Origin of the sequence: Corynebacterium sp. MSK035 (genome assembly GCF_030232615.1) — a bacterium.
Taxonomy (GTDB): Bacteria; Actinomycetota; Actinomycetes; order Mycobacteriales; family Mycobacteriaceae; genus Corynebacterium; species Corynebacterium jeikeium_D.
Window position 1 is genome coordinate 1 of record NZ_JASPJP010000008.1, and the last position, 57671, is coordinate 57671.

The following is a 57671-nucleotide window of genomic DNA, read 5'->3' on the forward strand; positions in this document are numbered from 1 at the left end:
TCAATCGGCATCCAGAAAGGCCAAATCTAACCCCCGCGCGACACGCCGAGCCAGACACACATTTTGTCGTTTAACCCGGTTTTTAGGTATGAAAAAAAGGCGCATCCAATGATGGATGCGCCTGAGGAGTGCGGTGTATTAGAGCTGACTAACGCCAACCCATAGTCATCAGCAGACCAACAATGAAAAGACCAAAGCCGATGACGTAGTTCCATGCGTTCAAAGTCACCATGAACGGAATATGCGGACCCGCGATGTAGTTGACCAGCAGCCAGCCCAAACCAATCAGCATGAACCCGAACATCAGCACCTTGTACCACACCGGCGTCTGAGTGCTATTGATCTTGACCGGGGTACGGCTGACAGAGGAGCCACCGGATTGTGGTGAATTAGTGCTTTCAATCTTTGCCTTAGGCATAGCGCTTTAAACTCCTTAGGTTGTGGTCAGCAGGTTGCGATCAGCGCGGTATCTACACTCCCGCGGTATATGCATAATTGTAAACTTTGCATCCGAACTTACCAGTGAAGTTCGCAGGCAGTAGAATTCCCAGTTATGCAGATTCTCGTCGTCGATAACTATGACAGCTTCGTATTCAATCTGGTCCAGTACATAGGCCAGCTCGGCGAAACGGTTACTGTCTGGCGCAATGATGATGCGCGTCTCCGCGATGTTGACGACGTCGTAAAGCAATTTGATGCAATCCTACTGTCGCCCGGTCCCGGTGAGCCGTCTAATGCGGGGTGGACAGAGGACATTATTCGCGCGGTGAGCAGGCAGGACGAGCCGACACCGGTGTTGGGTGTGTGCTTGGGTCACCAGGCGATTGGTGAGGTTTTTGGTGCGCAGGTTGTGCGTGCCGACGAGTTGTTGCACGGCAAGACCTCCCCGGTCACTCATGACGGCACGGGTGTTCTGGCCGATGTGCCCAGTCCTTTTATTGCCACGCGCTACCACTCGTTGACGGTGGATCCGAAGACGTTGCCGGAGGAACTCATTGCCACGGCATTCACCGATTCGGGCATGCTGATGGCGATGCGCCACCGCGACCTGCCGATTCACGGCGTGCAGTACCACCCGGAGTCGGTACTCACCCAGTACGGGCACCGCATGCTGGTCAACTGGCTGCGACTGGCCGGCGGCGAGTACACCGAGGAACTCCTGGCGGAGTTGGAAGAGCAGCAGGCCGTGTACCAGCGCGCCTTCTCAGACGTGCTGGCACACTAGCCGCTAGTTAGGCAGCAGATCCGGCAGCCTTATGGGAGGTTCAGGAGCAGGCCGTTCCTCTGAAGAGCTCTCCGGGGCGACCCCCAGCCGGTAGACGCGTAGGGTGACCTCGCCGTCCTTGTTGAGCTTGGATCCGGCCGACGGGTTGGCTTTCTCCACGTGGTCGACCTTGGACAGGTCCAGCGTGGTGACTTCCTCGGTGCGGATAGTTCCCTCGAAGCCGGCATCGGTGAGTGCCTTCTCCGCATCGCTGAGAGTCTGGCCCTCAACTCGTGGCATCTTAATTTGGTTGCCGCGCGAAACGTGCAGCTCGACAGTCGTTCCGACGGTGAGCTCCGTGCCCTTCTGGGGAACCTCAACAACGGTTCCCTGTTCCTCAGTGGAGTCAACCTCCACCACCTCGACAACGAAACCAGCGGACTCGAGGGTCGTGCGGGCGGAATCCAACCTCTGACCAGTGACATCCGGAACAGTCTTGGTCTCGATACCGGAGGAGACAGTCAAAGTTACGCGGGTTCCCTTCGACACCTGAGAACCGGCAGCTGGAGACTGCTCGATGACATTGCCGCGCGGAACGTCCTCACTCGGTTCCTCTTGCAGCTTTGGATTGACGACAAGCCCCGCCTCCTCGAGCAGGCGGCGAGCTTCCTCGGCCTGTTTGTCGCGTACATCCGGCACATTGGTCAACTCCGGGCCCGAAGATACGCGCAGCTTGATGCGAGATCCCTGCGGCAACCCCGATCCGACACCCGGTTCGGTGGCAATCACCGTGTCTCGGGGCACATCTGGGTTCGGCTCGTCGACGCGGTTGACCACGAAACCAGCCTGCTCGAGAACCTGCGTTGCCTCATTGACATTAAGACCCTCGACCTGCGGAATGGCAACGGTCTCGACCTCGGTGGACGAGTTGAAAAGCTGGTAGGCACCGTAGCCGACACCGCCGAGAGCGACCAGCGCAGCAGCCGCCAGTGCGACAGTCTTTCCTGCGCCACCCTTCTTTTTCTCAGGCTCGTCAGTGTTAGCGATCTGAGCAGGGGCTTCCGGCTGGGCAGCTGCTTCTTTCGGTTCCGGAGCCGGAGCCGGAGCAGGGACAGCGGCCGGAGTTGCCTGCTGTGCAGGGGTCACCCGGGTCTCAGCATCCGATGGAGCTGCCGGAAGGAATTCGGTGGTCTTCGCGTCGTCGTCATGCGCGCCGTGGTGCGCCAGCGCCAACGGATCCTCGCCGCGTGCAAGACGACGCAAATCCTGGGCGAAGTCCTCTGCGGAGTCGTAGCGCTCCATCGGGTCCTTGGCCATCGCGGTCAACAACACCGCGTCGAGGGCCTGAGCCGTGTTCGGGTCGGTGTTGAGCTTCCCCGAAGGTCGCGGCGGCTGGTCCTGAACGTGCTGGTAAGCGACAGAAAGAGGGGTTTCACCGGTGAATGGCGGGGCGCCCGTGACGGCCTCGAAAAGTACGCAGCCGACAGCGTAAATATCGGAACGGGCATCGGCGGTCTTACCGCGCGCCTGCTCCGGCGAGAGGTATTGCGCGGTACCCAGCACCGCCGCAGTCTGCGTCATCGTGGTGGAATCACCGAGCGCGCGAGCGATGCCGAAGTCCATCACCTTCACCTTGCCGGTGTTGGTCAGCATGATGTTCGCTGGCTTGATGTCACGGTGAATAATGCCCGCATGGTGGGATGCCGTCAGCGCATCACACACCGATGCCATGATCGATGCGGCCTTCTTCGGGTCGAGCCGCCCCTCACGACGAACAAGATCACGCAGGGTCTCGCCCTGAATCAGCTCCATGACAATGAAAGGCACGCGCCCCATCGGGCTATCCGTCTCGCCGGTGTCGTACACCGACACGATCGACGGGTGATTCAGCAGCGCTGAATTTTTCGCTTCACGACGGAACCTTGCGAGGAAGTTCTCATCCCTGGCAAGGTCGGCCCTCATCATCTTGACCGCGACAGAGCGACCGAGAACAGTATCTTCAGCGCGGTAGACATCGGACATGCCGCCAACGCCAATGAGCTCGCCGAGCCGATAACGGCCGGAGAGGAGATCGTCATTGCCAGACATTGTTCGTCAGTCCCTTCGGAAGGATTTCCACCAAAACATCTTGTACCTGAATATTACTGTGCATCTGGAGTCCCCAAGGTATTACCGGAGTCATTTCCCAGGGGCAACTGAATACCGGGCAGACCACCGCCACTGGAGTCGTCGCCACTGTCGTTGCCATTGTCGTTGCCCGAATCCTGAGTCGGTTCGGACGTATCCGGGGCGGTCTCGCTGGTGTCCTGCTCAGTGGAGCTGTCAGAAGCACCGTCATTGTTGCCGCCGTAGTTTTCCCCAGAGTTGCCGCCGTCGTTATTTCCCCAGTTACCGGAATTGTCACCCGACCAACCGTAACCAGAACCGTCGTTGGGGTCGGTGTTTTCCTCTGTGGTTTGCTGCTGTGACTGGTTCGGAATGTACTGCTCCAAGTTCGGAATGGTTGGCAGTGAACCGGTAGTCGACAGCGAATAGACGACCGCGATAGCACCGGCCAGCAACACTAGCAGCACCAACAGCACAATGCTGCCGCAGCCACAACCGCAGCCACTGCGCTTCTTTGCCGGCTTACGCTGTCGGGCGGGTTGCTGCGGTGGCCGCTGCGGTTGCTGCTGTGGCTGCTGCGGTGGCTGCGACACCGGCATGGGCGGTCGCGTCATGGCACCGAGTTCGGTGGTCGCCGGGTTGGCAGCGTTGGATTGACGGTGCACCGTTGGGGTCACACCACGCGGCTGCGGTGGGCGGTGCCCCGCGCGCACTCGCAAAACAGCCTGTGCCAGCTCACGGCCATCGGCATAGCGACGCTGCGGATCCTTGCGCAGCATAATGCCGATAAGTTCGCGGATATGCGGATTGACCGTCGGCGCCAACGCAGGTGGTGCCTCGTTGATGTGTGCCACGGCAACCGCGACGGTGGAGTCGCCCTGGAAGGGCCGGGCGCCGGCCACCATTTCGTAGGCGACACAGCCAAGCGAGTAGATGTCTGTCGCCGGACTCACCTGTTTGCCCTGCGCCTGCTCCGGTGAGACATACTGCGCGGTGCCGACGACCATGCCGGTACGTGTCAGAGGCACCGCTTCAGCGGCTTTGGCAATGCCAAAGTCGGTAATTTTCACGGTGCCCTCCGGCGTCACCAGGAGGTTGCCTGGCTTAATGTCGCGGTGGACAAGGTTCGCAGCGTGAATTGCCGACAGGCCGTGTGCAGTCTGCTCCAGAACGTCGAGCATCAGGTGCTCTGGCAGGGTGCGACGTCGCTGCAGCACCTGCGACAGAGATTCGCCACGGATGTACTCCATGACGATGTAACACGCGCCGTGGCTGCCGATGTCGCCTTCCTCGTAGGTGACAATCTTCACCACGTTTGGGCTGTTGACGCTGCGCGCAGCGGCGGCTTCGTTCTGGAAGCGCTGCCGGAACTCGTAGTTGTCCGAGTATTCCTGGTTCAGAAGTTTGATTGCAACCAGTTCGCCGCTGGTGGCGTCGTCGGCAAGCCAGACGGTGGACATGCCGCCACGGCCGAGCAGACGGCGGACGTGATATCGGTCGCCAACGATGTCTTGAACTTGGTGGGCATCCATGCTTATCGACCCGCCTGTTCGACCGCGTTAATGAGTGCACGGCCAATCGGGGCAGCAACGGAGGCGCCGGTAGCGCCCTGGCCCTGGCCGCCACCGTTTTCCACGACGACAGCCACGGCGACATCGGAGTCCGGCGCGAAGGCGATGTACCAGACGTGCGGTGCGTACTCGCCGCGGACAGCACCGTGTTCCGCGGTACCGGTCTTGGAGGCAATACGCGAACCGTTACCGCCCGAGTGCGACTCGGAGCCGCGCATCAGCTCAGTTACGGTCTCCGCGACCTCCGGCGAAATCGCCTCGCCGGCTTCAATCGGCTTAAAGGACTTGATTTCGGAGAGGTCGGCACCGCGCACCGATTTGATGATCTGGGGTTCCATGCGCACGCCGCCGTTGGCAATCGTGGCGGCGATGATGGCGTTGTCCAGCGGCGTGAAGGACACGTCGCGCTGACCAATGGAGGTCTGACCCAGCGAGGACTGATCCGGAATATCACCGACAGCGGAGGGCTGAATCGGCAGGCCCGCGTCATCGTGGGTCTCACCGATGCCGAATCGCTTAGCGACGTCCTTGAGCGCATCGGCCCCGTACTGCATACCGAGCTCAGCGAATGCCGTATTACAGGACTGCGCGAAAGCCTGGCGGAGAGTTGTAGTAGCCCCACCACAGGTCGAGCCACCGTAGTTCTCCAACGTAGTGGTGGTATCCGGCAGCGTAATCTGCGGTGCGCCAGTGACTGAGGTGTCCGGGGAAGCGCCTTGCTCCAGTGCCGTGACCGTGGTCAACACCTTGAAAGTGGAACCCGGCGGCAGCGGACGCTGAGTGGCGTGGTTGAGCAGCGGTGCGCCCTCATTGTTATTGAGGGACTGCCAGGTACTCTCGTCGCCGGCAGCGATGTCATTCGGGTTGAACGACGGTGTGGAGGCCATCGCGAGAATTTCACCCGTCGATGGGCGAATGGCGACGGCGGAGCCGACGTAGCCGCGTTCAGCGAGTTGTTGGTACGCAGTCCGCTGAGCGTTCGGCAACAGCGTCAGCTCCGTGGAGGCCCCAGAAGGTTCCTTGCCCGTGACCATGTCGAGGGCGCGGGAGGTAAACAGCGAAGGGTCGCTGCCGTTCAAGATCTCGTTCTGAGAGCGTTCGATACCGGCGGAGCCGTAGATGTCCGACAGGTATCCGACCACCGCGGCATATGCCTCCGGGTCGGTGTCGTAGCTGCGGTCATAGAAGCCGCTCTCGCCCTTGACCGAGTGGGCCAGAATGTCGCCGTCAGTGGTGATTTGGCCGCGAGGTTTGGACTTTTCCTCCAGGAACTGGCGGCTATTCAGCGGATTGTGGGCGTACTTATCCTGCTGGAAGCCCTGGATGTAGGTCAGGTTCGCCAGTAGAAGAACGAAGAGTCCGAGAACGACAACAAAGATTTGGCGAATGGTTTTATTCATCTACTGGTTCACCTCCTGAGATGCGGTGGCATTGTCGTTGAGGCCCGAAGGGTTGCTTGGAATACCCCAGGGGCGGTTGGCCTCGTCAGAGACGCGCAACACGATGGCCAACATGATGTAGCTGGCCAGCAGTGAGGAACCACCGGCTGACATGAACGGAGTAGTCAGACCGGTCAGCGGCATCAGCTTGGAAACACCGGCTGCAACCACGAACAGCTGAATGGCCATCGAGAATGCGACACCGGCCGCCAGCAGCTTGCCAAAGGAATCACGTACCGCCAAGCTCGCCGAAATACCGCGGGAAATCAGAATCGCGAACAGCAGGATGATGGCACTCAGGCCGGTAAAACCGAGCTCCTCACCAAAGGCCGAGAGGATGAAGTCAGAGTGTGCCACCGGAATGTTCTGTGGGTAGCCCTGGCCCAGACCGGTACCACCGATGCCACCCCAGCTCATGCCGAACAGACCCTGGGAGAGCTGATAGCCGCCCTCGTCGTAGGAGCCCAACGGATCCAGGAAATGCGTGACTCGCGCCTGAATCTTGTCCGAAACCATGTAGACACCGATAACGCCGACGGTCACCAGCACCATGCCGATGATCAGCCAGGAACCACGACCGGTGGCAGCGTAGAGCATTGCCAGCACAGTGCCGAAGAGCACCAGCGCCGGTCCAAAGTCATTCTGCAGAGCCATGATGACGGTAGCGATGCCCCAGATCAGCAGAATCGGACCCAGGTCGCGAACACGCGGGAAATCAATGCCCAGGAAACGCTTGCCCGCCACATTGAACAGCGAGCGCTTATTCACCAGCAGCTGAGCAAAGAAGATCAGCAGCATGACCTTGGCAAACTCACCCGGCTGCATGGAGAACGGGCCGATGGAAATCCAGATGCGGGCATCAGCATTAATCGACGACGGCCACACCAGCGGTAGCGCCAACAGAATCAAGCCGCCGAGACCCAGCAGATACGAGTACTGCGACAGCGAGTGGTGGTTGCGCAGCAGGACAATCACGCCGATAAACAGTGCGACACTGAGTACGGTCCACATGATCTGATTGCGCACTAACGAGGTGTCGTTGGCCAGGTCGAGGCGGTGAATCATCACCAGCCCCAAGGCATTGAGCGTTGCTGCAACCGGCAGCATCACCTGATCGGCGTTGGGCGCCACAAAGGTCAGCGCGATATGCGCCACTGCAAAGATCACAAAGAATCCGCCAATGATGTAAAAGACATCTGCGGTCAGAGAGTTGCCCTGAGCCAGTTCCAGCGAAATTAGTGCCAAAAGCAACAATCCTGCCGACAGCAGCAGCAGGAGCATTTCCTTCATCCGAAGCTGTCGCTTCGTGGTAGTTTCACTCATTTTCGCACCTGCCTACAGTTGACTCCTGGCTTCGAGCCCAGCTTTTCATCCTTCTTGTCATCGTCGGAAACGGACAGACATACCGGCAGTGCCGACTCCGCCAAACGTCCAATCTGGTCGCTGACACCGTCGTAGGAATCAGCCGGCAGACCTTCCAGCGAATTGCGTGCCGCCGGCGAGAGATCTTCCGGCGTCATGATGTGGCAGTCGACCTTCTCCTTCGCCGTCCCAGCCGGAGGAAGCTGAACTTTGTTGTCATCGGTCAAACAGATGAACTGATGTGGTTCTTGCAGATCGAAGCCCAGCAAACTACCGGGCACGCCGTGCATCAGCTGCACCTGCCCGTCGACCACCGCGAGATGGTACATCGACTCCTTCTTCTGCCAGCCCCAAATACCAAGGCCGACCAACCCGGCCACCAGCACCAGCACCACAGAAATAACGAGCCACTTGCCCTTGGAAGCTTTCTTCTCCGGCGCCGAAGTCACTGCAATTTCCTGCGACTTCCGCGGGCGGAGTGCCGCCGCGCGTCCCGCTGACGTATTGGGGCGGGGGAGTTCCTCCTCCGCACTCTGCAGGGCACCGGCCAGGGCGGGCTCGTAAGGCGTGCGTGCCGACGAATCGACAACATCGGCAACCACCACGGTGATGTTATCCGGACCACCGGACTTCAACGCGTAGTCAATGAGCTTGGTAGCGGCCTCGTCCGGAGTGCCCTCCGAGAGCACATCCTTGATGGTGTCCGCGGACACTGGATCGGATAGACCATCCGAGCACAGCAGGTAGCGATCGCCCTCGTGAACATCGCGATAAGACAAAGTAGGCTCCACCGGGCGACCGGTGAGAGCCTTCAAAATCAGTGAGCGCTGAGGGTGAATTGCCGCTTCTTCTTCGGTGAGATTGCCCTCATCCACCAGGGACTGCACATAGGTGTCATCCCGGGTAATGCGGATGAGCTCCCCGTCGCGCAGCAGATAGCCACGCGAGTCACCGACATGGCACATGCCCAGGCGGGTGCCGTCGAAAAGCAGAGCAGTCAGCGTAGTGCCCATGCCTTGCGTAGAGGGGTTCTGCTCAATTTCATCCGCGATGGAGTTATTGCCCTCCATGCAGGCGCTGCGCAGGGACTCGAGCAAATCGGGGCCGGGCTGATCATTGTCCAGCCGAGAGACGGCCGCAATCATCAGCTGAGATGCGATTTCTCCGGCGGCGTGGCCACCCATGCCGTCGGCAAGCGCGAGCAGACGCGAACCCGCATAGGCGGAGTCCTCGTTGTTCTGTCGGATGAGGCCGCGGTCAGAGCGGGCCGTGTAATTCAGAGCAAGACTCATGGTTGCAACCTCAAAGTTGTACGGCCAATACGAAATTCCATACCCGAAGCCAGGCGTTCCGGCTGTTCCACGCGCTGGCCATTGAGGAATGTGCCATTGCGGGAGTCCAGGTCTTCCAGGTACCAGATGCCGTCGCGGTTGATGACGCGAGCGTGCTGGCCCGAGGCGAAGTCATCGTTGAGGACGAAGGCATTCGACTCTGAACGGCCAATAGTGATGTCGCGTTGGTTGTTTAGGTTCATGCGCGAACCCGCCAGCGGCCCGGAGGTGACAAGGAGCTGATGTGGAGTCTGCGAGCGCTGGAAACGCTTGGCCGGAGCACTGCTGGCCTGCCGAAGTGGGCGCAGCGGAGCCGAGCCTGTTGTTTCTGTACGCAGGGTGCGAAGCGTCATCCAAATGAAAAACCACAGGACGACCAGCACGCCGATGCGCGAAAGCAGAAAAACGATAGCTTCCACGTCCGAGGAACCTCCTTATGTAGAGCTGGTGGGTCCGCAAACCGAACACACGGACGTAATTATTCCAGGAATGTGTCGGCAAACCTAGGGCAGTGGCATGTGAACCTGGTGAACCTCACTACTTAGCGGATCTGAATCAGCGGATTTAACTAGCGGATCTGAACTTCGAGAACAGAATGCCCCAGCGAGATTTCGTCGCCGTCAGCCAGCAGCCAGTTCTCAATGGGTTCGCCATTGACAATGGTGCCGTTGGTCGAATGCAAATCGACGAGCACAGCGTCCTGGCCGTCCCACGTGATCTCGGCATGCTGGCGGGAAACACCAGTATCCGGGAGACGGAAGTCGGAAGCGGTGCCGCGGCCGATGATGTTCGAACCATGGCGCACCTCAAATACGCGCGAGGAGCCGTCCTGCAACAGCAGGGTGACGGTCTTTTCCTGGGACTGGTCTTCGCCCACGGTCGCGCTGCTCAGCTCAGTTGCAGCCTCTGGGTCGACCGCGGGGATGGGGCGGGAAGCGGTGGGGAACTGCTCAGCTTCAGGCTGCGGGTGGTAGGCGGCAGAGGTCTCTGCAGCTTGGGGTTCATCATCGCTTTGCGACGGGGCTGCGTCAGTGTTGGCATCATCGGCACTGTCCTCGAATGGGGCGAACTCCGAGGTGCCCACGGTGTCCTCGGTGAAAGTGCTGGCCGTCTTCAACTGGCCGGTGTGGAGAGACTCCACTGCCTGCAGGTGGACGCTAATGGAACCGGTGAAGCCCCAGCCGTTGTTACGGCAGTAGCGCGTCATGCGGTCAGCCAACTGATTCGGCAGGTTGGGCTCGGACGCAGAAAGGTTCTTGTAGTCGGCAGCGCTGATGCCAATGCGGAAATCATTGGGTGCCAAGTACTGACCGTTGGCGTCCTGCATCAGGAAGTCTTCAATTTCCTGCTTCAGGCATTCTTCTAACTCATTCGGGACAACCTTGCCGCCGAACACGCGCGCAAAGCTGTTATCGAGCCCGCGCTGAAGCGAGCTATCGAGCTTGCGGATGCGTCCTAGGAAATCCATCTGACTAAAGAAATTCGCCTTCTCCCGCCAACCCGCGGCGGGTTACGTGAAAAAAATGTGCACAAAAATTATCGATACTTAAGCAACAGTATAGAGCCCTACACCTTCAGTTAAGGGCTAGGAACTGCTGAGGTTTATCAAATAGTGACGACGGTTGTGGGGGAAGTTGCTATTGCTAAGTGCTGAAAAGTGGTGAAAAACGTGCGATGGCCTGGGGATTTGGTGGTGTATTAGCGCGGGGTGTTATAGTTCTATTCGTTCCCACGGGCGAGTGGCGGAATGGCAGACGCGCTGGCTTCAGGTGCCAGTGTCCTTTACGGACGTGGGGGTTCAAGTCCCCCTTCGCCCACAGCGAAGATCCTCGGAAGTGTAAAAGCTTCCGAGGATTTTTTGTTTCTGGGGTTGGGGTTTGGGGTGGGGCTTGGGTTGAAGCAGAGTCGGATGCTGAGCTGAGGTTGTTGGCTTGTCCTTTAACTCTCCTTTAACCCTGTCCGGCACTTATGGCCAGGTTTCGGGGACTTGTCGATGGATTCTCCTGACTTATCGATGGTTTTTCGGCACTTATGCGCACGCTGTGGGCCAGGCTCTCTCACTTGTCGATGCGCTATTCACTTGTGGACACGCTGTAGCGCATCGATAGGTGAATAGCGTGGCCATAAGTCGTCGGATGCGTGGGCCAGCGAGCATTGCAGCCAGCTCGCGAGAAGAAATGTAGAAATCTCAAAACTCATTTTGTATTGAAAGTAGAAGAAAACTTGAATAGTTTTGAGATGAGCATGAGGGCGGTCGGCCCCCATCTGCGACATTGGTATAGCGGTGTTCAGTCATGAATTTGGCTCACGGCCATATTTTAACGATTGTTTGGTACCTGTTTATATCGTGAAAAATCAACTCAAGAATGTGTAAGAAATATTAAGAGAGAGCTTGCATGGTGAGGAATCTTCTTCCGAGGAAAGCCTGTCAATTCATAGTCGGAATGTAGGCATGAAAATTATATTTAGAGCAATTCTGGTTACCGCAATTATTCTTGAAGCAGTTCTTTTCCTTCTTATGAATGTGGTATCTGGTTTGCCGGGTTGGGTATTCCTGTTACCACTTGCCGTGGTGGTTGCGGCTTTTCTCTTACTGTTTGGAGGTATGTGGCAAGACTATCTCAGAAATGGCAGGTCATGGGCTGCTTCGCTGTCCGAGACGTCAAAGAAATTTGGCGTACCTCGAAAAATACTAGCGTTACTCGTTTCGGAAGTTGGTTCGCTGCTAGCTGCTTTCACCTTTTTTAAGCCTCAGAGAAATGTCGACAGTGAAGTCAGATCCTTCACTGTACATAGAAACCTTCGAACTGTTGTTTTTATGATACTGGCGCTGAGCGTTGCAGAAATAAGCATAGTGCATTTTGCTATTTCTAATGCATTTTGGCGATATTTATTTCTGGTAATTAGTGTTTATGCCGTAGTTCTTTTATCTGGATTTTACGTAACTGTTCGGGACCATCCCCATCTAATAACACCGCAAGGACTCGTACTGCGAAATGGGCGAAGGCTTATTTGTGAAATTCCGTGGTCACACTTACGTCATGCGAGCTCCGTAACGGCAGGTGAAGGAGGGGACGTAGCAATTGACGAGCACGGCAATCTCAGGGTGCCTGTTTTGAGTGAAGTGAACGTCAGGTTAGAAGTCGATTCGCAGGTCGTGGCAGAAGATCTTTACAAGGGACCAATGATGGTTTCCTCGATTGAGATTTACTGCGACGACAAAGACACATTCCTGCGCGATCTCGCTGAGAAAAGGAATGCTCATTAAGTGCTTGGTAGCTTCCAGGGCTGGTAATCGACCCCGACCTATCGCCAAAACTTGGTCATCCCGCGCTTGTCCTCGATGTTGAACTCAATCATCTTGGCCAGCAGGTCCAGCGGCATGGACTCGGCTTTGCCATCTTTTGGCCAGGGGAAACGGACCATCATTTTGCCATAGGAGAGGCCGCGGTCATCGAACTCGTCGGAGAACTTCACAATGCCGTCGCGCTCTGGGGCGATGGACATGTGTTTCTTGGCGTAGGAAAAACCGATGATAAAAGTGCCATCGAGCGTGAACATCGGCTGATTCCAGGCAATGCGAACGCCGAGTTCCGGGTACTTTTCATGAACCCATTCCAACACCTCGAGAGCGACAGCGCGCTGCGTGTCATCATCTACCCGCGAGAGGTGATTGGCGAAGAACTCGGCGATGGTTTCATCGGTCATATGCTGAACAGCCATAGCCTGGATTTTACTGTGCCATCAACTAACACCCGAGCCATCAACTAACATAACTCCGAGTGGCTACAGATTTGAATACTCAGTTTGATCCCAAAAAGGCGTGGCCAGCGCTATGGACCGTGTTACTCGGCTTCTTCATGATCCTGGTCGACGCCACCATTGTCACCGTTGGTATCAACACCATCCAGCATGAACTGGGCGGTGAGCTCAACCAGGTCATGTGGGTGACCAGTGGTTATCTGCTGGCCTATGCCGTGCCGTTGCTCATTACTGGCAGGCTCGGTGACCTCTGGGGAGTCAAGCACACCTATGTAGCGGGCCTGGTTATCTTCGTGTTGGCGTCGCTGGCGTGTGGGTTGGCGCCGTCGTTAAGCATGCTGATCATTGCCCGCGTGGTGCAGGGACTGGGGGCCGCGCTGCTGACGCCGCAGACGATGGCGCTGATTACGCAGATGTTTCCGCCGGCGCATCGCGGTGCGGCGATGGGCCTGTGGGGTGCGGCGGCCGGAATTGCCTCGCTGACAGGGCCGCTGGCCGGTGGCGTGTTGATTGAGCTGCTGAGTTGGCGCTGGATTTTCCTCATTAATGTGCCGATTGGGCTGATCGGGCTCGTTTTTGCGTTCCGCTATCTGCCGACCTTTGAGACGCACCGCAACAAGATTGATTATCTCGGTGTTGTACTCAGCGCGATTGGTATGTTCCTGCTGGTCTTCGGCATTCAGGAGGGGGAGAGTGCCGGCTGGTCCGGTTGGATCTGGGCACTGATTGCCGGTGGCGTGGTGGTTCTTGGACTATTCACCGCGTGGGAGGCCAAGACGACGGCCGAACCGCTGATGCCGCTGTCCCTTTTTAAGGATCGCAACTTCACCATCTCCTCGCTGGCCATTGCCGTGATGGGCGCGCTGGTGGTCGCGGTTGGTTTCCCGATCATCCTCTTCGCCCAGAATGCCCGCGACCTATCGACCATCCAGGCCTCACTACTGCTCGTGCCGCAGGCGCTCATTTCCGGTGTCATGGCGCCATGGACTGGGCGAATGCTGGACCGGCTGAAGTTCCGCGAGTTCGCGCTGATCGGTTTTGGGTCCTCGCTGGTGGGCATGCTCGGGTTCCACTACCTCATCCACGAGGACCTCTCCGTGCTGTGGCTGCTACTGCCGGGCGCCGCATTCGGTGTGGCAAACGCGTTTATTTGGGGCACGCTGTCGACGGCTGCTACTCGCAACATCGACCCGTCCCTCGCCGGTGCCGCCTCCGGTGTGTACAACACCATCCGCCAGATTGGCAGTGTGCTGGGCAGCGCGCTGATTGCTACCGTCATGGCCGCAGCTCTCAGCAGCAACCGTGGCGACTTCACCACCGCCATGAGTGACGCGATGTGGTTGCCGGTGGCACTGTCGGCCCTGGGTGTCGTGGCGGCGCTGGGGCTTAAGAATCCGAAGTAAAACGCTCCACCATGTAGTCCGCGATGCCGACGGGATCGGCTAGGAAATCCCTGGTTGCCCGTACCGCGAGGGTGTCTTCGAAGTGGGTGGTGTCAGCGTCGTCAAGCGAAATGATTGTTGCTTCCGGTGCGGCGAGCAGGATGGGGGAATGCGTCGCCATGATGATCTGTGCGCCGGCTTCCGCGAGCGCGCCGAGGCGGCCGAGGAGCTCCAGTTGGCGTAGGACCGACAGTCCGGCCTCGGGTTCGTCGAGGAAGATCAGTGATTCGGGGCTGAGGCGGCGTTTGGCCAGCGCCATGATGGATTGGCCATGGCTCATTTGGGTGAGGTCTGCCATTTCTCTGCCACCTGGTAGCTGCCCAAGCGACTCGTAATAGCGCGCGAGGTTCAGGTGCGCGTCGCCGCGAAAGAAAAACGTATCCGGGGGATTGCGCCTGGTCAGCGCCAGTGGGACCGGGGAGGTGCGCTCTTGCGTCTTGTATCGCGAGCCGCCGTCTGTATCGACCCCCATCGCCGATGCCAACGCCTCCAGCACCGTCGACTTTCCCTTGCCGTTTTCGCCGGTCAGGATGGTAATCGGCGTGGTGAAGGTCATGGGGAAGGGCAGCGCGAGCTTTACGACGTACGCCGGGAGCTCGGCATCATCGTGAATACGGGCATGACGGAGATAGATCATGGTTGCGGCAGCTGGTCAATCTGTTTGAGCAGTCCATAGCCGTCGGCGCCCTCGATGAACGGGACCTCCTTGTTCTCCAACTTTTCAATTGGCACCGCCGTGCCGTGAGAGAGCACGTGCTCGCTGGGAGTGAGGTTGCGGATTGCGATTGCCGCGACCTTGTCGGGATGCTCCGCCGCGGCCGTGCCGTAGATGAGCGGGTCGTACTGGCCATCATCGCCGACGAGGATCCAGTTGATCTCGGGGAAGTCAATAAACAGGTCCCGCAGCCGCACCTTCTTGTGTTCCTTGCCGGAGCGGAACAGGCCGGTGGGCGTTGGCCCCCAATCGGTGAGAAGCAGTGGGCCCTTCGGCAAGTTGTTGCGGTGCAGGAACTTTTTTAGTGTGCTGAAGGTGTTCCACGCTCCGGTGGAAAGGTAGATGACGGGGACGTCCGTGTCCTCGTCCGTTTTGCTCGCGTAACGACGGCGAAGTTGCGCATAGAACTCGCCGAAGCCAGCGACGGCCTTGCGCTCGTCTGTCTCCTTGACCCAGGAGTTGTAGGCGGCGATGAGGGCGCGCGGCAGCATGGTGACCAACACGGTGTCATCAATATCGGAGACGATGCCGTATTTGGTCTCCGGGGAGAGGATGAGGACCTCTGCAGGAGTGTCGTTGATGGTGATTTCGTGCCAGCCGGGTTCGAGGCCGTGATTCCTGATTAGTACCTCGATATAGCCGTTGCTATCCGTGGTGGTTTCCACCGTGCGGTCGCCGGCAGTGATGGTGACGGGAAAGTCCGCGAGTTCGACGGTAAAGAACTGCCAAAATCCGCGTTTTTTGTTTCGTTCTTCGTCTCGTTTTTTGGCCGGATCCTTCAGGAGGACACGGCCGAATACGCGCACGCGCTCTGCATTTCCGTACCCGGTGAAACCGATGATTTCCGGTTCCCAACCAGCGTTTTTGGAACGCTTGGCGGCCAGCGCGTTGATCCTTCTCTCGGTCTTGCGGACGACATCTGCCACGGACATGCTTTCCAGGATACGGGTTGACAGGACGGGGGAGGGTGCGCGTAGGTTGGTCGCCCAAGAGAAAAGTCAACCCTTTAGGAGTGTTCTCTTTTTATGCGTTTTTCCGGTAAGTTCATCGCATCCGCCGCTGTGGCAGCAGGCATGATTGCTGCCCCGACCGCGGCCGCTAACGCTGCATCAGTTAGTGCCTGGGATCAGGTTGCGGCTTGTGAGTCCGGCGGAAATTGGCAGACCAATACCGGTAACGGCTACTACGGCGGACTGCAGTTCTCGCAGCAGACCTGGAGTGGCCACGGCGGTGACCAGTACGCACCGACAGCTGACCAGGCCACTAAGGAGCAGCAGATTGAGATTGGCGAGCGCGTGCTTGCCTCCCAGGGTGCTGGCGCATGGCCGAACTGCGGTGGTCCGCTGGGTTAATCCTCCCCATCATCAAAGACCAGATCTGGCACAGCCGCGAATGACAGCCACCACTTCATGTAGTGGTCATGGCGTGCTTTCGTCTTCTGAGTAGCGCGTTTGTCAAAAGTCTGTCGGCCGAACCCGGCTAATGGTCCGGCCGGGACGGTCGCCGCGGTAACGCCGTCGGCAGAGGACCACACCTCTGAGCCGTCCTCATAAGCGGTGATATTCCAGAGCTTGTGGGTTTTCAGGTTGTGGTGCTTCCTGCATAGGCAGTGCAGATTCTGTGTGTCGGTGGGGCCACCGGCTTCGGGGTCTTCCTGGTTGTACGGCGCGATATGGTCAATATCGCACTTGTACGCTGGGACTTCGCAGCCGGGGAAGCGACATGTTCCATCGCGACCGTGGACGCGGGCGACCTGCGCTGGAGTTGGGCGGTAACCATTGGTGGCGCTGTCTGCTGAGAGGCGGACATGCGTCACCTTTTGCATCCACTCCTCCGTGACCAGCGCGCCTAGCCAGCCGGCACCGTCCAGCCAGGCGTCATCACTGTGGGGCTCGCGGAAAACATTGAGCACAACTTCCGCATTGGTGCGCTGGTGGATGAGTTCCACAAATGCATCCGCCTGCGTCATTTCCTCATTCGCGCGGAAAACCGTTTCAATCGCGCACATGGCAAAATAGGCGCGGTCCGGCCGCAGGGTGAGAATGATTTGAGAGTAGCTGTCGGGACGTTCCACCAGAGTCACCGATTCCGTATCGGTGATGGTGGGAATTGTGCCGTCGGCACGAGCGCGGTCATCCAAATCCGCAGCAATATCACCAATTTTGGTGGTGAGCGTGCGAGGACCAATCATTGCTTGACGACGCTTCCGTGGCGTAACCAATGCCAGAATCTTCTTCTCTGCATCGGGTATTTGATCAGGCTCGATGCCGACTACGCCATGTGCAATGATGCCGAGTTGCCGCATGGATAATGCGCAGCTTTCCCGGGCGTATTCCGCCAACTGTGGCATTTTCTCCAGCAACAGGCCAATGTCACAGATACGCAGTGCTTCACTGCGGGTGATTCCCAGCCGAATGCTGATGCGAGCGGCATGGTTTTCAACGTCATCATCACCTGCAGGGCAGCAGGCTTCAATCAACTCAAGTTGGGCGCGGTTGGTAGCCCGCGCGAGTGCTGAGAGCTCATCTTCAGGATTTTCGTGAGCCCAATATGGTTCGGGTACTTGTTCGGACTTCATTGGATCCCCCTGGTGCTCCAATGGTTGTCGGTTTTCTTTCGAACTTACTTGCTATCATACGGGCATGTTTCTAGTTTGTAAAGAGAAATGAAAAGAAATATTGGGGAGTTTTCGAAGATGGTTAGCCGACTATAAAAGCACATGTTACCTGGGTGTTTGTGGGTTGTTCGCGGGGTAGCGTACCAAAATACAAATAAAACACCCGTTCGAAATTGAAAGCTTGGTAATCTCGCTTTCATAAAAGCGGAGTTGTAGAAAACAGCACAGAAACAGCGCAGACAGCGGGGAGTAAAACCATGATCATCCGACAGGCAACGCGGGAGGACGCCGCAGCAATCGCGGAGATCTACAACGAGGCCGTGATCAACACCGTCGCCATCTGGAACGATGACACCGTCAGCGCGGAGAATCGCATCGCATGGCTGGAGGCGCACTGGGACAAGGGCTACCCGGTTTTCGTCGCCACGCTTGACGACGAAGTCGCTGGATATGCCACCTTTAGCGATTTCCGTGACTTCGACGGGTTTCAGTACACGGTGGAAAACTCCATCTACGTGCATCCGAACTTTCAAGGCAGGGGAATTGGAGGCGCACTGTTAAGCGCGACCATCGATGCTGCTCGCGAGGCGGGAAAGCACGTCTTGGCTGCGGCGATAGAAGGCAGTAACGAGGGGTCGATTGCGCTGCACAAAAAGTATGGCTTTCAGCGTGTTGGGCTACTGCCGCAGGTGGGGACGAAGAACGGGCGATGGTTGGACATGCTGTTGATGCAGGTCATGCTGACAGACGGGCAGCCACCCGCTCGGCCGCGCGCTTAGCGAAGGGGCCAACGCCCATAATCGTGGCGGCACCGGGGCCAACCCAGTCGCCGTAGCCGACGAACTCGATGAGGTCAGAGTCGATGCTGCGGAAAGGGCCGAGCGCTGGGCGGAAACCGGTGCACCAGATGAGGTGGTCCGCGTGGACGTCGTCAAGCGAGGAGAACATGGGCGTCCAGGTGAGTGCGCCGGAGTCGCGGGCTTTGCGGACGGGCGGTAGGACGACGATGTCGCCGATGCTGTCGGTGGCGCCCTGGCGGTAGCGTTTGAACAGGACGCGGCCGTCGACGTCGTTGGGCATCCAGCGTGGTTCGTGGCGGGTGAACCAGGTGGTGTCGATGTTGGAAAGTACCAGTTCAGAGGCAATTTGTGCGCCGGAGTTCGCCGCGCCGACAACGGCAACGCGGGAGCTTTCGAATGGCTCGGGACCTGGGTAGTTGGCCGAATGCCACTGTTTTGCGGCGGTCGTGCCGGGGTAGTGCGGGACGAAGGGCCGGTTGCCGGTGGCGGCGATGAGCTGGCGGGATTCGAGGTCACCGGCATCGCTGGTGAGGTGGAAGGTGCCGTCATGGGAGACGTGCGTGACGGCGACCGGGCGCTGAACGCGCAGTTCGTAGCGCTTTTCGTAGGAGCTGAGGTAGTCAATCACGTGGGAAGCGGGCGGGAAACCGTCATAATTGGGCATCTGGATGCCCGGAAGGTTGGAAAAGTCCGGGGTGGAAAAGAGCGTCAGTGAGGGCCAGACATTGCGCCAGGAGCCGCCGGGAGCGGGCTGATTGTCCAGAATGAGCGGATCAATGCCGTGTTTGTGCAAGTAATAGGCGGTAGCGAGGGCAGCTTGGCCGCCACCGACGATGATGACATCCTCAAGCATGCTCCCAGCTTAACGACGAGTGCCGCACCTCGAGCTGTACTACCGTGGAGCACCATGAGCTCGCTGTTTGATCTTTCGGACAAGCCCATCGACGAACTACCCGGTTACCAGCGTACATTCGCGCCGGGCCGACTCACGGTAGGGCTGAGTCTGCCCATCGAGCAGGACGCCGAAGCCGAGCCCAAGGACGCGCTGAGCAACCAGATTCGGCTGATTCAGAAAGTCGAACGCGCAGGCATCGCGGCGGTGTGGGCACGCGACATCCCGCTGCGCGTGGAAACATTCGGCGACGTCGGCCAGGTCTACGACCCCTGGATGTACCTCAGTTACATCGCCGCACACACCACCGATATCGCGCTCGGCACCGGCGCAGTCGTCGTGCCCTTCCAGCATCCGCTGGTGATGGCCAAGCGCGCTGCCACCCTGGACAGGCTTTCCGACGGCCGTTTCCTCTTTGGCGTTGCCACCGGCGACCGACCCGAGGAGTTCCCCGCCTTTAACCAGGACAAAGGCAAGCGCGGTGAGCGCTTCCGCGAGCATATCGAGGTCTATGAAAAGGCCCTCAGCACTAGCTACCGGCCCATCCGCTGGTCCGAGGGCAAGATGGGCGGATCCGATGTGGTGCCCAAGCCGCTGGCCCGCCGAGTTCCGCTGTTGGCCACCGGCTCCTGTCAGCAGAGCCTGGAGTGGAAGGCCGCGCATACCGACGGTTGGTTCATGTACCACAAGGGCCTGGAGATGCAGAAGAAAAACATCGCCAACTGGCAGGAAGCGGTGGCGCAGGAGTGTGGCGAGGGCGTGTTCAAGCCATTCCTGGAATCACTGTGGATTGACCTGCATGAAGACCCCGATGCACCCGCACAGGGCGGCCACTTTGGGTACCGACTTGGACGCAACAAGCTCATTGAACTGCTGCAATCCCAGCGACAGCTCGGCATCAACCACGTCAGCATCAACTTCCGCACCTCCAAACGGGATGCGGAAGAGCAGATTGATGAGCTGATTGAATATGTGCTGCCGGCGCTCGATGAGCTCCCTACACAGACTCCGTAGCGCCCTGCCACTGATTAATCCCGCGGTCGACGGCCCACTTGTCGATCTCCGCGAGTTCTTCATCGCTAAACGGCGCAGCCTCCAGGGCGCCGAGGCTGTTCTTCAGCTGCTCCACCGAGGATGCGCCGATCAGGGCGGAGGTCACTTCGTCACGGCGGAGAACCCACGAGATGGCCATCTGTGCCAGAGACTGGCCTCGTCGTAAAGCAATGGCGTTGAGCTCACGGATGGCGGTGAGCGTGTCGTCGTTGAGGAACCCCGAGTTCATCTTGTGCGCCCCGAGACGCGAGGACTCCGGCACACCATCCAAGTAGCGGTCGGTGAGAAGCCCTTGCGCAAGCGCGGAAAAGGCGATGACGCCCATGCCTTCGTCGGCGCAGGTTGCCAGCAGTTCGTCCTCGATCCAACGGTTGAACATGGAGTAGCTCGGCTGGTGAATAGTCAGCGGAGTGCCCAGCTCACGGGCGATTTTCTGCGCGCGGCGAGTGAGCTCAGGGGAGTAGGAGCTCACGCCGACGTAGAGCGCGCGACCCGACCGGACGAGGAAATCGAGGGCGGCGACGGTTTCCTCGATAGGCGTATCCGGGTCGGGGCGGTGGTGGTAGAAAATGTCCACATAATCCAGCCCCATGCGCTTCAGCGAGGCATCGCAACTGGCCACGAGGTACTTCCGCGAGCCGCCGAAGCCGTAGGGGCCATCCTGCATGTACCAACCGGCCTTGGAAGAAATGATCATTTCATCGCGGTAGGGAGCGAAATCCTTGGCCATGATGCGACCGAAATTCGCCTCCGCAGAGCCCTGCGGTGGGCCGTAATTGTTGGCGAGGTCGAAGTGCGTGACGCCGTGGTCGAACGCGGTGCGCAGAATCTCACGCTGCGTTTCCAGCGGCCGGTCATCACCAAAGTTATGCCAAAGTCCCAGCGTAATGGCTGGAAGCTTCAGCCCCGTGCTGCCGGAGCGGTTGTACGGCATCGTCTCATAGCGGTTGTCATCGGCGTGGTACACGTCTGGATAAGCCATGTCTACGAGGGTACGCGTGCTTAACGACGGGTAGTTGTGCACAAGGTGGCCGACAACGAGGTGCGTGGCCGAATGGCTACCCCTGGAAGTAATAAAAGTGAGCTTGCTGGGGAACAACTGAGGCAATTCGTCCGACTAATAAGGCATGACTTCAATAGCCACAGGCGATGCCGCTGGAACGCCAGCCGCAAACCCCGTCGCACAGACTCAGAAAAATGGTGGGCCACGAGCATTACTGCACCGAATCCATGTCGTTGCAGGCATCCTCGTTGCGCCACTACTTGTTATTGCAGCTATCACAGGCGTGGCGTATGCCCTCGCCCCGAGCATAGAAAAGGTGGTTTACCACGAAGAACTAACTGCAACATCGAGCCTTCCCGCACAACCACTGGAAAAGCAGGTTGAGGTCGCGCAGCGCGTGCACCCGAACCTGCCGGTAACCGCGGTGCAGGTCCCGGAAAAGCCGGGGCAGACAACGCGAGTCATGTTCAATGACGAGCAGCTGAAGTCGGAGTCCTACCGACATGCGGTGTTTGTCGACCCAGGTGACCTGAGCATCAAGGGTGACCTGGTGCAATACGGTTCCTCGGCGGCGCTGCCACTGCGGGCCTGGATTTCGGAAGGGCACCGCAGGCTCTGGATTGATAGCAACTTTGGTCGTCTCTACTCCGAGACGGCAGCATCCTGGATGGGCGCACTGGCTATCGGTGGCCTCTGGCTCTGGTGGGACCGTTCGCGTCGCAAGCGGACACAGGGAACAAGTAAGAGGGCGCATCATATGCGTCGTCACGCGAATGTTGGCGTGGCGGTTAGCGTTGGACTTCTGTTCCTGACCGTCACCGGCCTGACGTGGTCGTGGGTGGCTGGAACGGGCATCGCAAAGCTGCGCGAGACGATGGACTGGTACGCACCGAAACCAGCCATGACTGCGACTGCACCAGCGAATTATGACTGGTCAGAGGCAGATAGTGTTATGAACCTCGCACGTGCCGAGGGCCTGTCCGGGAAAGTCGAACTGACACCACCGGAGGCTGGCACGGTGTGGATGGCCAAGGAAGCCCGCGAGGAATGGCGGATGGGCATTGAGACCGTCACCGTTGACGGCTCGACCGGAGCGATGGTCGATCGGATTCACTTCGCGGATTGGCCGCTGCCGGCGAAGCTGACCGAATGGCTGATTAACGCGCACATGGGCATCCTGTTCGGTTGGGTGAATCAGCTGGTCCTGGCACTGATCGGTGTCGCTTTGTTGGCGATGATTGTGCGCGGGTACGCCATGTGGTTTGGGCGCGGTCGAGGTGGCCGCCCGGGCAGGCTCCCGGCGCCGACGCGCTGGCGGGACATTCGCCCGGGAGTTGCAGCGGCCGTTGTGGCGCTGCTGATTGCCTACTCGGTGGTTGCACCACTGTTCGGTGTGACTCTCGTTGGCTTCGTGATCGTTGATTGGGTCTGGCGGAAGCTGCGGAGAGGTTAGTGTAGGTTCTGTCGCCTTCGGGTTCCCTGTACCTAACGGCGTGGTAAGACCCATAAAAAACACTCAGGAGGGTAAACGCATGACAAGGTATTGGGATCACAGCGGCAGTATCTACAAAGACGACGGTCAGGAAGATTGGTGCGTTTACAATCCGTCTTTGCGTGATTGGGAGCGCACCCCGCGCGCTAAGGAAGCCTACGACAAGGCAGGACAAGACTCGTTCGACCCCATCACCGAGCAACAGGCACTCGCTGAGATTGCAGAGCAGCAGGAACAGCATGACGAAAGGGCGAAGAACAAAGTCAAGGAACTGCGCGCAAGAATGAAAGCTGTCGGCGCGCAGGCCAGGCAGACCACCGAACAGCCGTATCCAACCTTTTCTCAGCAATCCGCCGCATACCGTGAGGGCGCGCAGGCCTACAACGAGGGCAAATCTTGGCGCGATAACCCGCATGCCCCCGAGTCAGGTCTAGCCGCCCCGTGGCGCATGGGTTTCAATACCCGCAAGCAGCAGGTAGCGGAGATTAGGGCACAGCGAGCCGCCGCTGCGAGACAGGAAAACTAGGCCCTGGCCGCAAAAACGCTTAACCAAAGCTCTAAATTCCGTGCAAATTCCCGGTTCCAGCCCCGCGCAATCTGTTACACTTAGCAAAACGAAACTCAGGAGCTTGGTGTGCAGTACTTTTTCACGGTCCATGGCCGCAGAGATATCAACGCGTATGACTCTGATGAGGAAATGCACGCTGCCTTTGAACGGATTGGGCGCTTCAATCAGAAGCTTCAGGACGAAGGCCACTGGGTTATGTCCGGCGGGCTGGTACCGCCGGAGGATGCCATGACGGTGCTGCCGGATGGTTCACACAGCGATCTGCCGTACTACAACGCGATGACGTTCCCGTCAGCTTTTTGGATCGTCCAAGTCGCAGACGAGCAAGAGGCCATCAACCTAGCCCACGAAGCCGCGGAGGCGTGTGCGCAGGCCGTTGAAATGCGCGCCGTCGCCGATTAACTCACCGCAGCCCGTGCACCCGGCGCATGATGGTCAACATCGCTTGCGTCGGGATTCGGCGCATGAAGGGCACCGCAACGCTTGCCGACGACCCCCGCGCCACTAGAGCCAAAGGTCGCTCGGCAGCCACTTCGCGCATAACCACCTCAGCAATCTCAGAAGCGGGAATGCCACCTTTCTCATTGGCATTCAACTTCGTCAGCATGCGGTGGACATCAGCAGCGTAAACGGAGCCCTCATCGCCATACGTCGTCCGACGTGTAGAAATCCCCGTGTTGATGGCACCCGGCTCGACAACCGTCACCCCAATACCGAACTGCGCGACTTCACCGCGCAACGAAAGCCCGAAGCCGCGGATAGCGGCCTTCGTCGCCACGTAAGAAGAACGGTAGGACAGCGGCAACCCGCCGAGCATCGAGCCAACCAGCACAATTCGGCCACGACCGGCCTCGCGCATGCCGGGCAGCAGCTGCTGTAACAGCTCCACCTGTCCCAGAACATTGACTTGGAAGAGACGCTCAATCGCCTCGCGGGGTAGCTCCTCGAAAGCGCCCGACTGGCTCTCACCGGCGTTGGCGGCGACGACGTCGTAAGGCCCGTGGGCGACCACAGCAGCGATGTCGTCGGCGCTGGACATGTCGAGCGCCACCATCTGCACGCCCTCGGGGTGCGGCGCCTCGGCGCCCCTGCGGGACGTACCAACGACCTCGAAACCGGCCTCGGCCAGTGCCTCCGCGCATGCCCAGCCGATGCCGGAGGAAGCGCCGGTCACTAACGCACGGCCGCCACCTACACTCGGCAGTTTCGGTCCGCGGGTGAGATTCGCAAAAGCACCGGTCAGGCCGCCAATCATCGAGCCTGCACCGCCTCAATGGTCATGCCGCCCGCGCGGAGACGGCGGGACAGGGCGTCGCCAAGCGCGACAGTAGGAGTGAGCACGCCGGTAGCGTCCGGCAGATCGTCGTGGACGAGTGCGAGGGCGGCGCTGGAAATCATAATCGCGGTGCCTGCGTACCCCGGGTCTTCCTCGAGAGACACCTTGGAACGCCAGTGAATGCCGGAAGTATCGACAGTGTAGGCCTCGATGGTGAAGCGACCCTCGGCCTGTTCTTCAGCGCTCGGGCCCTCACCCGGCTTCGGCAGCTTCTTATCAATGAGCTTGGCCGTCGGCCCGAACGCCATCGCCGCCAGCGCCAACCTGCAGACAGCCGCAAAAATATTTGCGCGCACGAAAGCCCTCGGACCACGGCCGACATTGAGTAGCTCGCGGTAGCGGAAGGAATCACCGTAATCCGCCAGCATCGCCGAGCGCTGAACAATGCGGGTGTTGAACGGCGACATGAAGAAGGGCGCTCGCCAGTGGCGGCGGAAGCGCGCCGGGCGCAGGTCGACGCCAAACTTACCCTGGTCGGGACCCGGCTCAGCCAGGGCGTACTGATCCGCGATGATGCGACGCAGCTTGGGGTCCTTCTTGGCCTGTGCAAGCTGGACGCGGACCGAATCGATAGTGCCGCCGGAGACCCCGCCCTTGACGTGCTTGAACAGCAGGGTTGTCTCACCGAGCTTGGTGTGGGCCGCCTCGTGGAGCTCGCGGACAGCGACGTCGGAAGGAATCGAGTCGAAGCCGCAGGAGTGGACAATCTTCGCTCCGGTCTGCTGCGCCACCTCGTGGTTATTCGCGATGGAGTCGTGGACGAACAGCACCTCGCCACACAGGTCGACGTAGTGAGTACCGGCCTTGGCGCACTCGGCCACCAGGGTGCGACCGTACTTCGCGTACGGCCCCACAACGGTCAGCACCACCTTTGTACTGGCCGCAAGCTCAGCCACCGCCGGCTGGTCGGCGGCATCCGCAACAATGACCGGCCAGTCCGATACGCCTGCGTTCTCCGCGACGTCGGCAAGCTTCTGAGCGTTCCTGCCTGCAAGCGCCACCTTCGTCTGACCGGCGTGTTTAGCCAGATAGTCCACAATCAAGCGGCCCACGAAACCCGTGGCACCGTAGACGACGATGTCGTACTCGCGGTCGTGGTTGCGACTCTGTGGCTGTGCGGAAGAAGTAGTCATGCCTACGAAACTAATAAAACAAAAGCGATACCGCGGGCGAATTAAAAAGGTTTTCTGAATCCGTGTATTCAGCGAGGGGTTTGGAGGGAGGGCTAACCTAGGACAAGTGACTAGCGCTAACGAAAACCCCGAACAGATCGAAGGACTACGGCCAGAAGATCCCGGATTCCGTCGCGCGCTTATCGCTGTGCTTTTCGCCGGCCTGGCATCGTTCCAAGCGCTCTATGCAACGCAGGCGCTACTGCCCACGCTTTCCGACGAGCTATCGGTCGACCCCGCCACCGCCGCGCTGACGGTATCCGCCACCACCGGTGGCTTGGCCTGTGCGATTATCCCGGTGTCCATTTTGTCGGAACGCTTTGGACGCAGGCGCGTCATCGTCATCAGCGCATTTGTGGCAACGCTACTGGGGCTCGTGGTGTCAATCGCGCCGGGCATCGGTTCGATGATTGCGCTGCGCCTGTTGCAGGGCATTGTCATTGCCGGTGTGCCCGCAGTGGCTATGGCGTATGTCAGTGAGGAAGTCCACGCCGACCACGTCAGTCGCGTGATGGGGCTGTATATCTCGGGCACGACGGTCGGTGGCCTGCTCGGCCGTATCATTCCGTCCATTGTGCTGGAGTTCGCCTCCTGGCGGGTGGCGATTGCGGTCTCGGCGACGGTGGCGTTCATCTTCGCCATCCTGACCTGGTACTTTCTGCCGCAACAGCGCAGGTTTAAGCCGAAGAAACTGTCGTTTGCAGGGGAGGGGCAGGCCATTGCGCGACACTTGCGCGACCCGCGCATCCTGGCGCTGTGCGCCCTGGCGTTCCTGTTTATGGGAGCGTTTGTCTCCCTGTACAACTACCTGGGCTTCCGGCTGGGCGATAAGTTCGGACTCTCCCCGGCACTGGCAGGCTTCGTATTTATTCTCTACCTGTCGGGCACGTGGTCGTCGGCACGCGCGGGTGTGTGGGCGAAGACGGTGAGCCGCCGCCGCCTCATCGCCATTGCGACTCTGGCCGCGTGCGTGGGCCTGGGGCTGGCGCTGCTGCCGTGGCTGCCCGCGCTGATTGTGGGCGTGCTCGTGTTCACGGCATCGTTCTTCGTGGCGCACTCGCTGTCCTCGTCCGGCGTGGGCCTGGTGGCGCAGCGCGACCGCGCCGAGGCATCATCGATGTACCTGTTCAGCTACTACGCGGGTTCGTCCATTGTCGGTTGGGTATCCGGCATGGTGTTCAGTCGCTTCGAGTGGGCAGGGCTGATTCCATGGCTGGTGGCGCTGTCCTTCATCGCTGGTGCGTGTGCTGTGGCGGGGTTGAAGCCGCGGCGGTAGAAGATAAACCTACTTCTGGCCCACAATCAGCTCAGTGCCTTCGGCTGAAAGCGATGCCTGACCAGCGGGCTTACGCGACGGGCCAGAAACAACCTCACCAGTAGCAATATCAAAGTGGGAGTTGTGGTTCGGGCAAATCATCACACCATTGCTGACCTCGGTGATACGACCATTCTGGTGCGGGCAGGAACTGGAGAAAGCGGCGAACTTGCCTTCCTCCGGCTGCGTGACGACGTAATTGCCGATCACCACACCGCCACCAACCGGAATGTCGGCAGCGTCAACCTTCTCCACCGCAGACTTTGGTGCACAAGCGGCTACGAGTGCGCCAGCTGCAGTGGCGGCAGTTCCCAGGAGGAAACGACGACGGGAGCACGGGGAGACATCAGAACTCATGGCATTGAGATTACCTCTATTTCGCGACCTTTATTTCTGATAGGAGCGCTCACCGAAGATGGCGCGTCCCACACGGACGGTGGTCGCCCCCTCGGCGATGGCTTCGCGGTAGTCGCCGGACATACCCATTGACAGTTCGTTGAGGCTGACACCGTCCGGCAAATCCCCGAGCAGACTGTCCCGCAGCTCCCGCAGCTCCGCGAAGGTCTCGCGCACATTCGGATCATTCTGGGCCGCGATGGTCATAAACCCGCGCAGACGCAGGTTCGGGTATTCGCCATCGGGGCCAAACATGCGGACAAACTCCGCCGCGTGACTCGGCGCCAGACCCGACTTCTGCGGCTCGCGGGAGGCATTGACCTGAATCAACACATCGAGCTTGCGCTCGGAATCGGCCAAGCGACGCTGCAGCGCCCCGGCCACCTTCGGGCGATCCAGCGCCTGAAACTCATCAGCACAGCTGACTAAGTGGCCGGCCTTATTCGTCTGCAGTGGACCAATGATGGCCATATGCGGTGCCTTGTCGCCGAAGGCCTCCCGGAATGCCTCCGCCTTGGCCACCGCTTCCTGGACGCGGTTTTCCGCCAGGCCAGCGCAGCCGGCTGCTGCGAGCTCCGGCCAGGATTCCACCAGGGCGTCGACAGGCACAGTCTTGCTGACGGGCAGCAGGCGGACCTCGGAGGGCTGGCGCCCAGCTCGTCGGCAAGCGTCGTCGATCTCGGAGCGAACCTTGCGATAGTTTTCCACGAACATACCTCCCACTCTAAGGCCTGAGTAGGAAGAACTGTGCGGTAGTGTCGAATCATGCTCATGGACAGACTCTCGACGCTTTCCGTCATGCAGAGACGGATCTTGGCAATTGTATTTGGGCTGGTGTCGCTGGTCGTTGTCATCGACCTCATCTATCTTGCGGCAACTGCCTACATGATGGACCTCGAGGTCTTCCAAGACGCCGGCTGGGCACTACGACGAGACCAGGATCTCTACTCACCAGAGTTTCCCACCAGATCGGGTTTCCGCTTCATCTACCCACCGTTTGCGGCGCTGCTGTTTTACCCGCTGACCTGGGCGGGGCCGGTGACCCTGCAGATCATCTGGACGTTCGCCACGCTGGCGGCGGTGTGGGCGATGCTGTGGATGGTCTTCACTCGTCTCGGCTCTGAGCGTCCGAAGCTGATGGCTACCTGCGTGCTCGGTGTTGTGATGCTGCTCGACCCGCTGCGCGCCAACGTGCTCTTCGGGCAGATCAACGTCTTCCTCGCGCTGCTGGTGGTCTCCGATGTGCTGGGCTTTTTGCCCAAGAAACTGCGTGGACTGGGCGTGGGTATCGCGGCGGGCATTAAGATCACCCCCGCGGCATATGCGCTGGTGTTCCTCATGCGCCGCGACTTTGCGGCCGTGGCCAAGAGCTTCTGCTGGTTCCTGGTAACCGTCGCCATTGGTTTCGCCGTGCGCTTTAAGGAGTCCATCTACTTCTGGACCGATGAGTTCTTCGCCGGCAACCGCGGTGGCGCCCCGACCTATGAGGCCAACCAGGCGTTCAGTGGTCTGCTCGCCCGCGCCGGGGTGGAGGGTACCGCGCTCGATATTGGCATCTACGGTTTCTTCCTCATCGGTGCCATCGCCGCCGCCTTCGTGGCGTGGATCTACCACCGCAATGGTTATGATGTCGCAGCCCTTGGTTTCGCTGCGCTGGCGGTCAGCTTCGCCGGGCCATATGCGGTCAGTCACCACTGGTCGATCGTCATGGTCTTCGTGCCGCTGGTGCTCTTCGTCCGCGAGATTGGGCACATTATTGTCGGTGTCCTGTTCATGATTGCCAACTGGTGGGCACCGTACAAGGTGTTCGTGGGCAATGACTTCGGCCACGCTGCCAATGTGGGGCAGTGGTTCTACGGCAACATGCAGGGAATCATGGGCGGCGTGCTCTTCTTCACCTGCCTGGGCTACGCAATCTACCTCTGGCGCAAGCCCAGTCGCGTGCGGGCGCAGGCAGCTGCTTAACGACGGGCTTGCTTAACGACGACGCTTCGTTCTCGCAGTAGCCTGCTCCTCCCACGGGTTCTCCGGCCACGGGTGCTTGGGGTAACGGCCCCGCATCTCGGAGCGAACCTGTGCGTAGGCGCCATTCCAGAAACTTTCCAAGTCCTGAGTGACCGCGAGTGGTCGCTGAGCCGGTGACAGCAAATGCATTGTCACCGGCTTTTCCAATACCTGCGGGGTCTCCGCCAGGCCGAAGCACTCCTGCAACTTCACGGCCAGGACAATCTGCGCCTCAGGGTCCGTGGGGTCCTCCGGGTACTCCAGGCGAATCTTCGAACCGGAGGGGACCTCCAGGCGTTCGGGCACCAGCCGGTCGAAGTCCGAGGCCTCCGGCCAGGGCAGCAGGCGGCGGAGGTGCTCGGCATCTAGCTTGGGTGGGGTCGGACGGTCCAGCTCGCCGGCAAAAAGGAGCTCGGCCTGAGCCGCGAGCCCTGCGGGGGAGACATCCGGCCATGGGGCACCGCGATGAGTGTGGAGAAAGGCCATGCGGCGGCGGAGTTGTTCGGTGTCGCGGTCGAGGTTGGGGGCGGCGTCGGCAAGCGCGTCGGCAAGCCAGGCGGAGTTGGCAGCAATGCACTGCTCAGGTGTTGGGGAGACCTGGCGGGAGGACAGCTCGATGGCGCCGAGCAGGTCGCGCTCGCGGGCGCGAACGCGGCCCTGTTCGACGCGCGCCGTGGTCTCCGTGCGGGCGAGGTGCCCGGCGGCGAGCATGGCGATTTCCAGGTCAATCGCCTCGCCGTCGCGAATCAGCGCGCGCCCATGGGAGAGCCGCGAGATGTCGGCGGCCGCGATCCATTCGTGGCCGCGCAGGTCAGAACCACGGGCGAGTTCCGCAGCGGTGCCGCCGGTGAAGAGGTATTCGTCGGAGTTCGCACTGCGGCGTCGCCCGATGAAATCCGGCCACGCCAGGGCCGTGACCAGCGCGGGGATGTCCGAGGGCAGCAGGTTGGCGGGGGCCTCAGTATCCAGCTCAATGCGGCGCACCTGCTTGACCAAGCCGCGGGCATCGGTGAGTTTCTCCACTGCGCGTGCGACCGCGTCGGCGTGCTCCGGCATCATGGCCGTGGCGGTCAGCAGCGCGCGTCCCATGCGCGGATGCACCGGCAGGGTAGCCAGGGTGCGGCCGAGTTCCGTGATGTCACCGGTCTCATCAACAGCACCCAGGCCAGCGAGAATGCGGTTTGCGACCTCCGCGTGGTGGGGTGGTGGGGCGTCGAGAAGCATCAGTCCCTGCATCCCCGGTGTGCCCCACGCGGCGGCGTCGAGGAGCGCTTGGGTCAGGTCGGCGACCTCGATTTCCGGCGCGGGCCAGGCGGGAAAGGACGCGAATTCCGACTGGGAGACGCAGCGCACCACGATGCCCGGGCCCTCACGTCCCGCTCGGCCAGCGCGCTGGTTCGCGGAGGACTGCGCACACGAGCTGGTGACCAGGCCGGAGAAGCCACGCGCAATGTCGAGTCGCGGTCCGCGCGCGAGGCAGGCGTCGACAACGGCGCGCACGCCCGGCACAGTCACGGATGATTCCGCAATCGCGGTGGACACAATCACGCGCCTACCGTCCGCTTGCCGACGGAACACGCGGTCCTGCTCCTCGGAGCTCTGCTGGCCGTGCAGCGTCAGCACCGCCACCTCCGAGGAGTCCGCGATATAGCCTGCGCAGCGTTCCACCTCTCGGACGCCGGGGAGGAAAACCAGCACATCACCGGCGGCTTCTTCCGCGAGTGTGCTGGCCTGTGCAGCAACGTGCTGTAGGAAGTCGTCGGTCACACCGCGTGCATCCAGCCGCTGCGGAAAGGGCGCGTAGCGGATGTCCAACGGGTGGATTGCCGCCTCCGCAGCCACGATGGGAGCCGGGGCAGAGCCACCGAGCAGGGTCGCGAACTTCGGCGCGTCCACCGTTGCCGACATAGCGACAAGGCGCAGGTCATCGCGGATATCCCGCAAGTCGCGCACCATCGCCAGCACTAAATCGGTATCCAAGCCGCGCTCGTGCACCTCGTCGATGAGCACCGCGCTGGCATCCACGTCGCCGTCGCGCAGCAGTCGACGCAGCAGCACACCGGGAGTGACAAACTCCACGCGGGTGGCGCGGGAAACTTTTGTGTCGCCACGCACCGAGTAACCAACTTCCCCACCGAGCTTCGTGCCCGACAGCTGTGCCAACCGCCGCGCTGCCGAGCGCACCGCCACACGCCGGGGAGCCGTGACCACAATGCGGCCGCCCAGGGTGTTGGCTACTGCCGGCGGAACCAAAGTGGTCTTGCCGGTGCCCGGTGGGGCTTGGACTACTACGTCGTGGTCGCGCACGGCGTCGGCAAGCGAGGCGAGCTGCGACGCGAACGGCAGGCCTGCAGAAATGTTCTGCAAATTGAACTGGAAATCGGTGCTCATAGAACTGGTAGTAACTCCGGACAGGCGGGTAAAGTGCCCGCATATGCAGGACTTATCTCGTTTTGGTTGGCTTTCAGTGGGGGCGGCGGTCGTCACCATCGCGCTGAAGTTTTGGGGCTACACTCTGACCGGATCGGTGGGCCTGCTTTCCGACGCGACGGAGTCGATTGTCAATCTGGTTGCGGCAGTTTTCGCAATTATTGTGCTCAAGGTTATCGCGCGGCCCGCGGACCGCGACCATGAGTTCGGCCATTCCAAGGCAGAGTACTTCTCGGCCGGGCTGGAAGGTGCCATGATCTTCGTGGCGGCGGCGGCGATTATTTATGTCTCTATCGAGCGTTTGGTGCACCCGCAGCCGATTGAGCAGATCGGCCTGGGCCTCATCGTGACCGTGATTGCCTCGGTGGTTAATGGTGCGGTGGCGCTGATTCTGCTTAGGGCTGGGCGTCAGCATAACTCCCTGGCGCTGACCGCCGACGGCAAGCATCTTATGACCGATGTGTGGACCTCCGCCGGTGTTCTGGCGGGTGTGGCTCTGGTGTGGATTACTGGCCTGTGGTGGCTCGACCCGATTATCGCGCTGGCGGTGGCCGTAAACATCCTGGTCACCGGTTTCAAGCTGCTGCGCGATTCCGGTAACGGCCTGATGGACAAGGCCATGGAGGGCGAGGACCGCGTGGCGGTGGACGAGATTTTGGCCTCGCACCGCAATCGGAGTCGGGGCATTGACGTTCACGAGATTCGCACTCGTGTGTCGGGGCATCAGCAGTTCATTGAGTTCCATGTGCTGGTGCCGGGCGCGTGGAGCGTCGAGCGCGGCCACGATGTGCTCACTGCGATGGAGGATGAGCTGCGGGAGCGCTTCCCGGGTGTGCATATTTCCTCGCATCTGGAGCCGATCGAGGACGAACGCGCCTATGGGGATGTGCAGTTGTAACGCGTGTGAGGCAAATTCCACGAAAGCGCTGAAAGTGATGAGCCTTACACTTTAAGATTGTGAATACAAAATCATGCACTGTTTAAGTCCACTCGAAGGAACTGCATAAATGACCTCCGAAGCCTCAACCACTTCCACTGGGGATAGCCGTTTTTCCGCGAAGAGCCCGAAGTTGCCGGAGCCGTGCCCTCGGCAGGACATCATTATTCCGGCAAATGACCGCGTCCTGCTGCGCGGAACCATGTTCCGCCCGAAGGAGAACCCAGAGAACATTCCCAACGGCATCATCACCGTTCACTCCGGTACCGGTGTGCCGCAGGGTTTCTACCACCGTTTCGCTGAGACCGTGGCAGAAAAGGGCTACGGCGTTATCACCTATGACTACCGCGGAATTGGCCAGTCCGCTCTGAAGACTGACCAGAACAATGAAGACATCCGGATGTCGGACTGGATCACCAAGGATATTCCGGGTGTGATTGAGTGGGCCAAGGAGACCTACCCGGACGTGCCGCACTTCGCTGTCGGTCACGCGGTTGGTGGTCACGGCATCGTCTACGCCGGCTCCGAGGGCACCTATGACGCAGCGGCGTTGGTCAACTGCCGCGGTATGCGTATTTCCAAGGTGCCGTCCGTGGCGGGCAAGGTCCGCGCATTCTTCATCTTCAATATTCTCGGCCCGATTAGCGGTTTCATCACTGGCCACATTCCGGCGTCGGCGTGGCGTCTGGCTGTTGAGCCGCCGAACGGTGTCATGCGTCAGTGGGCTCGTTGGGCTCGCAAGGAAGGCTACTTCTTCGACGATTCCGAGTTCGACTTCGCTAACCGCTTCTCCAAGGCTCCGCAGCCGTTCCTGTCCATCCGCGTTCCAGATGATTACTGGACTGAGGAGTCCTCGGCAGACCTGATTACCAATGTGATGAGCTCTGCTGAAAAGATTGAAAAGCGCCAGGCTCAGCCGGCTGGTGGCAAGGGCGTGGGCTACGGTGGTTACTTCCGCTCCGGTCACGAGAAGGAGTGGGACGAGCTGTTGGCCTGGTTCCAGGCCAACAAGGGCTAAGTAGGAGGTTTTATGGCGATTTCCCAGGTAGAAACGCCTTTCGGCGTGCTTGGAATCGCCACCTCCGCTCGCGGGGTCGTCGAAGTCAATCTCTTAGGCCCCGTGCTTGACGACGACCCCAGCGCCGCCGACCCCGAAGCGCAAGCGGTGGCGGAACAGGCAGCGCAGCAGTTCCGCGAGTACTTTGCCGGGCAGCGCCGCGAGTTTGCGCTGCCGCTGGACTGCGACATATTCACCCAGGATTCTTTCCGCGCCCGTGCGCTGACCGCACTGCGCGACGTGCCGTATGGCCAGGTTGTGACCTACGGTGAGCTCGCTGAAATGGCCGGATCACCCCGTGCCGCCAGAGCTGCTGGCTCGGCCTGTGCCACCAATCCGCTGGGCATTCTGATTCCCTGTCACCGCGTGGTGCCCGCCAGTGGGGGAGCGGGGTCTTTCGGATCCTATGCCGGCGGCCGCGAAATGAAGCGCTGGCTGCTCGAACTCGAAGGTTGGCAAACAGTTATTCTTTAATGCATGACTTCGCATTCTCCGCGCGACCAGTTCGCCACCGAATTTGAGAACATCATCCGCAACCGCCGTGCCACGCGCGTCTACGCTGACGAACCGCTTGACGACGCTGACGTGCGCCGCCTCCTGGAGCTATCTCTGGAAGCTCCCAGCGCCTTTAACATTCAGTCTCGGGCTATCGTGCGCATCGAGGACCCTGAGGTGCGCCAGCAGGTAGTGGAAGCTGCCGGTGGTCAGAAGCAGGTTGCCAATGCGCCGCTGCTGCTCGCCTTCATTGGTGAGCCGACCGGCTGGAAGCGCGGTATTCCACGCCTGGTTGAGGCCAACAAGGCGACTGGCCTGTGGGACGAAGTTGCCGCTGCCGAGCGGGAAGCCTCGATGACCTCCTTCCATAAGGTCCGCGAGGAAAAGGGTCTCTCCCGCGAGTTCGCAATCCGCGACGCCATGATTGCCGCTTCTTTCGCTATGGTCACTGCCAGCGCCTTTGGTTGGGCTAGCTCCCCGATGACGGGCTTTAGTGAGCAGAAGGTCAAGGAAGCTATCGGTGCCGGTGACACCGATGTGGCGGTAGCGCTGTTGCTGGCCATCGGTGTCCCGGGTGAGTTCCCGGCTCACCCGGGCCGTTTCGAGTTCGAGCAGCGCGCCTACACCGACCGCTACGAGGCGTAGCAGCCCTAGCCCTACAGCGCGAGCGCTACCTCAACGGCCTGGCGGATGGCACGCTTTGCGTCCAGCTCAGCGGCCACGTCCGCGCCGCCGATGATGGTGACATTGGAGTTATCGCCGGTGACGCTCTCGCGATCCTTGCCGCCCAGGCAGTCCAGATTGGATATCTGACCAGTACAGACAATCACGTTGTCAACCGCGATGACCTGTTGCTTTTCATCGATGGTGATGTGCAGGCCCTCGTCATCGATACGGTTGTAGGTGACGCCGGTGTACTGCTTGACACCGGCCTTCTTGATCTCCGCACGGTGAACCCAACCAGTGGTCTTGCCCAGGCCCTTACCGATGCGGGAGGTCTTGCGCTGCAGCAGGTGCACCTCGCGCTCGACCTCAAACTCCTCAGCCGCGCCAGAGACCGTGCCCGGCTTGGTCAGACCCGCGCGGAACTCCGCAGGGTCACCGACGCCCCAGGCGTCCTTCCAGGCCTCGATGGTCTGGTTCGGCTTGCGCGTGAGGTACTCACACACGTCCACACCGATACCACCAGCACCGATGACGGCCACCTTGTTACCGGCCTGCTTCGCACCCGAGAGCAGTTCGTCGTAACGAATGACCTTCTCGTGGTCGATACCGTCAATGCCCGGGATACGCGGGGTAACACCCGTGGCCACAATCACGTGGTCGAACTTGGCCTTGAGCTCGTCGACGTCGGCACGCGTGTTTAGGTGAACCGGAACTTCGAGTACCTCCAGACGGCGGGAGAAGTACTTCAGCGTCTCGCCGTAGTCCTCCTTGCCCGGAATCTTTGCGGCGAGGTTGAACTGGCCACCAATCTGGTCGGCGGCCTCGAAAATCTCTGGGTGGTGACCGCGCTGAGCTGCGGCTTCCGCGAAAGCGAGTCCAGCCACACCAGCGCCGATGACGGCGATGCGCTTGGCCTTGTCCTTCGCAACCGGCACGGATACCAACTCGGTTTCGTAAGCAGCCTTCGGGTTGACCAAACAGGTGGAGCGCTTGGCCGCGAAGGTGTGGTCCAAGCAGGCCTGGTTACAGGCGATACAGGTGTTGATCTGGTCAGCTCGACCATCGCCCGCCTTGATGGCGAAGTCCGGGTCAGCCAGCAGTGGGCGGGCCATGGAAATCAGGTCCGCATTGCCGTCAGCGAGGATCTTCTCCGCAACCTCAGGGCGGTTGATTCGGTTGGAGGCTGCCACCGGGACGTCGACAAGCGAACGGAGACGACCAGTCAGATCCGTGAATGCGGCGCGCGGCACGGACGTAACGATGGTGGGGACGCGTGCTTCGTGCCAGCCGATACCGGTGTTGAAGACATCGACGCCAGCCTCGACCAGACGTTGCGCGAGTTCAGTGGTCTCGGACCAGGTCTGGCCGTCTTCCACCAGGTCAAGAAGCGAAATGCGGTACTGCAGTAAGAAGTCCTCGCCCACTTCGGCGCGAATGCGACGGACAATTTCGATGGGCAGGCGCATGCGAGCCTCGGCGCTGCCGCCCCAGTTGTCCGAGCGGTGGTTGGTGCGCTCGGCCAGGAACTGGTTGAGCAGGTAACCCTCGGAGCCCATAACCTCGATGCCGTCGTAACCAGCACGTTTCGCGAGCTTCGCGGCGCGGACGTAGGCGCCAATGGTGCGCGAGACATCAAAGCCGGTGAGGCGGTGAGCCTTAAACGGGCTAATCGGCGACTGACCGGTATTGGCGGAGCGAGCCAGCGGGCTGTAGCTGTAACGACCGGCGTGCAGCACCTGCAGCACGATGTGGCTGCCGTGGGAGTGCACGAGGTCAGTAACGCGGCGGTGATTGTCCGCCATGCGCTTCGACGCCATCATCGAACCGGCCGGAGTCAGCCAACCTTCGATGTTGGGAGCATAACCGCCGGTGACGATGAGCCCCACGCCACCTTCGGCGCGTCGACCCAGGTAGGCAGCCAGCTTGGGGATATCACGGGTGCGATCTTCCAGGCCGGAGTGCATTGAGCCCATGATGATGCGATTGCGCAGAGTTAGAGGACCGACGTCGAGAGGGGAGAGAAGATGTGGGAAGTGAGGCTGGTCAGACATGCAACCAGTATCGCGGTTTTAGCGGCTGTGTATGAGGTGAATCGGAAAAATTCCGGCACAGTTTTATATACGTTTCACGTGGAACATCAGGTGTAAAGCACACGCAGTCTTCGGCGCAGGAGGGTGTCGTATGACTACAGTCGGGGATATTAGTAGACGCATGTAGCAAGGAGTTGAGCCCCCATGACCTCTGAAACTTCAACTAATGGCAAGAAAGTAGCTGTAGTTACCGGTGCTTCTTCCGGTATTGGTGCAGCCACTGCCAAGCAGTTCGCAGCTGAAGGTTTCCGCGTTGTGCTGGGAGCCCGCCGCGAGGACAAGCTGGAGGCTGTCGCGGAGGAGATTCGCGCTGCCGGTGGTGAAGCGACGGTCTACAAGGTTGACGTCACCTCTGACGCCGATGTGGCGGCGCTGGCTAAGGCCGAACCGCGCGTCGACGTGCTGGTTAACAACGCCGGTGGCGCCTGGGGCATGGAATCGGTTGAAGGCGCTGTCGAGGAAAAGTGGCGCTGGATGTACGAGGTCAACGTGCTGGGCACCCTGCGCGTCACCCGCGCGCTGCTGCCCGCATTGAAGTCCACTAGCGGCATTGTGCTCACCGTCGGCTCGATTGCCGGCCGTCAGGTCTACACCGGCGGCGCCGGTTACAACGCAGCCAAGCACGCTGAGCGCGCGCTGGTGGAAGTCCTGCGTCAAGAGGTTGCTGCCGATGGCGTGCGCGTCACCGAAATCGATCCGGGGCGCGTCCACACCGACTTCTCACTCGTGCGTTTCGACGGCGACGAGACCAAGGCCGCAGCGGTCTACGATGGCGTTGAGTCGCTGACCGCCGATGATGTTGCCGACATCATTGTGTTCGCGGCCACCCGTCCGAAGCGCGTCAACATTGACTTCCTGCAGGTGACCCCCATCGACCAGGTGGGCGGCGCGAAGCCGAAGAAGTAAACCGACTACATAGAGGAGCCGTACATGAGCATCGATATTGCCGCTGACACCAAGATTGCCCTGGTCACGGGTGCAAGCCGTGGTATTGGCCTGGCGGTCGCCAAGGATCTCTCCCGTGACCACCATGTCATTGTGGGCGCTACCAGTGCTGAGTCTGCCGAGAAGGTGGCGTCGCAGTTGCCGTCGGCAAGCGTATTCGTTGCTGATCTGGGTGATACCGACGCCGTAAACGCGGAAGTGGCAAAGCTGTTGGAGGCGCTCGGTGGGCGCGGGCTGGATGTGCTCGTGCACTCGGCGGGCGTGTACGTCGATGGGGACGTGGCGGAGGTTTCGCGTGCGGACTGGTCGCGAATTATGGACATCAACGTCGTCGCCGTCGCCGACCTGACACGCCAGCTGCTGCCAGCGCTGCGCAAGGCGGAGGGCACGCTGGTGACAATCAACTCGGGCTCGGGATTTCGCGCTTCAGCTGGTACTTCGCCGTATGCGGCGTCGAAGTTCGCGCTGCGGGCCTTCACCGATGCGCTGCGCGAGGAAGAGCGTGGCGCGGTACGAGTCAGCTCCGTGCACCCCGGGCGCGTCGATACCGATATGCAGGTTCAGCTGCAGTCGAATTGGCACCGCGATGATGCGGATTGGCGTTACGACGGCACGAAGTTCATGCGGCCTGAATCAATCGCAGCCGCGGTACGTCTGGCCGTTGATACCGGAGCGGATGCCAACGTGGATGAAATCCAGGTGCGCCCGCGCGGATAGCCGTGTAAAAGGTAGCGGAAATAAGCAAAAAGTGTGCCCACCAGGCGGATAGCCGGTGGGCACACTTTCGTGTACAGGCTTCTTACTGAGCGTCCAGATTCAGGCGCTCGTGCATTGCCTTGACCTCGCGCGGGACAACCTTGCCGATGGCGTTGCGCGGCAGGGAGTCGACGAAGAAGACGCGGTCCGGAGTGGAGTGCTCGGCCAGAGTTTCGCGGACGTACTCGCGCAGCATGTCCTCGGTGAGGTTCTTGCCGGCCTCATTGTCCTCGCGGACAACGTAGAGGAACAGGTCAGCGAAAATCTCGTCGTTTTCGTTGCTGCCGTGGCAGAAGACATCGGCGATACCCGGCACCGGGCCCAGAATTTCTTCGACCTCGCGTGGGAAGACGTTCTCGCCGCCCTTGATCACCATGTCGTCGGAGCGACCACAGATGTACAGGTAGCCGTCCTGGTCGATACGGCCGAGGTCACCAATCTGGAACAGGCCATCGACGGTGGTGAACTTGTCCTTCTTGTTCAGGTAACCGATGAAGGAGAGCTCCTGAGCGGTGTGGATCATGCCAACCTCACCCGGCTCGACTTCCTTGCCGTCGTCACCCAGGATGCGAACCTTGGCGCCAATTGCCGGGCGACCTGCGGAGTCCGGGCGGGCTGCGAGGTCCGCGCCGGATGCGATGGAGCACAGGCCGGCCTCGGTGGAGCCGTAGAAGTTACAGATAACCGGACCGAAGCGGTGAGTCAGCGCGGAGACGAGCCAGCCCGGGATGGCGTTACCAGAGGAGACAATGAAGCGGAACGGGCCAATCTTGCGGTTCGGCTCCTCATCCAGAACATCCTTGATCTGGCGCAGGAAGAAGGCCGCGGAAATCATGCCGTTACAGCCGTACTGTTCACACTGGTCAACAGCCTTCTTCGGGTCGAAGACACGCATGGTGACAATGGTGGAGCCGGTAGCCATGCCAATCAGCACATTTGCCCAGCCCCAGGCGTGGAACATGGATGCGGACTGGTGAATGACCATGTTGCGGCGCCACGGAATACGATCGGCGATTGCACCCACGGTTGCCGGTGTCTTGGGCTCATTGCGCAGGACACCCTTCGGGATGCCGGTGGTGCCGGAGGACATGATGATGATGCGTCCCTGCTCCGGCTTCGGATCTAGCTTGGCGTTCGATGTACGACCTTCTTCAATGAGGTCTTCCATGAACACGAAGTTCTTGCCCGCGTTCTTGCGGGTCTCCGGCTTGGTCACGGAGGTAATAACGACGGTGACATCGTCGAGGTCTTCTGGCAGGTTGCCCAGGAACTCGTCATCGACGAACAGGAACTTGGCCTTATTCTGGTCAACGACACCGCGAATCTGAGTCGGGCCGGAGCCGATGTTCATCAGCATAATTTCGGAGCCGATGAATCCCTTGATGGCCATCGGCAGGATGATGCCGCGGCCGTTGCGTGCGATAACGCCGAAGCTGGACTTCTGGGTCATGCCACGGTCCATCAAGGCGCGAGCCAGGGCGTGAGAGTTGTCAAGCAGCTGAGAATAGGTGAGTTCACCGTCATCGTCGACAAGGGCGAGGCGATCCGGGTAGCGCAGCGCACTCATGGAAATCAGGCTGGCGACGGAGAACTTCAGGCGACGCAGGTAATCGAGAATCTTCGGCGCCGTCTTCGGAGTCATGTACAGGGCACCAGTACGCAGGAGTGGTGGAATCGACTGGGCAAAAGCCTTGATTTGGAGCCCAAGTGGTACTTCCGGAGCCTTCATTTCAGCTGCCATGGGTGAGAATCCTCCAAGATGATGGACAAGCGATTAATAGCGCCAAGCGACTCTTTAGTCACACTGACACCATCAGTCACGGTAGTGCGATTTTGTAACAACCAGACTTTAACAAACCTGTGCCGCGTCAAAAAGTAGTTTCCACGAAGAAAAGTAAAAAATACGCAGTCGGCGTGCGCAATGCTTTACGACGGGTACCTTTTCGCGTACGGGCTAGAGGATACAGTGTTATCAAACAGTTATAAACCGACAGAAAGCAGTGAATATAACGAAATGATAACACTGCGGTAACGAATTCAATTCTGATATTGACGTATATAACTCTATGAACCCAGGGGTTTTCGGTTGGTTTGTTTGACGGGGCGGGCAGTAGCTGAATGGCGGTCGCCCCCAGAAATTAGGGGGCTAGGAATCTTCAGAAAAATAGAAATGTTCGCGACTAGGAGGGGCGGAGGTTGCGAACACGTAGCTAAATAGGTGGCATATTCGCCGGCTTGAGCCTCGGTGTGTGGCATCGGTGAGCGCCGGAGGAAGTTGCCCTAATTCAGGGTTAGGGCGGCAAGTGCGGGCTCATCCTCTGGTGTGCAGGTAGAGAGCCAACGGTCGATGGCATCGTACTCCGCCTGTGTGAGCCACAGGTGGTATTTCTGTTTTACTGCCACCTGGCGAGCGACATACTGGCAGCGAAATGGCTTATTGGCGGGTACCCAGGATGCGGCATCGCTATCCCGCTTCTGTTGATTGGCGGGGCCATCGACGGCCAAGAGGTTGAGGGGGTCATTGGCAAAGTCCTGCCGAACCTCGGGCGGGAGTTGCTGTGCCCCCTTTTGCCAGGCGTCGCTTAAGGCTACGACATGGTCGATTTGAACGGCAGAAGAGGTATCGCGGCCACGCTGGAACTCAATCATCGTGCCGGTATAGGGATCCAGTAATTGCCCTGAAAGCACGACGCAATCGTGGCTATTTGGTTTGTACTCCTTATTAATAAGGTCACGATTCAAAATATCGTTTCGCGTGTCACATCCGTTGTGCCCAAACTCGGCAGAGACGTCGTCACTCCAACGTTGTCCGAACTCATCGCGCGCATAGCCGGTTTTCGGTGCGCGCCCTTTTACCTCCAGCTGTTTGAGGGCGCTACGGATGCCGTCGATAGGCGATGTGCCGGGCGCTGGGGTGTCCGGGGCGGCGGGGGTGTGGGGCGCTTCGGGAATCTCGGGCGCGGGTTCCTCTGGCTCGGGCGTAAATGCGGGTGCCGGTGCCGGGCTGTATGACTGGCTCTCTGGAGTGGGGGCTGTGGGGGCCGTGCAGCCGCTGAGGATTGTCGCTGCGCCGATAAGGAGGGCGAGGCCCTGCAGTGGCGAGCGGAAACGACGGTTGGCGAGCATGGAGCTAACCATAGCGGTGGGGGCGGATTGGGTATGGAGGGAGGTTTGCTAAAGAATCGAACAATTGTGCGTAGTTAGCGGGGGTGGTAGCTCGATTAGGGGGTTATGGCGTTAAAGCGGGTAGTAAAAGCCCGGTTTTAGTCGAACGGGAAGGGTGTTCTAGCTCCTTCGGGGGTGGGTAAATATAGCAATTTCCCTAAATACGTATTGCAATACGCCTAGATGAATGTGCATTGTTAAAACAGTTGGAAATATAGATAACCCGTGTCCCCCAATTGGCACATTGCACCTACAAGGGGAAAACAGCCATGACAGCTAAGACAGCCATGACTCTGACCGAAACAGCGACCACATTGCCTCGTGGTCCTCAGAGGGAAGGTCTCTACCACCCGTCGAACGAACATGATGCGTGTGGCGTGGCCTTTGTTGCCGACATTTACGGTCGCCAGACCCATGACATTGTGGAAAAGGGCATCCAGGCACTGGTCAACCTCGACCACCGCGGTGCCGCCGGCGCTGAGAAGACCACCGGCGACGGTGCCGGCATTCTCATTCAGGTTCCGGATGCCTACTACCGTGCTGAGCTGAGCAAGGAAGGCGTCATTTTGCCGCCGGCTGGCACCTACGCCACCGGTATTGCGTTCCTGCCGCAGTCGCGCATGGCCACCCTTGATGCCATCCGGGCTATTGAAGACATCTGCGCCGAAGAGGGCATCGAGATCTTGGCATGGCGCGATGTGCCGATTAACGCTGACGGGCTTGGCCAGATGGCTCGCCAGGCTATGCCGGTGCTGCGTCAGCTCTTCGTTACCGCGAAGAACTACGAGGGTCGCCAGCTCAGCGATATCGATCTCGACCGCAAGATGTTCTTCCTGCGTAAGCGCTGCGAGCGTGAGCTGGGTGAACAGGGCGCTGGCGAGGGCTCTGGTGGCGACACCGTGTACTTCCCGTCGCTGTCCAGCCGCACGATCGTCTACAAGGGCATGCTGACTACTCCGCAGCTGAAGGATTTCTACCTTGACCTGCAGCAGAAGGAAGTCACTTCCGCGCTCGCCATCGTGCACTCACGCTTTTCCACGAACACTTTCCCGTCCTGGCCGCTGGCACACCCGTACCGCTACGTCGCTCACAATGGCGAAATCAACACCGTGCGCGGCAACGAGAACTGGATGCGCGCCCGCGAGTCGCTAATTCGCTCTGGCAAGCTGGGCAACATCGACCGCGCGCTGCCGGTGTGCGACCCCAACGGTTCTGACACTGCGCGTTTCGACGAGGCCCTGGAGTTACTGCATCTCGGTGGTCGTAGTCTCCCGCATGCGGTCATGATGATGGTTCCGCAGGCCTGGGAGCACGACGACAATCTCAGCCCGCAGGTTCGCGCGTTCTACGAGTACCACGCCTGCCTGATGGAGCCGTGGGACGGCCCCGCTGCCATCTGCTTTACCGACGGCCAGGTCATCGGTGCCACCCTGGATCGCAATGGTCTGCGCCCGGGGCGCATCTGGGTGACCGACGAGGGCCTGGTGGTGATGGCCTCCGAAGCTGGTGTCCTGGATATCCCGCCGGAGCAGATTGTGCAGCGCACGCGCGTGCAGCCGGGGCGCATGTTCCTGGTGGACATGAAGGCCGGTCGCATTATTGAGGACAAGGAGATTAAGTCCACGCTGGCCGCCACCGGGCCATACGAGGAATGGATCAAAGAGGGCCTGGTCGACATCACCGACCTGCCACGAGAGCGCTACCAGTACATGCCGCATGCCCGCGCGGTGTTACGACAGCGCGTCTTCGGCATCACCGAAGAAGACGTTGACCTCATCATCCGCCCGATGGCACTCACCGGCGCGGAGGGCCTGGGTTCGATGGGCTCAGACACGCCGATTGCGGCACTGTCCAACCGCCCTCGCATGCTGTTCGACTTCTTCTCGCAGCGGTTCGCGCAGGTTACCAACCCGCCGTTGGACTCGCTGCGCGAAAAGTCCATCACCAGCATGAATACGTTGCTGGGTGCAGAGACCAACATCCTGGAGCCCACCGCCGATGCCGCCCGTCGCATCCGGCTTGAGCATCCAATCCTGGACAACCACGACTTTGTCACCCTGTGCCAGGCGGGCAAGAACGAGGAGTACTCCGAGTTCCGTGCCGAGGTCATCTCTGGCCTGTACCCGGTCGCCCGCGGTGGCCGTGGCCTGCGCAACGCTATCCGTCGTGTTCGCCGTGAGGTCTCTGAGGCCATTGACCGTGGTGCCCGACTGATTGTGCTGTCTGACCGTGAGTCCAACGAGCGCTTTGCCCCCATCCCGTCGCTGCTGCTGACCTCCGCGGTCCACCACCACCTGGTGGAGGAGCGCACTCGCACGCGCGCCAGCCTCATCATTGAGGCTGGCGACGCCCGCGAGGTGCACCACATGGCCATGCTGCTGGGCTTTGGTGCCGATGCCATTAACCCATACATGACTTTCGAAACCATCGATGAGCTGCGCATGAAGGACCAGCTCGGAGCTCTGACGTTGGATCAGGCCTGCTCGAACTACTGCAAGGCTGCCTCCAAGGGCGTGCTGAAGGTCATGTCCAAGATGGGTATCGCCTCACTGCAGTCCTACCGTGGCGCTCAGCTGGCCGACACCGTCGGTCTGTCGCAGGAGTTCCTGGACGAGTACTTCACCGGCGCTGTTTCTCCGCTGGAAGGTATTGGTCTCGACGAGGTCGCAGAAGATGTTGCCGCCCGTCACCGCAGCGCATTCCTGCCGCGTCCGGAAGAGCAGGCACACCGTGAGCTGGATCTCGGCGGCGAGTACAAGTGGCGTCGCGAAGGCGAGTACCACCTATTCAACCCAGAGACAATCTACACGCTGCAGCATGCGACCCGCACTGGTCAGTACGCGGTCTTCCGCGACTACACCAACAAGGTTGATGAGCAGACCAAGCAGCTGGCAACTCTGCGCGGCATGCTCGAGTTCGCCTCAGATCGCGAGCCGATCGACATTGAAGAGGTCGAACCGGTCTCGAGCATCGTCAAGCGTTTCTCCACCGGCGCAATGAGCTATGGCTCCATCTCTGCGGAGGCACATGAGACGCTGGCCATCGCTATGAATCGCCTGGGCGCCATGTCCAACTCCGGCGAGGGCGGCGAGGACCCAGACCGTTTCGAAATGGAGGCCAACGGCGACTGGAAACGCTCTGCCATCAAGCAGGTCGCATCGGGCCGCTTCGGTGTGACCAGCCACTACCTGTCCAACTGCACCGACATCCAGATCAAGATGGCCCAGGGTGCAAAGCCCGGCGAGGGTGGCCAGTTGCCACCGAACAAGGTCTACCCGTGGATCGCGGAAGTCCGCATCACCACCCCGGGCGTGGGTCTGATCTCGCCGCCACCGCACCACGACATCTACTCAATCGAGGATCTGGCACAGCTCATCTACGACCTCAAGAACGCCAATCCGCGCGCCCGCATTCACGTCAAGCTCGTCTCCGAGCAGGGCGTGGGCACCGTCGCCGCTGGTGTCTCGAAGGCGCATGCCGACGTCGTGCTGATCTCCGGCCACGATGGCGGCACTGGTGCCTCGCCACTGACCAGTCTCAAGCACGCCGGCGGTCCGTGGGAGCTGGGGCTCGCTGAAACCCAGCAGACCCTGATGCTCAACGGGCTGCGCGACCGCATCCGCGTGCAGTGCGATGGCCAGCTCAAGACCGGTCGTGATGTCGTGGTCGCGATGTTGCTGGGTGCTGAGGAGTTTGGTTTTGCCACCGCTCCGCTGGTGGTTGAGGGCTGCGTCATGATGCGCGTCTGCCACCTGGACACCTGTCCAGTCGGTATTGCCACCCAGAATCCGAAGTTGCGGAGCAAGTTCACCGGCCGTGCCGAGCACGTGGTCAACTTCTTCACCTTTATTGCCCAGCAGGTCCGTGAATACCTCGCTGAGCTGGGTTTCCGCACCATCGATGAAGCGGTCGGACATGCCGAGTGCCTGCGTCCGCGCAAGGATCTGGGCAACCTTCCGCGCGTCGCAAAGCTTGACCTGGAGCGAATCCTGCACGTTGCCGAAAGCCCCTTCTTTGCGGACCAGGATTCCTACTGCACGAAGGCGCAGGACCACGGCCTTGAGGGCGCGTTGGACGAGCGCCTCATCGACGAAGCGCAGCCCGCGCTGCGTACGGCGCGCGCGAATGGGCTGGCGCCGACACCGGTATCGCTGCACCATGCCATCAGCAATGTGAACCGTTCCGTGGGCACGCGCCTGGGGTATGAAGTCACCAAAGTCGCAGGTAAGCAGGGGCTTGCCGACGACTCCATCGTCGTCAACCTGCTCGGTTCCGCCGGTAACTCGCTGGGTGCGTTCCTGCCGGCCGGTGTGACCATCAAGCTGGAGGGCGATGCCAACGACTTCGTCGGCAAGGGCCTGTGCGGTGGCAAGATTGTGGTTCGACCTTCACGTTCGGCCCCGCCGACCGCGGATGTGGCTACCGACACCATTGCCGGCAATGTCATTGGTTTTGGTGCCACCAGCGGTGAGATCTTCGTCCGCGGCACTGTCGGTGAGCGCTTCTGCGTGCGTAACTCCGGTGCTACGGCCGTGGTCGAGGGCATCGGTAACCACGGTTGCGAGTACATGACCGGTGGCCGCGTCGTAGTGGCGGGCCCGGTCGGTCACAACTTCGGCGCCGGTATGAGTGGCGGTATCGCTTACCTGCTGGATAACGAGGCGACGCGGGCGAACATCAACACCGAGCTGGTCGATATTGTGCCGCTCGATGATGAGGACATCAGCTGGTTGGAGGCCACGCTGTCGAAGCACCGCAAGCTCACGGGTTCTAAGACTCGGTTCCCGGCTGCACAGTTCATCAAAATCATGCCGCGTGATTACGCCCGAATTCTCGACGTAGTCGCGAAGGCAAAGGACAACGACGCTGACATCAACGAAGCAATCATGGAGGCAGTAACCAATGGCTGATCCGAAGGGTTTCATGAAATTCCAGCGCGAAGAGCCTGCTCATCGCCCGGTTCCGCTGCGTCTGATGGACTGGAAAGAGGTCTATGAGGAGGCTAGCAACGAGCAGGTGCAACAGCAGGCGACCCGCTGTATGGACTGTGGCGTGCCGTTTTGTCACTCGGCCTGCCCGCTGGGCAACATCATTCCGGAGTGGAATGACCTGGTTCGTCAGAACCGCTGGCACGAGGCTTTCGAGCGCTTGCACGCCACCAACAACTTCCCCGAGTGGACCGGTCGCCTGTGCCCGGCTCCGTGCGAGGGCGGTTGTGTGCTCGGCATCAACGACGATGCCGTGACCATTAAGAACATCGAGTTGGCTATCGTTGAACGCGGCTTCGATGAGGGCTGGGTGCAGCCGATTGTGCCGACTTTCGACACTGGCCAGCACATTGCTGTCATCGGCTCCGGTCCGGCGGGTCTTGCTGCAGCACAGCAGCTCACTCGCGCCGGGCATGATGTCACGGTTTTCGAGCGCGACGACAAGATTGGTGGTCTGATGCGCTACGGCGTTCCGGACTACAAGATGGAGCAGCGCTTCCTCGACCGCCGTCTTGAGCAGATGGAAATCGAGGGCACCGAGTTCCGCACCAACATCTCACCGACAGCAGCTGACCTGGCCGATTTCGATGCAGTGGTCCTAGCTACCGGCGCGTCGCTGGCTCGCGACCTGCCCGTCGATGGCCGTGATCTGGAGGGTATTCACCAGGCTATGGAGTACCTGCCGGGAGCCAACCGCGTTGCCGCAGGCGAGCTCGACATCCCGCCGATTGATGCCAAAGGTAAGAAGGTTGTCGTCATCGGTGGTGGCGACACCGGCATTGACTGCTTCGGTACCGCGCTGCGCCAGGGAGCGGCGTCCGTCACGCAGTTCGATATTCGCCCCCGTGCACCGAAGTCCCGTGCGGCGTCGACTCCGTGGCCGATGTACCCGCTGGTCTGGCGCGTGGCGACTGCTCACGAAGAAGGTGAGTACACCATCACCGGTTCCGAACCGCCAGAGGTTACCGAGGCGCTCGGCCTTAACGCTCGCGTCACCGGCGAGACCCTGGGCAAGCGCGTCTTCAACGTCAACACCGTCTCCTTCCACGGCGAGGACGGTCACGTGACCGGCCTGTCCGCCAACGAGGTCGAGGTCATCGATGGCAAGCGTGTGCCTATGGAGGATACGGATTTCGAACTCGATGCCGACCTAGTTCTCATCGCGCTGGGCTTCTCCGGTCCGGAGCGCGGTGGTCTGTCGCATGAGCTGGGGATTCAGTTCAACGATCGCGGTGTGATGATGCGTGACGACGACTACCTCGCCGTGCGCAGCGACATCGAGCAGAACTTCGACGGTCCCGTGTTCGTGGCCGGTGACAATGGCCGTGGTGCCAGTTTGATTGTGTGGGCTATCGCCGAAGGCCGCGCCTGCGCCGAGGCCGTGGACCAGTACCTGATGGGCGAGTCCAACTTGCCTCGCGCGGTGGAGCCAGAAGACGCTCCAATTAAGTTGTAAACCCTGGTTTAGTTCACCACTATGTTGCCGCGTGCCCCCATTTCGGCATGCACCATCTGGTGGTCAACAAAGCGGTACGTGCCTGGCTCCGGGAATTCGGCCTCAACATAACCGCCCTGCGCGGCACCGAGGTCAAGGGCTTGGGCACCGCCCACGCCGTCGTCAAGCAAAAGCGCGCCCTCCTTGTACACGCGATGGAACTGCGTGCCGACGATATGGAAGCTCGTGCCCTTGTTGGGGCCGGCGGCAAGTACCCAGAAACGTACCGTCTCACCTGCGCGAATGCGAATTGGGTGGGTGAGATACTGGTCGGGGTAGCCGTTGAACTTGTAGATATCGGGGTCCTCGGCCATGGTCTTGTCGGCGTCGGGGCCGTCCTCGCCCCAGTAGCTTTCCGACTGCACCAGAAGAACCTCGTGGTCAACATCAGTGAGATTCGGTGGGTCGATGATGACGGCACCGTGCATACCGGCAGCGATGTGCATGGACATGGGCATGGTTGCGCAGTGGTACATCCAGATGCCCGCGCGGTCAGCACGGAAGCGGTACTCAAGCTTCTCACCAGGGGCGATGTCGCGCATTGGCTCGTCCGGCGAAACAATGCCGGCGTGAAAGTCGATGGAGTGACTCATGGTGCCGTCATTAATGAGCGTGACGACGAACTCGTCGCCCACCTTGCCGCGCAAAGTTGGCCCCAGCGGTTTGCCGTTGAATACCCAATGCTGCTGCTCGACGCCAGGGGCAGCGTAGCCGGTGAACTCGCTGGCTCGCAGCGTGACGTGGTGAACCGTGGCGTCCTCGGCGGGCGTCAACATTGGATTGATGGTGGGGGAGTCCGGACCGGGCTGTTCGCCGACATTCCCGAGTGCGCCTGGCGTTGCGTGGTCGGAGTGGCCGCTGTTCCCGGTGCGGTGTGAATGATTCGAGCCACCTGCATTGACCGTGAGCGTCATGCCCATCTGGCGGTGGCCAGCAATGGTGCACCAGCCGTCAATGTCACCGGGAACAACCGGCACTTCAATGGTGGCGGAGTTGCCAGGGGCGACACGTCCGGTGTCCTCGCCGGTGGCCAAGCGCAGATCGTGGACCTGGGAATCAGCGTTGACCATGGTGATGACCAGTCGGTCGCCGGGGTTCGCCTCTATAACGTTCGGGGTATAGGTCATATCGTTGGCAGTAACCGTCACCTCGACGGTTTCTCCGGTGGGCGCAACATCGCTGGTGGTTTCAATGCTTCCCGTACCGCCACCGCCACCGCTCAGCGCAACGCCGACGGTTACTACCAGGCCCAATACAGCCAGAGCAGCGGTAGTTTGAGCACCGAGTCGACGTGCAGTTGCGTGCAGTTCGACCGGGTTCCGCGTTGCTTCCTTGTTGGCCCGTGCCTTCTGACTCTCTCTTAACGCACCAATCTGAGCCTTCGCGGCACGGCCGACAAGTGGCAGATAAGACACCAAGGCAAGGGAGACCAGCGCGGAGACCGCCACCTTGGTCCACGACGGCAGTGGTAGCAGCCACAGTGCCAGACCAATATTGATGGTCGACCAGCGGAATGCGCCCGCACGGTCAAGTTCCTTCATACCTGCTGAGACTGGACCAGCACCTCCGCCGATGGTTGCGGGCAGGAGTTGGCTCATCATGCCGATAAGCAACTGAGCGCCGAAACCGATTACCAGCGGCAGCGTGAGGGTTGAGATTACGAAGCCGTCGTCAAGCGCCTTGACTGTGGCGACTGCGAGTGTGCCGATTAGCCATACGATGGCGGCCGCGACAGACAGCGCCGGGTAGCTGAGACGGTCGCGCGGGTCTTTAGCGACAGTCATGACGTTGTGTGCCCACGGGATGGCGGCTATGACCCAGCCGATAGTGATAATGCCAAGGCCGACCGAGGCGATCCAGTTGAAGCTGGTCAGTGCACCGATCGCGGTAACTGCGATACCTATGAGCTGTACTGCTAGTGCCAGCTTCGGGCGGGAATGCGGCGACATCTGGGTTCGCCACAGCGCTGGGAACATGGTGATGAGCGTGCCGCAGGCCGCGAGCCCGAGGAAGCCAATGAGGTTGACGGCTTCGTGTGCCAATAGGAGGTCGTCGTGAAGCGCTTTGCCCTTCGGAGATGCGAGGATGGCGCCGAGTGCAGCGCCGATGGGCAGTAGGCATGCCGACGCGACGTAGTGCGCAACGGAGATGGCGAATGGCCGATCGCGCTTCGCTACCAGGTCGCGTCCGAGGGAAATCGCATGCCATGCGACGGCGACGCCGACGACCGTCGCGCCGGTGGTGGTCACTGGCCACCAGTCACCGAGCTTGCCGACGACCGTTGCGACAATACCTACGTTGAGCAGGTAAATATTTGCCAACTGAATCTTCCGATTGCCAACGGGCACGTCGATTTTCAGTAGCTTTTCGGTGAAGTGGCGGCCCCAGATGAGGATGGAGTTGGTGACGGCGCCGAGGGTAAAGAGATGCACCAACAGCCAACGGCCATCGGCGACGAAAGGGTGAATGAGTGCTGCCACAATGATGGAGGCGAACCACCAGCGCACTGGCATACCGGCCTTGCGATGCCAAGACATGCGGCGCTTCTTGCCAGGCTTAGTAGGCGGTTTGGTTGTGGGGGATTGGGGTTCTGGTGTGGCGTGCGACGACATATATCAATAATACGCATACTGGGTGCGCATTTAATATGGGCGCATGTAAGAGTGCTTTTATTTGGTCGGGTCTTCGCCGTTTTTGTGGGCCTGCCAGAACTGTGTGGTCTTCTGTGTCTGACCCATCCGGTTTTGAATCAGCATCAGGGTAGTAAGGAAGGGCTTCCGGGTGATGAAAGCGCGTGCCCGACGCGTTGATGATGTGCTCACGGGGAAGTGTAACCCTTTTGTCAAAAACGATTGTTTGAGTATTCACGCAAATACTTCCTTGAATAAACATCTCAATAAAGAGGTGATCGTGCATTAATTGCAATCGTCAGGAAGTGGTTACGTTAGAAGCTAGTTTGTACAGCTAGTTAGATGAATGTAAACAGATTGAAGCTTCAGTAAACAGTTGGTGAAACGTTGTTTTACCAGGGAGAATGATGAGTGGTAAAGGTGGCTTTTTGGCTACCCGAACGATGGGGTAGCCCTTTGTAGTAGGGGGCTGTAAATGTAGTTCATATCGCATAGTATGCCAAGCCTGTGGAACGCATTGTGCGTAAGAAAATTTAACCAGCAGTAAAAGGCATAAGAATGTTTATCCGAGACTGGAAGCAGCTCGCCTGGTGCGTATTTGACGTACTCGCCTGGCTGATTGCGCTGTCCGCCGCTAACGGAATCGTCCGCGGTGAATTGGTATCTTTCTCTGAAATATCAGGCACTAATTTTTTGGTTGTCGCTGTCGCCGTGGCCGTCATCGTCCTGCTCGGCCTGCTGCTCGGGGAGTACACCAACCCGCAACGCGTATGGCCCGGCAGTCGAACTGAAGATATTGTTCTGCTGAGCATCAGCATGGGCGGTGCTACCGCAGCCACTGGCTTGGCTCAAATCCTGAAGACCTTCCCGGAAATTGCGTGGTACGTTCCGTTCGCCGGTGGCTGTGTCGCAACTTTGGCAAGTATCTATACCCGAACTCTCGCTCGCTGGATTACCAACAACTTTGGCTCCCGTCAGACGGATGACCGCTTGATCGTTCTCGGTGCAGGCCGTCGAGCCAAGTTCTTTATTAACAGCCTTACGGATTCCGGTATCTCCCGTGAGAACCGCTTCCACTTGGTTGGAATCGTCGATCCCAAAGAAAGCCGCGAGAACCATATTTCTCGTATCCATGGTCTCCGCGTGATTCGTGGAATTGATCAGCTGGGTGAGCTCGCATCGCGCACTTCGGCGCAGTCGGTCATCATTGCTACTGATGAGCCACTGTCCACTGAGTGCATCAACGTCCTCAACCACATTTGTGAGGAATCGTCCCTGCGCCTGCTCATTCTGCCGCCGGTGGAGGAGTATTCGCGCCACCGTGGTGCTGTCGCTACCTCGCAGGTGCGCGAAATTAACATCGCCGACCTCATTGGCCGTCAGCCTCTGCACCTGGATGAATCCAAGGTCGCTTCCATAATCCGCGGTAAGAAGGTGCTGGTCACCGGCGCTGGAGGTTCTATCGGTTCCGAAATCTGCCGACAGGTTCACCGCTTTGAGCCGGCAGAACTGATTATGCTGGATCGCGATGAGGGCGGCTTGCATGCCACGCAGCTGTCGCTGACGGGTTCGGCGCTTCTCGACGGCTCCGATACCGTCCTGGCTGATATCCGTGACGCGGAAATGCTGACGCAAATCTTCACCGAGCGCAAGCCCGATGTTGTCTACCATGCTGCAGCTCTCAAGCACCTGCCGCTGCTGGAGAGCTACCCTGCAGAAGCAGTTCAAACCAATGTCATCGGAACTCAGAACGTCCTGGATGCAGCGGCTGGGGCCAACGTTTCAACCGTTATTAATATTTCCACGGACAAGGCTGCGAACCCGGCCTCGATTCTGGGTGAATCCAAGCGCGCTGCGGAACGTCTGACTGCGCACATGGGGAAAACTCACGAAGGTGTCTGGGCATCTGTCCGCTTCGGTAACGTGTTTGGCTCGCGCGGTTCAGTCATTACGACTTTCCAGCGTCAGATTGAAGAGGGCGGCCCGGTGACGGTGACGCATCCTGACGTTCAGCGCTACTTCATGACCATTCCGGAGGCATCGCAGCTGGTGCTGCAGGCTACCGTTATTGCAGAGTCCGGTGAGACTCTGGTGCTGGAGATGGGTAAGCCGGTCAAGATTGCTGAGCTGGCGGAGAACTTGATCAGGCTCCATGACGCAGACGTAGAGATTGTCTACACGGGCCTTCGCGAAGGTGAGAAAATCTCCGAAGACTTGGTTGATGACCGCGAGGTTCCCAAGATCGGTGATCGTCATCCGCTAATCACTGAGGTACGTGTTGAGCCGGAACGGCTGAATTCGCGGATTCTCCCGTGCACACATAATCACGATGCTGCACGTCGTTGGCTTGCAGAGCACGGTGGGGCGCAAAGCAGTATTGAGGCGCATCCCACCGGTGCACAATCACTTGCAACCGTTAGTGCGAAAGCAAAAAAGTTAGGATGACTCCCCACCGTGACAACTACCAGCTCCTCTAACTCCGGGCAGCTGGCGCAAAGAGTTCGAACAGTTGCGACGATTTCGGCAGCTTCAGCGCTCGCCGCAGTCGTCGCCTTTGTGGTCAGTATTCTTTCCGCGCGAGTGCTGGGGCCCGCTGGTCGAGGCGAGGTCGCTACCGTTTTGCAGTTCGCCTATATTGTGGCGCCATTCGTCGGCTTTGGGGCCGATCGGCTTTTGCTGCGCCGCGATGATTACGACCACGGTCTCATTCCGAGTGGTTACGCCATGACCGTGGTCGCTCTGATTGCCTGCGCCATCGCAGGAGTCGTCTACGGACCGTGGACGGCAATGGCCGGCGTCGTCGCCTTGGTTACCGTGTCATTTTCCATGGTTCGTGCGATGGCCATCAGCCGCCATCGAGTGTCCTTCTTCGTCGCAGTATTCGTCGGCTTCCAGGGCTCAGTACTGCTGATTAGCGCTGCGCTATATGTCGCCGGAGTCGAAGACTGGCGCTGGTGGGCTGCAGCCTATATCTTCCCGGCACTGCCACTGGCAATCTGGTCGCTAGCGAAGTCACGCAAACACACCGATTCCCGTGTTGGCGGAGTGGTAGAGACGGCTCGAACAAATGCCCCATTCATCGCATCGGGCCTGGGGCCGCTGACGACGACACGCTTGGGTCGCGTTTTGCTGCCGGCGCTGGCCTCACCGGCGTCGTTAGGTCTTTTCGTAGTCGTGGCGACGGCGACGGAACCGCTGTACTGGATCGCGCAGTCTGTCGCCGATCAGCGCACCAGCGACCAGAGGGGTCGCGAACTCACCCCATCTCGTGTGCTCCGACATCTTGGCATAGTCACTGCAGCGTACGGCGCACTTGGTGCGCTCGGTGGGGTGGCACTCTACTTCCTCATCGTGCCGGTATTCGGCCATGAGTTTGAGCCTGCCCGGGAGTTGGTGCTGCCACTGACTATCGCGGCCGTGGTGCTCGGCTGCTACCGACACCTGTGCGGTGAAATTCTCGGCAGCGACAATCCCCGTCGAATTGGCCGAGTGGAGCTCATTTCCGCCGTTATCGCTGTCATTTGTTACCCGATTGGCATTCTTCTCGGAGATGCCCTCGGTCTCGCGTGGACCAGCGCAGTTGTCTATTTTGCAGCAGCCGTGGTCGCGGTAGTGGCGCTAATGCGGCCAACCGGAGGCCAGAAGAATCCATCAACTACCACCGAAGAACTCCCCGTCGACGTAATCGAGGAAGCCTAAACAATGCGAATCACTTATATCCACCAGCACTTTGTTCTCCCCGGTGAGCCGGGTGGTTCCCGACCGTACGAGTTCGCCCGCCGAATGGCCGCTGCAGGCCACGAGGTGACAATGATCTGTGGTCGCGATGAGGCCATGGATAAAACGGTTGATGGCATCCACGTGCGTCGTCTAGCGATTCCGTACCGCAATGAAATGTCGAAGCGCGAGCGCATTGTCAGTTTCTTGAACTTCCTGGTGCGCGCCTCCGCGGTCGCTGCCCGTGTGCCTGCCGACGTGATTTACGCGTCCTCGACCCCGCTGACTGTGGCGGTTCCGGGAATCGTGGCGAAGTTTACCCAGCGTGCGCCGTTGGTGGCGGAGATCCGTGACCTGTGGCCAGAGGTGCCGATCAAGTTGGGCTACCTCAATAATCCGGTGGCAATTTTCTTGGCCAAGCAGCTGGAGAAGGCATTTTATGCGGCATCGAGCGAGGTCGTGGCGCTGTCGCCGTCGATGGCCGATGGCGTCAAAGAGGTCGCTCCGAAGAAGCGCGTGACCGTCATTCCGAATGCGTCGGACTTTGAGCGTTTTGATGTCCCGGCCGAGCAGCGCGCAGCTTTCCGCAAGGATCAGGGCTGGGGCGATGACGTGGTGGCTGTCTATGCCGGTGGTTTTGGTATGTCCTACCAACTGGAGTGGCTTGTGGATATGGCGGCGCAGCTGCGTCGTGATGGCGTGGAGAATGTGCGCTTTGTCCTGCTGGGGCAGGGAAGCGACTCGGATGCGTTGTACCAGCGCGCCGAGAACGCTGGCCTCGATGCCGATGCGATGTTCCTTGGCCGTCAGCCGAAGGAAGATGTCGCCAAGTACGTGTCTGCCGCCGATATCGCGCTATCGCCGCTGCGTGATGACCCCTGCCTGGAGGGCAACTCCCTGAACAAGGTCTTCGATGCCATGGCCGCATCGCGTCCGGTGGTGTTCAACCACGGTGGCTGGCTGGAGGAAGCCGCAACCGAGCACGATGCCGGTTGGCGTCTCTCGCGCGATATTCCGGCCGCAGCCAAGCGATTCGCTGAGATCATCTCCGACCGCGATGAGATGCGCGCAGCGGGACAGCGAAATCGCGAACTGGGTGAGAAGCGTTTTGCCCGTGACAGCCTGTACTCCCAGCTCATCGAGGTACTCAACCGCGTCCGAAAGGTGCAGAAGTAATGACTAACGCCGACGCTAACAAGCCCAATGAGCGGATCTTTCTTTCGCTCGCGACAGTCACCGAAGCAGAAGAACAGGCTGTCGTTCGCGCACTCCACTCTGGTTGGGTGGCTCCGTTGGGACCCGAGGTAGACGCGTTTGAAGCGGAGATTGCCAAGCGCTGCGGTGTTGAGCACGCGCTCGCGCTGTCTTCCGGCACCGCTGGCCTGCACTTGGCGCTGCTCGCGCTGGGGATCGGTGAAGGTGACTACATTCCGGTTTCCACCATGACCTTCGCGGCCACGACCAACGCCATCGCTTACGTTGGCGCTACGCCGGTGTTTGTCGATGCGGCAGAGGACGGAAACATCGACCCTGAGCTGCTGCTCCGCACCGTCGATGAGCTGCTCACCGAGGGCAAGAGCGTTCCCGCCGTGATGATTGTGGACCTCTTTGGCCGCTGCGCCGATTACCCGGCCTTCGCGCCACGCCTGGAAGAACTCGGCATCGCGCTCATCGAGGACGCCGCCGAGGCGCTCGGTGCCAGCGTCCATGGTCAGCCGGCCGGCAGTTTCGGCCGTGCCGCCGCGCTGTCTTTCAACGGCAACAAAATCATGACCACCTCCGGCGGTGGCATGCTGCTGTCCGATGATGCCGATCTCATCGCTCGCGCGCGCTACCTGTCCACCCAGGCGCGTCAGCCCGTCGCTTGGTACGAACACACCGAAATCGGCTACAACTACCGACTTTCCAATCTCCTTGCCGCACTGGGGCGGGCGCAGCACTCGCGTCTGGACGGCATGATTGCTCGCCGCCGCCAGATTCGCGATGCGTACATCGATTTGCTCGCCTCGCTTGACGACGATGCCCCTGGCAAAGGTACTCGCTTGCTCTCTGACTCCGACGAGCGTTTCACCGAGAACTGCTGGCTGACCTCAATTGTGCTGCCACAGGAGGCCGTCGATAAGGGCGTGCTGACCCCGGACAGCGTGATTGCAGCGCTGGGTGAGGCCAACATTGAGGCTCGTCACCTGTGGAAGCCGATGCACCTGCAGCCGGTATACGAGGGCGCACGAGCCAGCATCAACGGCACCGCTGAGAATCTTTTCTCCCGCGGCATTACTCTTCCTAGTGGTCCGGCGCTGGACGATGACGACGTCGCGCGGGTGATAGGTGTTTTGAAGGAAGTGCTGGGATGACTTCTACAGAGGTAGCAGGAGAAACTGTAAAACAGCGAAAACCAATACTGCAGTCGCTGTTTATTGTGGTGGCCGCGGGAATGTTTGCTGGTGTCCTCTACGTTGGCGACACGACGATGAAGGACGTCTCTTCGGCGCTTCCTGATCTCTCTCTTGCATTGCCGATTTTGGTGATCGTTGCAATCCTTACCGCCATCGGCACCCCAGAAGCGCAGCGCCAGAGTTGCCTGAAGGCGATGAAAGGCGCTGGCAATGTAAAGCAGTGGCCGATGGCCGTGTGGGCATTAGTGGCTTTCTATGCCTGGTTGTTCTGGATGATGCTGTCCGGACTGTGGGCCCCCGAAGCTGCCGAAGTTGCTCCTGTCG

At 60.0% G+C, this 57671-nt stretch carries 48 protein-coding genes and 1 tRNA gene (1 of these 49 running past the window's edge); 25 read left to right on the forward strand and 24 right to left on the reverse strand.

Annotated features, from left to right (window positions below):
* Positions 1-148: 148 nt before the first annotated feature.
* Positions 149-418, reverse strand: a complete 270-nt coding sequence (gene crgA, locus QP978_RS06385; protein ID WP_005511903.1) for a cell division protein CrgA — start codon at positions 416-418, stop codon at positions 149-151.
* A gap of 135 nt (positions 419-553) precedes the next feature.
* Here crgA and QP978_RS06390 point away from each other — a divergent pair, with 135 nt between their 5' ends.
* Positions 554-1225: an aminodeoxychorismate/anthranilate synthase component II gene (locus tag QP978_RS06390; RefSeq protein WP_048731900.1), complete on the forward strand. Its 672-nt coding sequence runs from the start codon at positions 554-556 to the stop codon at positions 1223-1225.
* Between the two features lie 3 nt (positions 1226-1228).
* Here the strand turns inward: QP978_RS06390 and pknB are convergent, their stop codons facing one another.
* The 7 genes from pknB to QP978_RS06425 all read right to left on the reverse strand — a co-directional run bounded on the left by pknB (position 1229) and on the right by QP978_RS06425 (position 10481).
* Complete coding sequence (pknB, locus tag QP978_RS06395) at positions 1229-3292, reverse strand: Stk1 family PASTA domain-containing Ser/Thr kinase (protein WP_049193419.1); 2064 nt, start codon at positions 3290-3292, stop codon at positions 1229-1231.
* A gap of 53 nt (positions 3293-3345) precedes the next feature.
* Entirely contained in the window at positions 3346-4842 is a 1497-nt protein-coding gene (locus QP978_RS06400) for a serine/threonine-protein kinase (protein WP_049193417.1), read from the reverse strand.
* Between the two features lie 2 nt (positions 4843-4844).
* Positions 4845-6281, reverse strand: a complete 1437-nt coding sequence (locus QP978_RS06405; protein WP_049172592.1) for a penicillin-binding transpeptidase domain-containing protein — start codon at positions 6279-6281, stop codon at positions 4845-4847.
* Complete coding sequence (locus QP978_RS06410) at positions 6282-7643, reverse strand: FtsW/RodA/SpoVE family cell cycle protein (protein WP_070827237.1); 1362 nt, start codon at positions 7641-7643, stop codon at positions 6282-6284.
* Positions 7640-8974 (reverse strand): PP2C family protein-serine/threonine phosphatase, encoded by a 1335-nt coding sequence (locus QP978_RS06415; protein WP_070604847.1) that lies wholly within the window; start codon positions 8972-8974, stop codon positions 7640-7642. The genes QP978_RS06410 and QP978_RS06415 overlap by 4 nt, the downstream gene beginning before the upstream one ends.
* Positions 8971-9432 (reverse strand): FHA domain-containing protein FhaB/FipA, encoded by a 462-nt coding sequence (locus tag QP978_RS06420; protein WP_016421758.1) that lies wholly within the window; start codon positions 9430-9432, stop codon positions 8971-8973. Before QP978_RS06420 ends, QP978_RS06415 begins: the two co-directional genes overlap by 4 nt.
* Before the next feature lie 149 nt (positions 9433-9581).
* Positions 9582-10481 (reverse strand): FHA domain-containing protein, encoded by a 900-nt coding sequence (locus QP978_RS06425; RefSeq protein WP_070439233.1) that lies wholly within the window; start codon positions 10479-10481, stop codon positions 9582-9584.
* Between the two features lie 265 nt (positions 10482-10746).
* Between QP978_RS06425 and QP978_RS06430 the strand changes: the two genes are divergently transcribed.
* Positions 10747-10830: transfer RNA gene (locus tag QP978_RS06430), tRNA-Leu, on the forward strand.
* A gap of 635 nt (positions 10831-11465) precedes the next feature.
* Positions 11466-12281 (forward strand): hypothetical protein, encoded by an 816-nt coding sequence (locus tag QP978_RS06435; RefSeq protein WP_049193411.1) that lies wholly within the window; start codon positions 11466-11468, stop codon positions 12279-12281.
* Positions 12282-12319: 38 nt separating this feature from the next.
* On the opposite strand, the gene QP978_RS06440 is transcribed toward QP978_RS06435, so the two are convergent.
* A complete protein-coding gene (locus QP978_RS06440) occupies positions 12320-12736 on the reverse strand; it encodes an iron chaperone (protein WP_070652678.1) in 417 nt (138 codons plus the stop codon).
* A 59-nt stretch (positions 12737-12795) separates the two neighbouring features.
* Between QP978_RS06440 and QP978_RS06445 the strand changes: the two genes are divergently transcribed.
* Positions 12796-14178 (forward strand): DHA2 family efflux MFS transporter permease subunit, encoded by a 1383-nt coding sequence (locus tag QP978_RS06445; protein WP_049189846.1) that lies wholly within the window; start codon positions 12796-12798, stop codon positions 14176-14178.
* Here the strand turns inward: QP978_RS06445 and QP978_RS06450 are convergent.
* Together QP978_RS06450 and QP978_RS06455 are read right to left on the reverse strand one after the other, a co-directional pair.
* A complete protein-coding gene (locus QP978_RS06450; protein ID WP_284856983.1) occupies positions 14162-14854 on the reverse strand; it encodes an AAA family ATPase in 693 nt (230 codons plus the stop codon). The genes QP978_RS06445 and QP978_RS06450 overlap by 17 nt on opposite strands.
* On the reverse strand, positions 14851-15864 hold the full coding sequence (locus QP978_RS06455) for an App1 family protein phosphatidate phosphatase (RefSeq protein ID WP_284856984.1): 1014 nt from the start codon (positions 15862-15864) through the stop codon (positions 14851-14853). The genes QP978_RS06450 and QP978_RS06455 overlap by 4 nt, the downstream gene beginning before the upstream one ends.
* 93 nt (positions 15865-15957) lie before the next feature.
* Between QP978_RS06455 and QP978_RS06460 the strand changes: the two genes are divergently transcribed.
* Positions 15958-16284, forward strand: a complete 327-nt coding sequence (locus QP978_RS06460; RefSeq protein ID WP_005511827.1) for a transglycosylase family protein — start codon at positions 15958-15960, stop codon at positions 16282-16284.
* Here QP978_RS06460 and QP978_RS06465 read toward each other — a convergent pair.
* A complete protein-coding gene (locus tag QP978_RS06465; RefSeq protein ID WP_284856985.1) occupies positions 16281-17510 on the reverse strand; it encodes an HNH endonuclease signature motif containing protein in 1230 nt (409 codons plus the stop codon). The two genes, QP978_RS06460 and QP978_RS06465, sit on opposite strands and share 4 nt — an antisense overlap.
* A gap of 296 nt (positions 17511-17806) precedes the next feature.
* Here QP978_RS06465 and QP978_RS06470 point away from each other — a divergent pair, with 296 nt between their 5' ends.
* Complete coding sequence (locus QP978_RS06470; RefSeq protein ID WP_070866343.1) at positions 17807-18328, forward strand: GNAT family N-acetyltransferase; 522 nt, start codon at positions 17807-17809, stop codon at positions 18326-18328.
* Here QP978_RS06470 and QP978_RS06475 read toward each other — a convergent pair.
* Positions 18285-19202 (reverse strand): NAD(P)-binding domain-containing protein, encoded by a 918-nt coding sequence (locus QP978_RS06475; protein ID WP_147719288.1) that lies wholly within the window; start codon positions 19200-19202, stop codon positions 18285-18287. The genes QP978_RS06470 and QP978_RS06475 overlap by 44 nt on opposite strands.
* A 54-nt stretch (positions 19203-19256) precedes the next feature.
* Between QP978_RS06475 and QP978_RS06480 the strand changes: the two genes are divergently transcribed.
* Positions 19257-20255 carry an LLM class oxidoreductase gene (locus tag QP978_RS06480; RefSeq protein WP_147719287.1) on the forward strand — a complete coding sequence of 333 codons (999 nt, stop codon included), beginning with the start codon at positions 19257-19259 and terminating at the stop codon, positions 20253-20255.
* Here the strand turns inward: QP978_RS06480 and QP978_RS06485 are convergent.
* Positions 20239-21276 carry an aldo/keto reductase gene (locus QP978_RS06485; protein ID WP_284856986.1) on the reverse strand — a complete coding sequence of 346 codons (1038 nt, stop codon included), beginning with the start codon at positions 21274-21276 and terminating at the stop codon, positions 20239-20241. The two genes, QP978_RS06480 and QP978_RS06485, sit on opposite strands and share 17 nt — an antisense overlap.
* Positions 21277-21421: 145 nt before the next feature.
* Between QP978_RS06485 and QP978_RS06490 the strand changes: the two genes are divergently transcribed.
* From QP978_RS06490 to QP978_RS06500, 3 genes are all read left to right on the forward strand, one after another.
* The gene (locus tag QP978_RS06490; protein WP_070549588.1) at positions 21422-22750 is read left to right on the forward strand and encodes a PepSY-associated TM helix domain-containing protein; all 1329 of its coding nucleotides are present in this window, start codon (positions 21422-21424) and stop codon (positions 22748-22750) included.
* 79 nt (positions 22751-22829) lie between these two features.
* A complete protein-coding gene (locus QP978_RS06495; protein ID WP_070549589.1) occupies positions 22830-23315 on the forward strand; it encodes a hypothetical protein in 486 nt (161 codons plus the stop codon).
* Positions 23316-23423: 108 nt separating this feature from the next.
* A complete protein-coding gene (locus QP978_RS06500; protein WP_049189837.1) occupies positions 23424-23759 on the forward strand; it encodes a YciI family protein in 336 nt (111 codons plus the stop codon).
* Position 23760: 1 nt separating this feature from the next.
* Here the strand turns inward: QP978_RS06500 and QP978_RS06505 are convergent, their stop codons facing one another.
* Together QP978_RS06505 and QP978_RS06510 are read right to left on the reverse strand one after the other, a co-directional pair.
* Positions 23761-24612, reverse strand: coding sequence for an SDR family NAD(P)-dependent oxidoreductase (locus QP978_RS06505; RefSeq protein WP_070652682.1), 852 nt, complete (start codon positions 24610-24612; stop codon positions 23761-23763).
* Complete coding sequence (locus QP978_RS06510; protein WP_049193394.1) at positions 24609-25826, reverse strand: saccharopine dehydrogenase family protein; 1218 nt, start codon at positions 25824-25826, stop codon at positions 24609-24611. Before QP978_RS06510 ends, QP978_RS06505 begins: the two co-directional genes overlap by 4 nt.
* Before the next feature lie 106 nt (positions 25827-25932).
* On the opposite strand from QP978_RS06510, the gene QP978_RS06515 reads away from it, so the two are divergent.
* Positions 25933-27141, forward strand: a complete 1209-nt coding sequence (locus QP978_RS06515; RefSeq protein WP_049189830.1) for an MFS transporter — start codon at positions 25933-25935, stop codon at positions 27139-27141.
* A 9-nt stretch (positions 27142-27150) separates the two neighbouring features.
* Here the strand turns inward: QP978_RS06515 and QP978_RS06520 are convergent, their stop codons facing one another.
* Together QP978_RS06520 and QP978_RS06525 are read right to left on the reverse strand one after the other, a co-directional pair.
* Positions 27151-27537 (reverse strand): Rieske (2Fe-2S) protein, encoded by a 387-nt coding sequence (locus QP978_RS06520; RefSeq protein WP_049172555.1) that lies wholly within the window; start codon positions 27535-27537, stop codon positions 27151-27153.
* Between the two features lie 30 nt (positions 27538-27567).
* A complete protein-coding gene (locus QP978_RS06525; RefSeq protein WP_049193390.1) occupies positions 27568-28290 on the reverse strand; it encodes a YggS family pyridoxal phosphate-dependent enzyme in 723 nt (240 codons plus the stop codon).
* Positions 28291-28374: 84 nt separating this feature from the next.
* Here QP978_RS06525 and QP978_RS06530 point away from each other — a divergent pair, with 84 nt between their 5' ends.
* Entirely contained in the window at positions 28375-29541 is a 1167-nt protein-coding gene (locus QP978_RS06530; protein ID WP_284856987.1) for a glycosyltransferase 87 family protein, read from the forward strand.
* Between the two features lie 12 nt (positions 29542-29553).
* Here QP978_RS06530 and QP978_RS06535 read toward each other — a convergent pair whose 3' ends face one another.
* Positions 29554-31971: an ATP-dependent RNA helicase gene (locus QP978_RS06535; protein ID WP_284856988.1), complete on the reverse strand. Its 2418-nt coding sequence runs from the start codon at positions 31969-31971 to the stop codon at positions 29554-29556.
* Between the two features lie 43 nt (positions 31972-32014).
* Here QP978_RS06535 and QP978_RS06540 point away from each other — a divergent pair, with 43 nt between their 5' ends.
* The 4 genes from QP978_RS06540 (at position 32015) to QP978_RS06555 (ending at position 35144) form a co-directional block, all read left to right on the forward strand.
* Complete coding sequence (locus tag QP978_RS06540) at positions 32015-32908, forward strand: cation diffusion facilitator family transporter (RefSeq protein ID WP_070854005.1); 894 nt, start codon at positions 32015-32017, stop codon at positions 32906-32908.
* Positions 32909-33017: 109 nt separating this feature from the next.
* Entirely contained in the window at positions 33018-33965 is a 948-nt protein-coding gene (locus tag QP978_RS06545; protein WP_049189819.1) for an alpha/beta hydrolase family protein, read from the forward strand.
* Positions 33966-33977: 12 nt separating this feature from the next.
* Positions 33978-34478 (forward strand): methylated-DNA--[protein]-cysteine S-methyltransferase, encoded by a 501-nt coding sequence (locus QP978_RS06550; protein ID WP_049172545.1) that lies wholly within the window; start codon positions 33978-33980, stop codon positions 34476-34478.
* A 3-nt stretch (positions 34479-34481) separates the two neighbouring features.
* The gene (locus tag QP978_RS06555; RefSeq protein WP_049172542.1) at positions 34482-35144 is read left to right on the forward strand and encodes a nitroreductase family protein; all 663 of its coding nucleotides are present in this window, start codon (positions 34482-34484) and stop codon (positions 35142-35144) included.
* Positions 35145-35155: 11 nt separating this feature from the next.
* On the opposite strand, the gene QP978_RS06560 is transcribed toward QP978_RS06555, so the two are convergent.
* Positions 35156-37216, reverse strand: a complete 2061-nt coding sequence (locus QP978_RS06560; protein ID WP_070607218.1) for an oxidoreductase — start codon at positions 37214-37216, stop codon at positions 35156-35158.
* Positions 37217-37399: 183 nt separating this feature from the next.
* Between QP978_RS06560 and QP978_RS06565 the strand changes: the two genes are divergently transcribed.
* Entirely contained in the window at positions 37400-38161 is a 762-nt protein-coding gene (locus QP978_RS06565; RefSeq protein ID WP_049193380.1) for an SDR family oxidoreductase, read from the forward strand.
* A 24-nt stretch (positions 38162-38185) separates the two neighbouring features.
* Complete coding sequence (locus QP978_RS06570; RefSeq protein WP_016421787.1) at positions 38186-38917, forward strand: SDR family oxidoreductase; 732 nt, start codon at positions 38186-38188, stop codon at positions 38915-38917.
* 82 nt (positions 38918-38999) lie between these two features.
* On the opposite strand, the gene QP978_RS06575 is transcribed toward QP978_RS06570, so the two are convergent.
* Entirely contained in the window at positions 39000-40697 is a 1698-nt protein-coding gene (locus QP978_RS06575) for an AMP-binding protein (protein WP_016421788.1), read from the reverse strand.
* 539 nt (positions 40698-41236) lie between these two features.
* A complete protein-coding gene (locus QP978_RS06580) occupies positions 41237-42082 on the reverse strand; it encodes an HNH endonuclease family protein (RefSeq protein WP_042389021.1) in 846 nt (281 codons plus the stop codon).
* A gap of 326 nt (positions 42083-42408) precedes the next feature.
* Between QP978_RS06580 and gltB the strand changes: the two genes are divergently transcribed.
* Together gltB and QP978_RS06590 are read left to right on the forward strand one after the other, a co-directional pair.
* Complete coding sequence (gltB, locus tag QP978_RS06585; RefSeq protein WP_070602275.1) at positions 42409-47031, forward strand: glutamate synthase large subunit; 4623 nt, start codon at positions 42409-42411, stop codon at positions 47029-47031.
* The gene (locus tag QP978_RS06590) at positions 47024-48565 is read left to right on the forward strand and encodes a glutamate synthase subunit beta (protein WP_147719276.1); all 1542 of its coding nucleotides are present in this window, start codon (positions 47024-47026) and stop codon (positions 48563-48565) included. The genes gltB and QP978_RS06590 overlap by 8 nt, the downstream gene beginning before the upstream one ends.
* Before the next feature lie 8 nt (positions 48566-48573).
* Here the strand turns inward: QP978_RS06590 and QP978_RS06595 are convergent, their stop codons facing one another.
* Positions 48574-51141 carry a multicopper oxidase domain-containing protein gene (locus QP978_RS06595; protein WP_284856989.1) on the reverse strand — a complete coding sequence of 856 codons (2568 nt, stop codon included), beginning with the start codon at positions 51139-51141 and terminating at the stop codon, positions 48574-48576.
* 132 nt (positions 51142-51273) lie between these two features.
* Positions 51274-51426 carry a hypothetical protein gene (locus QP978_RS06600; protein WP_155877870.1) on the reverse strand — a complete coding sequence of 51 codons (153 nt, stop codon included), beginning with the start codon at positions 51424-51426 and terminating at the stop codon, positions 51274-51276.
* Positions 51427-51792: 366 nt separating this feature from the next.
* Here QP978_RS06600 and QP978_RS06605 point away from each other — a divergent pair, with 366 nt between their 5' ends.
* The 5 genes in view from QP978_RS06605 to QP978_RS06625 are tightly spaced (at most 9 nt apart) and all read left to right on the forward strand, a layout consistent with a single transcriptional unit that may run on beyond the window.
* Complete coding sequence (locus QP978_RS06605; protein ID WP_070547016.1) at positions 51793-53679, forward strand: polysaccharide biosynthesis protein; 1887 nt, start codon at positions 51793-51795, stop codon at positions 53677-53679.
* Between the two features lie 9 nt (positions 53680-53688).
* On the forward strand, positions 53689-54933 hold the full coding sequence (locus tag QP978_RS06610; RefSeq protein ID WP_147719273.1) for a lipopolysaccharide biosynthesis protein: 1245 nt from the start codon (positions 53689-53691) through the stop codon (positions 54931-54933).
* 3 nt (positions 54934-54936) lie between these two features.
* Positions 54937-56127, forward strand: a complete 1191-nt coding sequence (locus QP978_RS06615) for a glycosyltransferase family 4 protein (RefSeq protein ID WP_187400642.1) — start codon at positions 54937-54939, stop codon at positions 56125-56127.
* Positions 56127-57305, forward strand: coding sequence for a DegT/DnrJ/EryC1/StrS family aminotransferase (locus QP978_RS06620; RefSeq protein ID WP_284856990.1), 1179 nt, complete (start codon positions 56127-56129; stop codon positions 57303-57305). Before QP978_RS06615 ends, QP978_RS06620 begins: the two co-directional genes overlap by 1 nt.
* On the forward strand, positions 57302-57671 hold the start of the coding sequence (locus QP978_RS06625) for an O-antigen ligase family protein (protein ID WP_284856991.1). It continues 1187 nt past the right edge of the window; the window shows 370 of its 1557 coding nt (coding positions 1-370); it begins with the start codon at positions 57302-57304; the stop codon falls past the right edge of the window. Before QP978_RS06620 ends, QP978_RS06625 begins: the two co-directional genes overlap by 4 nt.

Bases quoted from the DNA above. Each gene is read 5' to 3' on its own strand.
- QP978_RS06510 (WP_049193394.1), bottom strand. From the start codon at position 25,826: ATGACTACTTCTTCCGCACAGCCACAGAGTCGCAACCACGACCGCGAG.
- QP978_RS06615 (WP_187400642.1), top strand. From the start codon at position 54,937: ATGCGAATCACTTATATCCACCAGCACTTTGTTCTCCCCGGTGAGCCG.
- QP978_RS06460 (WP_005511827.1), top strand. From the start codon at position 15,958: ATGCGTTTTTCCGGTAAGTTCATCGCATCCGCCGCTGTGGCAGCAGGC.
- QP978_RS06390 (WP_048731900.1), top strand. From the start codon at position 554: ATGCAGATTCTCGTCGTCGATAACTATGACAGCTTCGTATTCAATCTG.
- QP978_RS06425 (WP_070439233.1), bottom strand. From the start codon at position 10,481: ATGGATTTCCTAGGACGCATCCGCAAGCTCGATAGCTCGCTTCAGCGC.
- QP978_RS06545 (WP_049189819.1), top strand. From the start codon at position 33,018: ATGACCTCCGAAGCCTCAACCACTTCCACTGGGGATAGCCGTTTTTCC.
- QP978_RS06485 (WP_284856986.1), bottom strand. From the start codon at position 21,276: ATGGCTTATCCAGACGTGTACCACGCCGATGACAACCGCTATGAGACG.
- QP978_RS06465 (WP_284856985.1), bottom strand. From the start codon at position 17,510: ATGAAGTCCGAACAAGTACCCGAACCATATTGGGCTCACGAAAATCCT.
- QP978_RS06455 (WP_284856984.1), bottom strand. From the start codon at position 15,864: ATGTCCGTGGCAGATGTCGTCCGCAAGACCGAGAGAAGGATCAACGCG.
- QP978_RS06575 (WP_016421788.1), bottom strand. From the start codon at position 40,697: ATGGCAGCTGAAATGAAGGCTCCGGAAGTACCACTTGGGCTCCAAATC.
- pknB (WP_049193419.1), bottom strand. From the start codon at position 3,292: ATGTCTGGCAATGACGATCTCCTCTCCGGCCGTTATCGGCTCGGCGAG.
- QP978_RS06435 (WP_049193411.1), top strand. From the start codon at position 11,466: ATGAAAATTATATTTAGAGCAATTCTGGTTACCGCAATTATTCTTGAA.
- QP978_RS06565 (WP_049193380.1), top strand. From the start codon at position 37,400: ATGACCTCTGAAACTTCAACTAATGGCAAGAAAGTAGCTGTAGTTACC.
- QP978_RS06410 (WP_070827237.1), bottom strand. From the start codon at position 7,643: ATGAGTGAAACTACCACGAAGCGACAGCTTCGGATGAAGGAAATGCTC.
- QP978_RS06490 (WP_070549588.1), top strand. From the start codon at position 21,422: ATGACTTCAATAGCCACAGGCGATGCCGCTGGAACGCCAGCCGCAAAC.
- QP978_RS06415 (WP_070604847.1), bottom strand. From the start codon at position 8,974: ATGAGTCTTGCTCTGAATTACACGGCCCGCTCTGACCGCGGCCTCATC.
- QP978_RS06525 (WP_049193390.1), bottom strand. From the start codon at position 28,290: ATGTTCGTGGAAAACTATCGCAAGGTTCGCTCCGAGATCGACGACGCT.
- QP978_RS06590 (WP_147719276.1), top strand. From the start codon at position 47,024: ATGGCTGATCCGAAGGGTTTCATGAAATTCCAGCGCGAAGAGCCTGCT.
- crgA (WP_005511903.1), bottom strand. From the start codon at position 418: ATGCCTAAGGCAAAGATTGAAAGCACTAATTCACCACAATCCGGTGGC.
- QP978_RS06440 (WP_070652678.1), bottom strand. From the start codon at position 12,736: ATGGCTGTTCAGCATATGACCGATGAAACCATCGCCGAGTTCTTCGCC.
- QP978_RS06450 (WP_284856983.1), bottom strand. From the start codon at position 14,854: ATGATCTATCTCCGTCATGCCCGTATTCACGATGATGCCGAGCTCCCG.
- QP978_RS06620 (WP_284856990.1), top strand. From the start codon at position 56,127: ATGACTAACGCCGACGCTAACAAGCCCAATGAGCGGATCTTTCTTTCG.
- QP978_RS06470 (WP_070866343.1), top strand. From the start codon at position 17,807: ATGATCATCCGACAGGCAACGCGGGAGGACGCCGCAGCAATCGCGGAG.
- QP978_RS06580 (WP_042389021.1), bottom strand. From the start codon at position 42,082: ATGCTCGCCAACCGTCGTTTCCGCTCGCCACTGCAGGGCCTCGCCCTC.
- QP978_RS06560 (WP_070607218.1), bottom strand. From the start codon at position 37,216: ATGTCTGACCAGCCTCACTTCCCACATCTTCTCTCCCCTCTCGACGTC.
- QP978_RS06570 (WP_016421787.1), top strand. From the start codon at position 38,186: ATGAGCATCGATATTGCCGCTGACACCAAGATTGCCCTGGTCACGGGT.
- QP978_RS06505 (WP_070652682.1), bottom strand. From the start codon at position 24,612: ATGATTGGCGGCCTGACCGGTGCTTTTGCGAATCTCACCCGCGGACCG.
- QP978_RS06530 (WP_284856987.1), top strand. From the start codon at position 28,375: ATGCAGAGACGGATCTTGGCAATTGTATTTGGGCTGGTGTCGCTGGTC.
- QP978_RS06480 (WP_147719287.1), top strand. From the start codon at position 19,257: ATGAGCTCGCTGTTTGATCTTTCGGACAAGCCCATCGACGAACTACCC.
- QP978_RS06405 (WP_049172592.1), bottom strand. From the start codon at position 6,281: ATGAATAAAACCATTCGCCAAATCTTTGTTGTCGTTCTCGGACTCTTC.
- QP978_RS06540 (WP_070854005.1), top strand. From the start codon at position 32,015: ATGCAGGACTTATCTCGTTTTGGTTGGCTTTCAGTGGGGGCGGCGGTC.
- QP978_RS06595 (WP_284856989.1), bottom strand. From the start codon at position 51,141: ATGTCTTGGCATCGCAAGGCCGGTATGCCAGTGCGCTGGTGGTTCGCC.
- QP978_RS06550 (WP_049172545.1), top strand. From the start codon at position 33,978: ATGGCGATTTCCCAGGTAGAAACGCCTTTCGGCGTGCTTGGAATCGCC.
- QP978_RS06475 (WP_147719288.1), bottom strand. From the start codon at position 19,202: ATGCTTGAGGATGTCATCATCGTCGGTGGCGGCCAAGCTGCCCTCGCT.
- QP978_RS06400 (WP_049193417.1), bottom strand. From the start codon at position 4,842: ATGGATGCCCACCAAGTTCAAGACATCGTTGGCGACCGATATCACGTC.
- QP978_RS06555 (WP_049172542.1), top strand. From the start codon at position 34,482: ATGACTTCGCATTCTCCGCGCGACCAGTTCGCCACCGAATTTGAGAAC.
- QP978_RS06605 (WP_070547016.1), top strand. From the start codon at position 51,793: ATGTTTATCCGAGACTGGAAGCAGCTCGCCTGGTGCGTATTTGACGTA.
- QP978_RS06520 (WP_049172555.1), bottom strand. From the start codon at position 27,537: ATGAGTTCTGATGTCTCCCCGTGCTCCCGTCGTCGTTTCCTCCTGGGA.
- gltB (WP_070602275.1), top strand. From the start codon at position 42,409: ATGACTCTGACCGAAACAGCGACCACATTGCCTCGTGGTCCTCAGAGG.
- QP978_RS06495 (WP_070549589.1), top strand. From the start codon at position 22,830: ATGACAAGGTATTGGGATCACAGCGGCAGTATCTACAAAGACGACGGT.
- QP978_RS06535 (WP_284856988.1), bottom strand. From the start codon at position 31,971: ATGAGCACCGATTTCCAGTTCAATTTGCAGAACATTTCTGCAGGCCTG.